At 71.4% G+C, this 55,484-nt stretch carries 53 protein-coding genes, 1 tRNA gene and 2 pseudogenes (1 of these 56 running past the window's edge); 33 read left to right on the top strand and 23 right to left on the bottom strand.

Annotated features, from left to right (window positions below; genetic code table 11):
• The first annotated feature begins 89 nt into the window (after positions 1-89).
• On the top strand, positions 90-740 hold the full coding sequence (locus ACFXI4_RS00525) for a TetR/AcrR family transcriptional regulator (RefSeq protein WP_384986836.1): 651 nt from the start codon (positions 90-92) through the stop codon (positions 738-740).
• A 245-nt stretch (positions 741-985) separates the two neighbouring features.
• Positions 986-2,524, top strand: coding sequence for an MFS transporter (locus ACFXI4_RS00520; RefSeq protein WP_362718460.1), 1,539 nt, complete (start codon positions 986-988; stop codon positions 2,522-2,524).
• Positions 2,525-2,581: 57 nt separating this feature from the next.
• On the opposite strand, the gene ACFXI4_RS00515 is transcribed toward ACFXI4_RS00520, so the two are convergent.
• A complete protein-coding gene (locus ACFXI4_RS00515) occupies positions 2,582-3,097 on the bottom strand; it encodes a MarR family winged helix-turn-helix transcriptional regulator (protein ID WP_384986834.1) in 516 nt (171 codons plus the stop codon).
• Between the two features lie 142 nt (positions 3,098-3,239).
• On the opposite strand from ACFXI4_RS00515, the gene ACFXI4_RS00510 reads away from it, so the two are divergent.
• Entirely contained in the window at positions 3,240-4,052 is an 813-nt protein-coding gene (locus ACFXI4_RS00510; protein WP_384986832.1) for a dioxygenase, read from the top strand.
• A 23-nt stretch (positions 4,053-4,075) separates the two neighbouring features.
• Here ACFXI4_RS00510 and ACFXI4_RS00505 read toward each other — a convergent pair whose 3' ends face one another.
• Complete coding sequence (locus tag ACFXI4_RS00505) at positions 4,076-4,594, bottom strand: GNAT family N-acetyltransferase (protein ID WP_384986830.1); 519 nt, start codon at positions 4,592-4,594, stop codon at positions 4,076-4,078.
• 239 nt (positions 4,595-4,833) lie between these two features.
• Here ACFXI4_RS00505 and ACFXI4_RS00500 point away from each other — a divergent pair, with 239 nt between their 5' ends.
• Entirely contained in the window at positions 4,834-5,835 is a 1,002-nt protein-coding gene (locus ACFXI4_RS00500; RefSeq protein WP_362718471.1) for a sigma-70 family RNA polymerase sigma factor, read from the top strand.
• A gap of 578 nt (positions 5,836-6,413) precedes the next feature.
• Positions 6,414-6,998 carry a TetR/AcrR family transcriptional regulator gene (locus tag ACFXI4_RS00495; protein WP_384987407.1) on the top strand — a complete coding sequence of 195 codons (585 nt, stop codon included), beginning with the start codon at positions 6,414-6,416 and terminating at the stop codon, positions 6,996-6,998.
• Positions 6,999-7,011: 13 nt separating this feature from the next.
• On the opposite strand, the gene ACFXI4_RS00490 is transcribed toward ACFXI4_RS00495, so the two are convergent.
• A complete protein-coding gene (locus ACFXI4_RS00490) occupies positions 7,012-7,980 on the bottom strand; it encodes a helix-turn-helix transcriptional regulator (protein WP_384986828.1) in 969 nt (322 codons plus the stop codon).
• A 248-nt stretch (positions 7,981-8,228) separates the two neighbouring features.
• Between ACFXI4_RS00490 and ACFXI4_RS00485 the strand changes: the two genes are divergently transcribed.
• The 5 genes from ACFXI4_RS00485 to ACFXI4_RS00465 all read left to right on the top strand — a co-directional run bounded on the left by ACFXI4_RS00485 (position 8,229) and on the right by ACFXI4_RS00465 (position 14,385).
• Complete coding sequence (locus ACFXI4_RS00485) at positions 8,229-9,674, top strand: MFS transporter (protein WP_384987405.1); 1,446 nt, start codon at positions 8,229-8,231, stop codon at positions 9,672-9,674.
• A 240-nt stretch (positions 9,675-9,914) separates the two neighbouring features.
• Positions 9,915-10,676: a DeoR/GlpR family DNA-binding transcription regulator gene (locus tag ACFXI4_RS00480; protein WP_384986826.1), complete on the top strand. Its 762-nt coding sequence runs from the start codon at positions 9,915-9,917 to the stop codon at positions 10,674-10,676.
• A 47-nt stretch (positions 10,677-10,723) separates the two neighbouring features.
• On the top strand, positions 10,724-11,671 hold the full coding sequence (gene pfkB, locus ACFXI4_RS00475) for a 1-phosphofructokinase (protein ID WP_384987403.1): 948 nt from the start codon (positions 10,724-10,726) through the stop codon (positions 11,669-11,671).
• Between the two features lie 250 nt (positions 11,672-11,921).
• Positions 11,922-14,024: a fructose-specific PTS transporter subunit EIIC gene (locus tag ACFXI4_RS00470; protein WP_384986824.1), complete on the top strand. Its 2,103-nt coding sequence runs from the start codon at positions 11,922-11,924 to the stop codon at positions 14,022-14,024.
• A 109-nt stretch (positions 14,025-14,133) separates the two neighbouring features.
• Complete coding sequence (locus ACFXI4_RS00465) at positions 14,134-14,385, top strand: hypothetical protein (protein WP_384986822.1); 252 nt, start codon at positions 14,134-14,136, stop codon at positions 14,383-14,385.
• 25 nt (positions 14,386-14,410) lie between these two features.
• Here the strand turns inward: ACFXI4_RS00465 and ACFXI4_RS00460 are convergent, their stop codons facing one another.
• The 4 genes from ACFXI4_RS00460 to ACFXI4_RS00445 all read right to left on the bottom strand — a co-directional run bounded on the left by ACFXI4_RS00460 (position 14,411) and on the right by ACFXI4_RS00445 (position 19,016).
• The gene (locus ACFXI4_RS00460) at positions 14,411-15,166 is read right to left on the bottom strand and encodes a DUF6227 family protein (RefSeq protein WP_384986820.1); all 756 of its coding nucleotides are present in this window, start codon (positions 15,164-15,166) and stop codon (positions 14,411-14,413) included.
• Between the two features lie 157 nt (positions 15,167-15,323).
• Positions 15,324-16,547, bottom strand: coding sequence for an Ig-like domain-containing protein (locus tag ACFXI4_RS00455; RefSeq protein ID WP_384986818.1), 1,224 nt, complete (start codon positions 16,545-16,547; stop codon positions 15,324-15,326).
• A gap of 168 nt (positions 16,548-16,715) precedes the next feature.
• On the bottom strand, positions 16,716-17,738 hold the full coding sequence (locus ACFXI4_RS00450; protein WP_384986816.1) for a P1 family peptidase: 1,023 nt from the start codon (positions 17,736-17,738) through the stop codon (positions 16,716-16,718).
• Between the two features lie 39 nt (positions 17,739-17,777).
• Positions 17,778-19,016 carry a low temperature requirement protein A gene (locus tag ACFXI4_RS00445; RefSeq protein ID WP_384986814.1) on the bottom strand — a complete coding sequence of 413 codons (1,239 nt, stop codon included), beginning with the start codon at positions 19,014-19,016 and terminating at the stop codon, positions 17,778-17,780.
• 110 nt (positions 19,017-19,126) lie between these two features.
• On the opposite strand from ACFXI4_RS00445, the gene ACFXI4_RS00440 reads away from it, so the two are divergent.
• A complete protein-coding gene (locus ACFXI4_RS00440) occupies positions 19,127-19,306 on the top strand; it encodes a hypothetical protein (protein ID WP_384986812.1) in 180 nt (59 codons plus the stop codon).
• Between the two features lie 19 nt (positions 19,307-19,325).
• Here ACFXI4_RS00440 and mscL read toward each other — a convergent pair whose 3' ends face one another.
• The 6 genes from mscL to ACFXI4_RS00410 form a co-directional block, all read right to left on the bottom strand.
• The gene (gene mscL, locus ACFXI4_RS00435) at positions 19,326-19,877 is read right to left on the bottom strand and encodes a large conductance mechanosensitive channel protein MscL (RefSeq protein WP_384986810.1); all 552 of its coding nucleotides are present in this window, start codon (positions 19,875-19,877) and stop codon (positions 19,326-19,328) included.
• Positions 19,878-20,015: 138 nt separating this feature from the next.
• On the bottom strand, positions 20,016-20,483 hold the full coding sequence (locus ACFXI4_RS00430) for a hypothetical protein (RefSeq protein WP_384986808.1): 468 nt from the start codon (positions 20,481-20,483) through the stop codon (positions 20,016-20,018).
• A 277-nt stretch (positions 20,484-20,760) separates the two neighbouring features.
• The gene (locus ACFXI4_RS00425; protein WP_384986806.1) at positions 20,761-21,594 is read right to left on the bottom strand and encodes an S-methyl-5'-thioadenosine phosphorylase; all 834 of its coding nucleotides are present in this window, start codon (positions 21,592-21,594) and stop codon (positions 20,761-20,763) included.
• Between the two features lie 112 nt (positions 21,595-21,706).
• On the bottom strand, positions 21,707-22,039 hold the full coding sequence (locus ACFXI4_RS00420) for an FmdB family zinc ribbon protein (protein ID WP_362716247.1): 333 nt from the start codon (positions 22,037-22,039) through the stop codon (positions 21,707-21,709).
• 67 nt (positions 22,040-22,106) lie between these two features.
• The gene (locus ACFXI4_RS00415) at positions 22,107-23,399 is read right to left on the bottom strand and encodes an MFS transporter (protein ID WP_384986804.1); all 1,293 of its coding nucleotides are present in this window, start codon (positions 23,397-23,399) and stop codon (positions 22,107-22,109) included.
• Positions 23,400-23,675: 276 nt separating this feature from the next.
• A complete protein-coding gene (locus ACFXI4_RS00410) occupies positions 23,676-25,253 on the bottom strand; it encodes a potassium/proton antiporter (protein ID WP_384987401.1) in 1,578 nt (525 codons plus the stop codon).
• Between the two features lie 203 nt (positions 25,254-25,456).
• Between ACFXI4_RS00410 and ACFXI4_RS00405 the strand changes: the two genes are divergently transcribed.
• Positions 25,457-28,216: a penicillin acylase family protein gene (locus ACFXI4_RS00405; protein ID WP_384986802.1), complete on the top strand. Its 2,760-nt coding sequence runs from the start codon at positions 25,457-25,459 to the stop codon at positions 28,214-28,216.
• 73 nt (positions 28,217-28,289) lie between these two features.
• On the opposite strand, the gene ACFXI4_RS00400 is transcribed toward ACFXI4_RS00405, so the two are convergent.
• Positions 28,290-28,910, bottom strand: coding sequence for a 5-formyltetrahydrofolate cyclo-ligase (locus ACFXI4_RS00400; protein ID WP_384986800.1), 621 nt, complete (start codon positions 28,908-28,910; stop codon positions 28,290-28,292).
• A gap of 94 nt (positions 28,911-29,004) precedes the next feature.
• On the opposite strand from ACFXI4_RS00400, the gene galU reads away from it, so the two are divergent.
• The 7 genes from galU to ACFXI4_RS00365 all read left to right on the top strand — a co-directional run bounded on the left by galU (position 29,005) and on the right by ACFXI4_RS00365 (position 34,709).
• The gene (gene galU, locus ACFXI4_RS00395; protein WP_362726437.1) at positions 29,005-29,940 is read left to right on the top strand and encodes a UTP--glucose-1-phosphate uridylyltransferase GalU; all 936 of its coding nucleotides are present in this window, start codon (positions 29,005-29,007) and stop codon (positions 29,938-29,940) included.
• A complete protein-coding gene (gene glp, locus ACFXI4_RS00390) occupies positions 29,937-31,259 on the top strand; it encodes a gephyrin-like molybdotransferase Glp (RefSeq protein WP_384986798.1) in 1,323 nt (440 codons plus the stop codon). The genes galU and glp overlap by 4 nt, the downstream gene beginning before the upstream one ends.
• A 125-nt stretch (positions 31,260-31,384) precedes the next feature.
• Entirely contained in the window at positions 31,385-31,897 is a 513-nt protein-coding gene (gene moaC, locus ACFXI4_RS00385) for a cyclic pyranopterin monophosphate synthase MoaC (RefSeq protein ID WP_362726442.1), read from the top strand.
• Entirely contained in the window at positions 31,894-32,430 is a 537-nt protein-coding gene (locus ACFXI4_RS00380; RefSeq protein WP_384986796.1) for a molybdenum cofactor biosynthesis protein B, read from the top strand. The genes moaC and ACFXI4_RS00380 overlap by 4 nt, the downstream gene beginning before the upstream one ends.
• 20 nt (positions 32,431-32,450) lie before the next feature.
• Positions 32,451-33,122 carry a GNAT family N-acetyltransferase gene (locus ACFXI4_RS00375; RefSeq protein WP_384986794.1) on the top strand — a complete coding sequence of 224 codons (672 nt, stop codon included), beginning with the start codon at positions 32,451-32,453 and terminating at the stop codon, positions 33,120-33,122.
• A gap of 184 nt (positions 33,123-33,306) precedes the next feature.
• Positions 33,307-34,533, top strand: coding sequence for a gephyrin-like molybdotransferase receptor GlpR (gene glpR / locus ACFXI4_RS00370; RefSeq protein WP_384986792.1), 1,227 nt, complete (start codon positions 33,307-33,309; stop codon positions 34,531-34,533).
• 102 nt (positions 34,534-34,635) lie between these two features.
• Positions 34,636-34,709: transfer RNA gene (locus ACFXI4_RS00365), tRNA-Ala, on the top strand.
• 120 nt (positions 34,710-34,829) lie between these two features.
• Here the strand turns inward: ACFXI4_RS00365 and ACFXI4_RS00360 are convergent.
• Entirely contained in the window at positions 34,830-35,318 is a 489-nt protein-coding gene (locus tag ACFXI4_RS00360; protein ID WP_384986790.1) for a GNAT family N-acetyltransferase, read from the bottom strand.
• A gap of 78 nt (positions 35,319-35,396) precedes the next feature.
• Between ACFXI4_RS00360 and ACFXI4_RS00355 the strand changes: the two genes are divergently transcribed.
• The gene (locus ACFXI4_RS00355; protein ID WP_384986788.1) at positions 35,397-36,200 is read left to right on the top strand and encodes an exodeoxyribonuclease III; all 804 of its coding nucleotides are present in this window, start codon (positions 35,397-35,399) and stop codon (positions 36,198-36,200) included.
• Here ACFXI4_RS00355 and ACFXI4_RS00350 read toward each other — a convergent pair.
• Entirely contained in the window at positions 36,178-36,822 is a 645-nt protein-coding gene (locus tag ACFXI4_RS00350) for a MerR family transcriptional regulator (RefSeq protein ID WP_362716609.1), read from the bottom strand. The two genes, ACFXI4_RS00355 and ACFXI4_RS00350, sit on opposite strands and share 23 nt — an antisense overlap.
• Before the next feature lie 176 nt (positions 36,823-36,998).
• On the opposite strand from ACFXI4_RS00350, the gene ACFXI4_RS00345 reads away from it, so the two are divergent.
• From ACFXI4_RS00345 to ACFXI4_RS00330, 4 genes are all read left to right on the top strand, one after another.
• Entirely contained in the window at positions 36,999-38,528 is a 1,530-nt protein-coding gene (locus tag ACFXI4_RS00345) for a flavin-containing monooxygenase (protein WP_384986786.1), read from the top strand.
• On the top strand, positions 38,525-39,481 hold the full coding sequence (locus ACFXI4_RS00340; RefSeq protein ID WP_384986784.1) for an alpha/beta fold hydrolase: 957 nt from the start codon (positions 38,525-38,527) through the stop codon (positions 39,479-39,481). Before ACFXI4_RS00345 ends, ACFXI4_RS00340 begins: the two co-directional genes overlap by 4 nt.
• Positions 39,478-40,362, top strand: coding sequence for an SDR family oxidoreductase (locus ACFXI4_RS00335; RefSeq protein WP_384986782.1), 885 nt, complete (start codon positions 39,478-39,480; stop codon positions 40,360-40,362). The genes ACFXI4_RS00340 and ACFXI4_RS00335 overlap by 4 nt, the downstream gene beginning before the upstream one ends.
• 88 nt (positions 40,363-40,450) lie before the next feature.
• Positions 40,451-40,708 (top strand): hypothetical protein, encoded by a 258-nt coding sequence (locus ACFXI4_RS00330; protein WP_384986780.1) that lies wholly within the window; start codon positions 40,451-40,453, stop codon positions 40,706-40,708.
• 142 nt (positions 40,709-40,850) lie between these two features.
• Here the strand turns inward: ACFXI4_RS00330 and ACFXI4_RS00325 are convergent, their stop codons facing one another.
• Entirely contained in the window at positions 40,851-44,150 is a 3,300-nt protein-coding gene (locus ACFXI4_RS00325; protein ID WP_384986778.1) for a S41 family peptidase, read from the bottom strand.
• A gap of 188 nt (positions 44,151-44,338) precedes the next feature.
• Between ACFXI4_RS00325 and ACFXI4_RS00320 the strand changes: the two genes are divergently transcribed.
• The 4 genes and pseudogenes from ACFXI4_RS00320 to ACFXI4_RS00305 form a co-directional block, all read left to right on the top strand.
• Positions 44,339-44,947, top strand: coding sequence for a TetR/AcrR family transcriptional regulator (locus tag ACFXI4_RS00320; RefSeq protein WP_384986776.1), 609 nt, complete (start codon positions 44,339-44,341; stop codon positions 44,945-44,947).
• A gap of 125 nt (positions 44,948-45,072) precedes the next feature.
• Positions 45,073-47,313 carry an MMPL family transporter gene (locus ACFXI4_RS00315; RefSeq protein ID WP_384986774.1) on the top strand — a complete coding sequence of 747 codons (2,241 nt, stop codon included), beginning with the start codon at positions 45,073-45,075 and terminating at the stop codon, positions 47,311-47,313.
• A 135-nt stretch (positions 47,314-47,448) separates the two neighbouring features.
• The gene (locus tag ACFXI4_RS00310) at positions 47,449-47,970 is read left to right on the top strand and encodes a YbaK/EbsC family protein (protein ID WP_384986772.1); all 522 of its coding nucleotides are present in this window, start codon (positions 47,449-47,451) and stop codon (positions 47,968-47,970) included.
• A pseudogene (locus ACFXI4_RS00305) lies at positions 47,967-48,197 on the top strand (EamA family transporter); the annotation flags it as partial. The gene ACFXI4_RS00310 and the pseudogene ACFXI4_RS00305, both read left to right, overlap by 4 nt.
• Before the next feature lie 233 nt (positions 48,198-48,430).
• Here ACFXI4_RS00305 and ACFXI4_RS00300 read toward each other — a convergent pair.
• Both ACFXI4_RS00300 and ACFXI4_RS00295 read right to left on the bottom strand, forming a co-directional pair.
• Positions 48,431-49,114 (bottom strand): maleylpyruvate isomerase N-terminal domain-containing protein, encoded by a 684-nt coding sequence (locus tag ACFXI4_RS00300; protein WP_384986770.1) that lies wholly within the window; start codon positions 49,112-49,114, stop codon positions 48,431-48,433.
• A 182-nt stretch (positions 49,115-49,296) separates the two neighbouring features.
• Positions 49,297-49,860 (bottom strand): GNAT family N-acetyltransferase, encoded by a 564-nt coding sequence (locus ACFXI4_RS00295; protein WP_384986768.1) that lies wholly within the window; start codon positions 49,858-49,860, stop codon positions 49,297-49,299.
• A gap of 456 nt (positions 49,861-50,316) precedes the next feature.
• Here ACFXI4_RS00295 and ACFXI4_RS00290 point away from each other — a divergent pair, with 456 nt between their 5' ends.
• A complete protein-coding gene (locus ACFXI4_RS00290; protein ID WP_384986766.1) occupies positions 50,317-50,547 on the top strand; it encodes a heme-binding protein in 231 nt (76 codons plus the stop codon).
• Positions 50,548-50,691: 144 nt separating this feature from the next.
• Here ACFXI4_RS00290 and ACFXI4_RS00285 read toward each other — a convergent pair whose 3' ends face one another.
• Positions 50,692-50,853 (bottom strand): hypothetical protein, encoded by a 162-nt coding sequence (locus tag ACFXI4_RS00285; RefSeq protein WP_384986764.1) that lies wholly within the window; start codon positions 50,851-50,853, stop codon positions 50,692-50,694.
• Between the two features lie 128 nt (positions 50,854-50,981).
• On the opposite strand from ACFXI4_RS00285, the gene ACFXI4_RS00280 reads away from it, so the two are divergent.
• The 4 genes and pseudogenes from ACFXI4_RS00280 to ACFXI4_RS00265 all read left to right on the top strand — a co-directional run bounded on the left by ACFXI4_RS00280 (position 50,982) and on the right by ACFXI4_RS00265 (position 53,399).
• Positions 50,982-51,836: an EamA family transporter gene (locus tag ACFXI4_RS00280; protein ID WP_384986762.1), complete on the top strand. Its 855-nt coding sequence runs from the start codon at positions 50,982-50,984 to the stop codon at positions 51,834-51,836.
• An 86-nt stretch (positions 51,837-51,922) separates the two neighbouring features.
• Positions 51,923-52,060 (top strand): annotated as a pseudogene (locus ACFXI4_RS00275) (EamA family transporter); the annotation flags it as partial.
• A gap of 102 nt (positions 52,061-52,162) precedes the next feature.
• Positions 52,163-53,044 carry an NAD(P)-dependent oxidoreductase gene (locus ACFXI4_RS00270; protein WP_384986760.1) on the top strand — a complete coding sequence of 294 codons (882 nt, stop codon included), beginning with the start codon at positions 52,163-52,165 and terminating at the stop codon, positions 53,042-53,044.
• 79 nt (positions 53,045-53,123) lie between these two features.
• Positions 53,124-53,399 carry a DUF1876 domain-containing protein gene (locus ACFXI4_RS00265; RefSeq protein ID WP_362729749.1) on the top strand — a complete coding sequence of 92 codons (276 nt, stop codon included), beginning with the start codon at positions 53,124-53,126 and terminating at the stop codon, positions 53,397-53,399.
• Between the two features lie 96 nt (positions 53,400-53,495).
• Here ACFXI4_RS00265 and ACFXI4_RS00260 read toward each other — a convergent pair whose 3' ends face one another.
• The 3 genes from ACFXI4_RS00260 to ACFXI4_RS00250 all read right to left on the bottom strand — a co-directional run.
• Positions 53,496-54,665: a serine hydrolase domain-containing protein gene (locus tag ACFXI4_RS00260; RefSeq protein WP_384987399.1), complete on the bottom strand. Its 1,170-nt coding sequence runs from the start codon at positions 54,663-54,665 to the stop codon at positions 53,496-53,498.
• 134 nt (positions 54,666-54,799) lie between these two features.
• Positions 54,800-55,204, bottom strand: coding sequence for an organic hydroperoxide resistance protein (locus ACFXI4_RS00255; RefSeq protein WP_384987397.1), 405 nt, complete (start codon positions 55,202-55,204; stop codon positions 54,800-54,802).
• 200 nt (positions 55,205-55,404) lie between these two features.
• Positions 55,405-55,484, bottom strand: partial view of a MarR family winged helix-turn-helix transcriptional regulator gene (locus ACFXI4_RS00250; RefSeq protein WP_384986758.1) — the 3' portion only. 382 nt of this gene lie beyond the right edge of the window; only the last 80 of its 462 coding nucleotides appear in the window; its start codon lies off the right edge, out of view — the gene reads right to left on this strand; the stop codon is at positions 55,405-55,407.

Below are 55,484 nucleotides of genomic sequence, written 5' to 3'. Positions count from 1 at the left end.
TAGACCTGTGTCCGCGCGAAACGGGGAACGGATCCCCGGATCGTGGAAGTCCAGAGCAACACCCAGACCGACCAGACCAGGAGTGCGCCGTGCAGACCGCGACCGCCACCCCCACCGTGCGCAAGGCGCCCAGGCCGCGCGCCGACGCCCTGCGCAACCGGGAGCGGATCGTGACCGCCGCCCGCGAGATGTTCACCGAGTACGGCCCCGACGTGCCGCTCGATGAGATCGCCCGCCGGGCCGGTGTCGGCAACGCCACGGTGTACCGCAACTTCCCCGACCGTGACGCGCTCGTCCGTGAGGTCGTCTGCTCCGTGATGGACCGGACGTCGGAAGCGGCCGAGCTCGCGCTCGCGGAGACCGGGGACGCCTACGGGGCGCTGGAGCGGTTCGTGCACGCCGCCGCCGACGAGCGGGTCAGCGCGCTGTGCCCGATGGTCTCCAGCACCTTCGACAAGAACCACCCGGACCTGGAAGCGGCGCGCGAACGGTGTGAGCAGCTCATCGGGCAGCTCATGGACCGCGCCAAGGTGGCCGGGCAGCTTCGTCCGGACGTGGGGGTCGGCGACGTGATGATCGCCGTGGCTCAGCTCAGCCGGCCCCCGTTCGGCACCGACTGCCTGGTCGGCGACCGCTTCGTCCACCGCCATCTGCAGCTGTTCCTGGACGGACTGCGGGCACCGGCCCGCTCCGCCCTGCCGGGCACGGCCGTGACCATGGAGGACCTCCGCCAGGCCTGAACGACCGAGAGCGACCGCACCGTCCCACGGGGGGCAGATCAGTTTCGGACCGAGCGCCGGTCCTTCTTCTCGCGCGCCTCCGGTTCCACACCGAACACCGTCCTGCGCTCCACGATCCCTTGTCCGATCTCCTCGCCGATCCCTTTTCCGGCACGCGCCGGCCTTCCGGCCCGTTCCGGCGACCTTCCGTAACGAAGTACTGACTTTCCGTCACGCATTCACGAAGTCAAGAAGTGGGTACCCCCATGTCCGAAACAGCCGCCAAGGCTCCCGGCGCACCGGCGCAGTCCGGTGACGCCAACCGCTGGAAAGCGCTCGTCTTCATCGCGCTCGCCCAGCTGATGGTCGTCCTCGACGCGACCATCGTGAACATCGCACTGCCCTCCGCCCAGACCGACCTGGGCATCTCCGACGGCAACCGGCAATGGGTCGTCACGGCCTACGCCCTCGCCTTCGGCGGCCTGCTCCTCTTCGGCGGCCGGATCGCCGACCTGTGGGGCCGCAAGCGGGCCTTCGTCATAGGCCTGACCGGCTTCGCCGCCGCCTCCGCGCTCGGTGGCGCCGCGACCAGCGGCGCGATGATGTTCGGCGCGCGCGCCCTGCAGGGCGTCTTCGGCGCCATGCTCGCCCCGGCCGCGCTCTCCCTGCTCGCCGTGATGTTCACGGACGCCAAGGAGCGCGCCAAGGCGTTCGGCATCTACGGCGCGATCGCCGGTGGTGGCGGCGCCGTCGGCTTCATCCTCGGCGGTGTGCTCACCGAGTACCTGGACTGGCGCTGGACGTTCTTCGTGAACGTCCCGTTCGCCATCGTCGCCGCGCTCGGCGCGTACTTCGTCATCCGTGAGCCGGAGGGCGGCCGCAACCGCAACCCGCTCGACATCCCCGGCGTGCTGCTGTCCACCCTCGGCCTGGTCGCCCTGGTGTACGGCTTCACCCGCGCCGAGTCCGACGGCTGGAGCGACGCCACCACCATCGGCCTGTTCGTCGCCTCCGTGGTGCTGCTGCTCGCGTTCGTGGTCACCGAGACCCGGGTCAAGGCGCCGCTGCTGCCGCTCCGTGTGGTCACCGACCGCAACCGCGGCGGTATCTACCTCTCCCTCGGCATCGCGATCATCGCGATGTTCGGCACCTTCCTCTTCCTGACCTACTACCTCCAGGTCATCCAGGGCTTCTCGCCGATCAAGACCGGCTTCGCCTTCCTGCCGATGATCGCGGGCATGATGATCGGCTCCACCCAGATCGGCGCCCGTCTGATGACCCGGGTCCCGGCCCGGCTGCTGATGGGCCCCGGCTTCCTGGTCGCGGCCGTCGGCATGCTGCTGATGACGCAGCTGGAGATCGGCTCGTCGTACGCCTCGACGATCCTGCCCGCGATGCTGCTGCTCGGTCTCGGCATGGGTACGGCGTTCATGCCGGCCATGTCCCTGGCCACGCTCGGCGTCGAGCCCCGGGACGCCGGTGTCGCCTCCGCGATGGTCAACACCTCGCAGCAGGTGGGCGGCGCCATCGGCACCGCGCTGCTGAACACCATCGCCGCGTCGGCGACGACGGCGTACATCAAGGACCACATCGCGGGTGCGACCTCCAAGTCGCAGGCGCAGCTCGTCCAGATGCAGGGCGCGGTGCACGGCTACACCAACGCCATCTGGTTCGCCGTCGGCATGCTGGTGCTGGCCGCGGTGATCGTGGTGACCCTCGTCAACGCCGGTACGCCGGACGCCACTCCGGTGGCCTCCGGTGAGGGCGCGGAGGACGACCTGCCGGTCCCGGTGGTCGCCCACTGAGCCTCTGAGCGGCCACCGGCCGCCCGGGTACCCGCACGCGGGCCTGTTCTGAGCTCCTCAGCGGAGCCAGGGCAGGTCCGCGCCCGCTTCGTCGGGCTGCAGGCCCTCGGCGACGATCTGCATGATCTCGCCGAGGGCCTGCTGCTGTCCGGGGGTCAGCCGCTCGAACAGCGCCTGCCGCACGGCGGCCACATGGCCCGGTGCGGTGCGCCGCAGTACCTCCGAGCCCTCCTCGGTCAGGACGGCGAACTGGCCCCGCTTGTCGTCGGGACAGTCCTCCCGCCGTACCCAGCCGTTCTTCTCCAGACGCGCGACGGCGTGCGAGAGCCGGGACCGGGTGATCTTCGCCCCCATGGCCAGCTCGGTCATCCGCAGCCGCCGTCCGGGCGCCTCGGCGAGCCCGACCAGCAGGCCGTAGTAGATGTGCGGCATCCCCGCGTCCCGCTGGAGCTGACGGTCCAGATGGTCCTCCAGGAGAGTCGTGGCGTGCAGATACGAGCGCCAGACGTGCTGTTCTTCGTCGCTGAGCCAGCGGTTGCCGGCGGCGGTCGCGGACGTGGGTGCCGTGTTCATGTATCCCACTGTACGAGGCCTCTCCTTGAAGGTTAAACAAGTGGGGCGTAGAGTGTTCCACGGAAAGCTTGAGAGTTAAAACATAAGTGCCAGAGCCGTGGGGACCGCGGGGCGGTTCCCGTCCGTGGAGGGAGCCGCCGTCATGGCCGCCGTCGCACAGGAACGATCCGCCGCTTCCCGGGAGCGCATGCCCGCCCTTTATCTGAGCCACGGCGCGCCGCCGCTCGCCGACGACCCGGTCTGGCCCGGTGAACTCGCCGCCTGGAGCGCCGGCCTGCCCCGCCCCAAGGCCGTCCTGATGGTGTCCGCCCACTGGGAGGAGGCCCCCCTCGCCCTCGGTGCCGTACAGACCGTCCCTCTCGTCTACGACTTCTGGGGCTTCCCCGAGCACTACTACCAGGTGCGGTACGCGGCCCCCGGGGCGCCGGCGCTCGCCGAGTCCGTACGCAAGCTGCTGCGCGCCCCCGGCACCCCCGTGCAGGACATCCCGGACCGCGGACTGGACCACGGCGCCTACGTGCCCCTCGTGGAGATGTTCCCGGCCGCGGACATCCCTGTCCTGCAGATTTCCATGCCCACCCTCGACCCGGTCCGCCTGATGGAGATCGGCCGCCGGCTCGCGCCGCTGCGCGACGAGGGCGTGCTGATCGTCGGCTCCGGCTTCTTCACCCACAACCTGGCGGCCCTGCGCCACACCGGGGCGGGCGTGCCGTCCTGGTCCTCGGAGTTCGACGACTGGGGGCACCGGGCCCTGGAGAGCCGTGACTGGGACGCCCTGCTGGACTTCCTCGACAAGGCGCCGGCCGGCCGCTACGCCCACCCGCGCACCGAGCACTTCGCCCCGCTCTTCGTCACCATGGGCGCGGCGGAGGCCGGCGGTGAGCTGGACGCGCAGCGGTCGGTGATCGACGGGTTCTGGATGGGGATGGCCAAGCGGTCGGTCCAGTTCGGCTGAATCCCGGCGGGGCGGGCCGCCGGCTAGAGCGGGCGTTCGTACCAGGCCACGTCCCAGTAGCGGCCGAACTTGCGGCCCACCTCGCGGTAGGTGCCGACGTACCGGAAACCGAGGCGCTCGTGCAGCCGGGTGGAGGCCTGGTTCGGCTGGGCGATGCCCGCGTAGGCGCGGTGCAGGTCCTCGTCGGCGAGCGCCTCGAAGAGGGCCTGGTAGAGGAGCGTGCCGATGCCGCGCCCGCCGGCGTCCGGGGCGACGTAGACCGTGGTCTCCACCGAGGTCCCGTAGGCGGGTTTCGCGCGGTACGGGCTGGATGTGGCGTACCCGAGAATCTCCTGTGAGTCCGTGGACGTGGCAACCATCAGGCGGTACGGGCCGTCTTCCGGGTGGGAGAGCAGCCACGCACGACGCTCTTCCGCTGTGAAGGCCACCGTGTCGAATGTGATGGGCGTCTCACGTACGTAGTGGTTGTAGAGGTCGGTGAGGGCTTCGAGGTCCGCCTCGACTCCCGGTCTGACCTGCACCTCTGTACGTTCCGACGACATCGTGTCCCCTCGGTTGGCGGCACAGGGTACTGCATGATCAGAAAAATCGGGGGGCGGCATGGGAATTCTGTCCGGATTGCAGTCGTTGTTTCCTTCGGATGCCGGGCACACGACCAGGGCGCCGGGAGCTTCGGAAGCGGGCTCCGCGGCACAGCCGGCCGACAGCCGGGCATCCACCGGATGACCGAGAAAACCGGATAGGACCACCCCGCCCGCCCACCATCGCAAGGGAGCACCGCATGGCAACCCGTGCCGTCGCCCGTCGTCAGTCCGCCACCGGCGAGACGGCCGACTCGGCAAGCAGTGTTCGCCGCGCCCATGGCGGCGAGATCGCCGACCGCGATCTGGTCGGCATGTATCTCGACGAGATCGCGCGCACACCGCTCCTCGACGCCGCCAAGGAAGTCGAACTGTCCCAGACCATCGAGGCGGGTGTGTTCGCGCGGCAGGTCCTCGACGGCGAGGAGGAGTCCGCGTCGGACGCCAGCCGCGAGGAGCTGGAGGCGCTCGTCGATGCCGGCGAGCGGGCCAAGGACGTCTTCATCCGCTCCAACCTCCGCCTGGTCGTGGCCGTCGCCCGCCGGTACCCGAGGAGCGGTCTGCCCCTGCTCGACCTGATCCAGGAGGGCAACGCCGGCCTGGTGCGTGCCGTCGAGAAGTTCGACTACCGCAAGGGCTTCAAGTTCTCCACGTACGCGACCTGGTGGATCCGGCAGGCGATCACCCGTTCCATCGCCGACCAGTCCCGGACCATCCGGCTCCCCGTCCACCTGGTGGAGGAGCTGGGCCGGATCCGCCGTGTGCAGCGCGAGTTCAACCGGGAGCACGGCCGTGACCCGGAGCCCGCCGAGATCGCCGCGGAGCTCGGCTCCAACGCGGAGCGCGTGATCGACGTCCTCGACTGGGCCCGTGACCCGGTCTCCCTGAACATGTCGGTGGACGACGACGGCGACACCCAGTTCGGCGACCTCCTGGAGGACACGTCCGCGGTCAGCCCCGAGCAGTCCGTCATGACCCTGCTGCGCAGCGAGGAACTGGACGACCTGATCGGCCGTCTGGACCAGCGCACGGCCTCCATCATCAAGATGCGGTACGGCATCGAGGACGGCCGCGAGCGCACGCTGACCGAGGTCGGCAAGGAGCACGGCCTGACCCGTGAGCGCATCCGCCAGATCGAGAAGCACGCGCTGCTGGAGCTGAAGAAGCTGGCCCGCAGCACGGGGTTCGAGCCGGCGGCGTAAGGGAGTTGTGGGAAACCCGAGCGCATGGAGCCCCCGCGTCCGCGGGGGCTCCACAGGGCGCACGTGGAACGGTTCAGGCCGAGTGCGTGCGCCGGGTGAGGGAAGGCGGCGCAAACATGGCGCGGTACCGCCGCTTCAAGGTCCGGCGTGTAGGGAACAACCATTCGGGGCCGGTGACTCGGACCCCTGAGACGACGTACGACGACGATGTGTCACGACGACGTGTGACACCCCTTCGGTGAGCCATGTCCCGACGCGCCATCCCCCCGGCGCCGGGACCTTCGCAGGCCGGGCTCCGGCGCCCAACCCCCCCGGGTGCCGGAGCCCGGCCTTTGTCCGGCGCGTTCGCCGGTCCCGTCTCCCGCCAGGCATGCCGGAACCTCCCCGGCATGCCGGAACGGTGGCCCACCCCGTACCTGAACCACGGGGTGAACCACCGGATGGCAGATTCTGCCACAGCGGCATAGCCTGCCGAGGTGAGCACCCCCAGCACCGCCGGCCACACCCCCCGGCAGGATCACCCCCGCCAGGATCCTCCCGGCCCCTCCCTGACGGAGCGGCGCAAGGCGGAGACCCGGATGGAGATCGCCCGGGCCGCCGCGGGCCTGTTCGTACGGCAGGGTCTGCGGGCCACCCGCGCCGAGGACATCGCACACGCCGCCGGTATCGCACCCCGCACCTTCTACCGCTACTTCGCCACGAAGGAAGAGGCGGTCGCCCCGCTGTACGCGGCGGGCGCCCGGTGCTGGGCGGAGGCCGTACGGGCGGCCCCGGCGGCCCTCTCGGTGCCCGAAGCGCTCGAACACGCCGTCCATCACACGCTGACCCCCGGCGTGGGGGTCTCCGCGGCCTCCTGGGAATGGGTGCGCACCCTGATCCACCTCGCCGACACCAGTCCGGCCCTGCGCAAGGTGTGGGCGGAGGTCTGCCAGTCCTCGGAGGAGCTGCTGGCGAGGATCCTGGCGGAGCGCGTCGCACCCGACAACGTTGCCCCCACCCCCCACCTCCGTTTCACCGCGGCGGTGGCTGGCGCGGCGGTCCGGGTGGCGGTGGAGTCCTGGGCGGCGGGCACGGCGTCGCCGTCGGACGCGGAGGGACCGGCGGCGCTCGCGCTGCGGAACCTGGCCGATCTGCGCGGGTTCGCCTGGACGGACCGGGCGTAGCGGGTACGGCCGCTCACGCGCCCTTGCCGGCCCGCACCAGCCGTCCCCCCAACTCCCGCACGCACGCCACGAGTTCCTGAGGCTTCCGCACCACGAACTCGCCCCCCGCCATCACCAGCCGCACCGCCAGCCACTCCATCGGATCCCCGGTGGCCCCCCGCACCACGCACCACCCGTCGCCCTCGTCCACCGGCGTCCCCAGCCACCCCGGCAACCGGGCCGCCACGTCCGCCGCCGTCCCGGCGAACGCGACCGTGAACTCGTAGGTCTCCTTCTGCCGTTGGATCGACCGGCGCAGGAATTCCGCCGCGCTCCCCGTCGGCATCTCCCGGGGCGCGAACCGCGCGCCGGTCGCGAACGGCTCACTCACCCGGTCGACCCGGAACGTCCGCCAGTCGTCGCGATCGAGGTCGTACGCCACCAGGTACCACCGCAGCCCCGTCGACACCAGGCGGTACGGCTCGGCCTGCCGCCGCGTCTCGCTGCCGTCCGCCGGCCGGTAGGCGAACCGCAGCCGCTCCCGCCCCGCGACCGCCGACGCCATCACGGTCAGCGTCTCCGGAGCGATGCTCGCCCCGTCCCCACTGGTCAGCGGCGTGGTCGCGGCCTGAAGCGTGGTCACCCGGTGCCGCAGCCGGGCCGGCAGCACCTGCTCCAGCTTCGCCAGCGCCCGTACCGACGCCTCGTCCACCCCCGCCAGGGCGTGTCCCGCCCCGGCGCGCAGCCCGACCGCGATGGCCACCGCCTCCTCGTCGTCCAGGAGCAGCGGCGGCATCGCCTTCCCGGCGACCAGCCGGTACCCGCCGTCCGCCCCCTTGCTGGCCTCCACGGGATAGCCCAGTTCCCGCAGCCGGTCGATGTCCCGCCGCACGGTGCGCCGGGACACCTGGAGCCGTTCGGCGAGTTCGCCACCGGGCCACTCACGGGGCGTCTGGAGCAGGGACAGCAGATGGAGGAGCCGAGCCGGGGTGTCCGTCGTCATGTGTCCGAGGATGCCGTAGAAGTAGGACGTGGTCTGTCCTAATGGATCCCTAGGTTGAGGTCATGACTTCCATCGACGTCGACAACGACAACCTGAAGGGGCGCGGGTCCGTATCGGTCAGCGGCTCCGCCACGGAGCGCGACCGGCCGCAGCGGACCGGCACGGACCACACCGCACCGACCCCGGCCGCGCTCGAGACGGTGGCCGCCCCCGGCGCACGGCGCCGCTGGTTCGCCCTGGCCATCGTCATGACCGCCGCCTTCATGGACCTGGTCGACGTCACGATCGTCAACATCGCCATCCCGTCCATCCAGCGGACCGCGCACGCCTCCTTCAGCCAGATCCAGTGGATAACCGCCGGCTACGCCCTCGCGTTCGCGGCCGGTCTGATCACCGGCGGCCGCCTCGGTGACATTCACGGCCGTAAACGGATCTTCCTCGTCGGTGTCGCCGGCTTCACCCTCGCCTCGGCCCTGTGCGGCTTCGCCGCCAATCCGGAGATGCTGGTCGCCGCCCGTATCCTGCAGGGCGGCATGGCCGCGCTGATGGTTCCGCAGGTCCTGTCGATCGTGCACGCCACCTTCCCGGCGCACGAGCGCGGCAAGGTCTTCGGCCTGTTCGGCGCGATCGTCGGCCTGGGCGCGGTCTCCGGCCCGCTGCTCGGCGCCCTCCTGACGGAGTGGAACGTCCTCGGCCTCGAATGGCGCCCGATCTTCCTCATCAACCTCCCGGTCGGCATCGCGGCTCTTCTCCTCGGCCGCCGTTACATCGGCGAATCCAAGGCTCCGCACGCCCTGAAGCTGGACCTCGTCGGCGTCGCCCTGGTCACCCTCGGCCTGCTGATGCTGCTCTACCCGCTGACCCGCGGCCGGGAGCTGGGGTGGCCGCTGTGGGGGTACGTGTCGATGGCGGGGGCGGTGGTCGTCTTCGGCGCGCTGGTGGCGTACGAGCGCCGCAAGGCGGCCCGTGACGGTTCCCCGCTCATCGAACCGTCCCTGTTCAAGGTGAAGAGCTTCGCCGCGGGCATCGCCGTGCAGACCGTCTTCGGTGTCGCCCTTGGCATCTTCTTCCTGGTCTGGACGCTCTACATGCAGGTCGGCCTCGGCTGGAGCCCGCTGCACGCGGGCCTGACGGGGGTGCCGTTCTCGATCGCCGTCTCCGTCGCGGCCGGCCTGTCCGTGCAGAAACTGGTGCCGCGCTTCGGCCGCAAGGTGCTCCAGGCGGGCGCCCTGGTGATGGGGCTCGGCGTGCTGCTCTACGTCGCGGAGTCCGATCGCTACGGCCTCGCCATCGCCTCCTGGCAGATGGCCCTGCCGCTGGTCGTGATGGGCGCGGGCATGGGCCTGATCGTCGCCCCGCTGACCGACGCGGTGCTGTCGGAGGTGCCGCGCGAGCACGCCGGGTCCGCCTCCGGTCTGATCAACACCGTGCAGCAGATGGGCAACGCGCTCGGCCTCGGCCTGGTCTCCGTCGTCTTCTTCGGCGTCCTCGACGACCCGCTCACCGACGACCGGACCGGCCCGGCCTTCGTGAACGCCTTCCAGCACGCGCTGTTCTGGGTGGCCGCCGTCATGGCCGTGATGTTCCTGCTGATGTCCGCGCTGCCGAAGCACCCGGCGCAGCACCTGGAGGGCGGTGACGCGCAGGAGCCGCTCCCGGCGCGACCGGAGGACGAGCCCGCGCTGGCCCACTGAGCGAGCCCCCCGGGGCGCACCTGTGGCCAGGGGCCCGGCACCACGACTCGGTGCCGGGCCCTTCCGTGTGCGCGGGGGACGTCCGATTGCGCGGGAGAAGTCCGACCGTGCCCGGTTGAGGTCCGAACCTGTTTACTTTCCGGAAATCCGGGCGTAGCCTCCCAGCGAAACCACAAGTCCGGGCATGAGCCGGAAACGATCGGACATGAGTCGGACGTACGTTCAGTGGAGGCGCAGGGCATGTACGCACCGGAGCGACAGCAGGAGATCCTCCGGCTCGCCCGTGACGGCGGGCGGGTGGACGTCGTGTCGCTCGCCGAGGAGTTCCAGGTCACCGCGGAGACGATCCGCCGCGATCTGAAGGCCCTCGACCGCGCCGGCCTGGTCCGCCGGGTGCACGGCGGTGCCATCCCGGCCGGGCGCCTCGACTTCGAACCGGACCTCGCCGAACGCGAGTCCACGTCGGCCGACGAGAAGGACCGCATCGCCAGGGCCGCCGTGCCGGAACTGCCCACCGAGGGCACCCTGATCCTCGACGCCGGCACGACCGTCGCCAGGCTGGCCGGGGCCATCCCGCTGGAGGCGTCCCTCACCGTCGTCACGCACAGCCTGCCGATCGCGGCCCGCCTCGCCGACCACCCGGGCATCCAGCTGCACCTGGTCGGAGGGCGGGTACGGCACCGCACGCGCGCCGCCGTGGACGCCTGGGCACTTCGCGCGTACGGCGAGATCCGCGCCGACGTCCTGTTCGTCGCCGCCAACGGTTTCTCCGCCGGCCAGGGCCTCACCACCCCCGACCTCGCCGAGGCTGCGGTCAAGCGGGCGGCGGTCGCCGCGGCCCGCCGGGTGGTCCTGCTCGCCGACTCCGCCAAGCACGGCCAGGAACACTTCGCCCGCTTCGGCGCCATGAGCGAGGTGGACCTGCTGATCACGGACAGCGGGCTGAGCCCCGAGGACGCCGCCGCCATCGAGCGCGGCGGCACGGAAGTAGTACGAGCATGAGCACCACGGACAGCGCGAACGCGACGAACGGCACGAGCGGTACCGCCATGATCCTCACCGTCACCCCCAACCCCTCCCTCGACCGCACCTACGAGGTCCCCGCCCTGGAGCGCGGCGAGGTCATCCGCGCCACCGGCGAACGGATGGACCCCGGTGGCAAGGGCGTGAACGTCTCCCGCGCCGTCGCGGCCGCCGGCCGGCGCACGGTCGCCGTCCTGCCCCTGGGTGGCGCGCCCGGCGCGCTCGTCGCCGATCTGCTCGACGCGCAGGGCATCGAGGTCGCGCCGGTCCCGGTCGCCGGTGCCACCCGCTCGAACATCGCGCTCGCGGAGTCCGACGGGGTGCTCACCAAGATCAACGCGCCGGGTCCGGAACTCTCGCGGGCGGAGCAGGAACTGCTCCTGGAGACGGTGCGCGAGCAGTCCCGGGACGCGGACTGGATCGCGTGCTGCGGGAGTCTGCCCCGGGGCCTCGCGCCGTCCTGGTACGCCGATGTGGTCGCCCGGGCGCACGCCGGGGGCTCGCGCATCGCGCTGGATACGTCGGGGCGTGCGCTTCTTGAAGCGCTGCGCGCGTGCCCGGACGTGGTGAAGCCGAACGCCGAGGAGCTCGCGGAGGCCGTCGGGCGCCCCCTGGCGACGGTCGGCGACGCGCTGAAGGCGGCCGAGGAGTTGCGCGGCATGGGCGCACGCGCCGTCCTCGCGAGCCTGGGCGCCGACGGCCAGCTGCTCGTGGAGGACACCGGCGCCTGGTTCGCGAGCGCCCGCGTCGACACCGTCCGCAGCAACGTCGGCGCCGGCGACTCCTCCCTCGCCGGATTCCTCGTCGCCGGCGGCAGCGGCCCGAAGGCCCTCGCCTCCGCCGTCGCCCACGGCGCCGCCGCCGTCCAGCTGCCCGGCAGCGTGATGCCCACCCCCGCCGACCTGGACCCCACGGCGGTGACCGTCACCGACCGCGTCCCCGTCGACCGCGAACTGAGCGAGCCGGTGTCATGAACGCCTCTACGACCCCGCGCGCGGCCGCGCTCCTCCCCGGCGCCGCCCGCCGACAACCGGCCCACGAGCGGCGAGGTTCCTCCTCCTTACTCGCCGCCGCGTCAGGCCGACGGGGCACCCTGAGCCGCCCCGGCGTCCCCGGGAGGCGGGGCTTCCCCGGTCCCGCCTCCCACCCCGCCCCCCACGGCACCCCCGTCCCCGAAACCGCCCACCCCACACCCCGGGCGATACGCGTGCATAGGAGCCCGCGATGAGCGACATGATCACCGCGGACCTGGTCGATCTCGACCTGTCCGCCGACTCCAAAGAAGCGGCGGCGCGCGCCCTCGCCGAGCGCATGGTGGCCCTGGGCCGGGTGACCGACCTGGAGGGCTTCCTCGCCGACGTGGCCGCCCGCGAGGCCCAGATGCCGACCGGCCTCGACGGCGGCATCGGCATCCCGCACTGCCGCAGCGCCCACGTCACCGAGCCGACGCTCGCCTTCGGCCGCAGCGCCGCCGGCATCGACTTCGGCGCGCCGGACGGCCCGGCCGACCTCGTCTTCCTGATCGCGGCCCCGGCCGGTGCCGACGACGCCCACCTCACGATTCTCTCCGCACTGGCCCGCCAGCTGATGAACAGCGAGTTCACCGACGCGCTGCGGTCGGCGGACGACGCGGAGGCGGTCGCGGCCCTCATCCGAGGCGACCGGGCCCCCGCCAAGGCCCCCGCGCAGACCTCCGCGGGCTCGAAGGACGCGAGCGACTCCCAGAGCACCGCTGCGGCGCCGGCGGCGGCCTCCGCCGGCGCCGCAGCGGCACCCCCGGCGCAGGCACCCGCCGCCGGTTCCGGCGCGGACGCGACGGCCGGGCGCCCCTTCCGCATCGTCGCCGTCACCTCCTGCCCCACCGGCATCGCCCACACCTACATGGCGGCGGAGTCCCTGGAGAACGCGGGCCGTGCGGCGGGCGTGGAACTCGTCGTCGAGACGCAGGGCTCGGCGGGTTTCACCCGGCTCGACCCCGAGGTCGTCGCGGCGGCGGACGGCGTGATCTTCGCCCACGACGTGCCCGTGCGCGACAAGGACCGCTTCGCCGGCAAGCCGACCGTCGACGTCGGCGTGAAGGCGGGCATCAACCGGCCCGCCGAGCTGATCGGCGAGGTCCGCGAGCGGGCGGCCCGCGGCGAGGTGACCTCCGGTTCCGCCCCGGCCACGCCGGTCGAACGCGCCGGGGACGCCGGCGAGGGCTACGGCACCAAGCTGCGCAAGTGGCTCATGTCCGGCGTGAGCTACATGGTCCCGTTCGTCGCGGCCGGCGGTCTGCTGATCGCCGTCGGGTTCGCGATCGGCGGATACAGGATCAACAAGGCGCCGTCGGTCATGGACCACTTCATGTGGACGCAGGCCGACAGCTGGGGCGCGCTGTTCTTCCAGATCGGCGGCGTGGCCTTCGCCTTCCTCGTGCCCGTCCTGGCCGGCTACATCGCCTACGGCATGGCCGACCGGCCGGGCCTGGTCCCCGGCTTCGTCGGCGGCTCCGTCTCCCTCACCATCAACGCCGGTTTCCTCGGCGGCCTGGCGGCCGGTCTGATCGCCGGTGCGGTGGTGATGGGCATCCAGAAGATCAACATCCCGGCGGCGCTGCGCGGCATCATGCCGGTGGTGGTGATCCCGCTGATCTCCTCGGCGATCGTCGGCTTCCTGATGTTCGTGGTCATCGGCAAGCCCATCGCGTCCGCCCAGAAGGGCATGACGGACTGGCTGAACGGCCTCACCGGCACCAACGCCGTCCTGCTGGGCGCCCTGCTCGGCCTGATGATGTGCTTCGACCTCGGCGGCCCGGTCAACAAGGTCGCGTACACCTTCGCCACCGCCGGTATCGCGGTCTCCGACCCCAGTGACTCCGCGATGAAGATCATGGCTGCGGTCATGGCGGCCGGCATGGTCCCGCCGCTGGCGATGGCCCTGGCCACCACCGTGCGCGGCAAGCTCTTCACCGAGACCGAACGCGAGAACGGCAAGGCCGCCTGGGTTCTCGGCGCCTCCTTCATCTCCGAGGGCGCGATCCCGTTCGCCGCCGCCGACCCGCTGCGCGTCATCCCCTCCTCGATGGTCGGCGGCGCGATCACCGGCGCCCTGTCGATGACCTTCGGCGCCACGCTGCGCGCCCCGCACGGCGGCATCTTCGTGGTCCCGCTGATCGGCAACCCGTTCCTCTACCTGATCGCCATCGCCGCCGGCGTCGTGGTCACCACGGCCCTGGTCGTCCTCCTCAAGGGCCTGCGCAAGCCCGGCCGGCAGACCCCGGCGGACGGCTCCGCGGCCGGCCCGGCCGCCGCGGCGAAGGAGGCCAAGCAGCCCGTCGCGGCCTGATCGCCCGCACCCTCTTGTCCCTTTGACGTGCTGTGAGTCGTTCACGGCACCTGCGAGATACGTCACGGTCCGGGGCCGAAGTCCCGGACCGTGATGTGTACTGGGACGCATGTCCGAGCATCTCGCGCCCCTCCAGCTGATCGGTGTGACCGCCCTCGCCCTGGCGACCGTCGCCTGGGTGGCCGTCCTGATGCGCGTGCTGCGTCACACCCGCCGCGAGGCCACCGCCTGGCGCGCGGGCCGGCTGCTTCCCGGCCGTCCGCACCAGCTCCGGTCCGGCCCGTCACGGGAGGCAGTGGAACTCACCCCGGCCGAACAGGACGCCTTCGCCGGGCTGGTACGCCGACTCGGCGGCCGCTGAGGCCCGGTGGGCGGCCGCGCCCGGCTCAGGGCCGCCGCGCCGCCCGTCGCTCCATGGCCTCCCGGGCCGCGTTCTCCGACGGGTACACCTCGCACATGTGCCGGCCGTCCGGCGTCGCCGTGTGCTCGACCTCCCACAGGGACAGCTCCCGGCCGTCGCTCAGCAGGAACGCGTGCTCGTAGAGCGAGAAACTCAGTCTGGTCCGGCCCGCCCGCCCCGCCCGCCCCGGCCGCCCGAACGCCTGGGTGATCTGGTGCGCGGACGCCGTAGCCAGCGTGTGTGCCGTGTCCGTGCCCGGCCGGTCGGCGTTCTCCGCGCGGCGCAGCAGCCGGCGCGCGTGGTCCGCGGAGTCGTCCGGCGCATACACGTGCCGGGGTTCGGGGACCGCCGCCAGCGTCGTCAGCACCGGCAGCTCGAAGTCCGGGGCGTCCGGCGGCAACGGCAGCCGCGCCGTCGCGGCCCGCAGCTCCTCCTCGTCCACGTACACCTCGGCCTGCGGGGCGCTGCCCGGCGCGGTGTTGTGCACGAGCTCCCACAGCGTGACCGCCGACCCGTCGGCGAGCAGCCAGGTGTGCCGGTAGGTCTCCCGGTGCAGCCCCGCGCTGTGGTGCGCGGAGTGCAGCGAACTGTCGTGCGCCAGCGCGCAGTCCAGCTGCCTGATCGCCTCGTCGGGCAGTTCGAAGGAGTTCAGGGCACGGCCCAGGAGCCGCGCGAGATGCTCCTCCGGAGACTCGGGCGACTCGGCGGGTTCGTACGCTGCAGTCTCGTACGGAACGCTCAAGGTTTCTCCCGGCGTTGCTGCATGTCACCTTGTGGGTGCATACCGTAGCCCCTCGGTCGGACATCATGTCCGGGAACCGAGAAAACGTACGCATGGAAAACACCCGGGCCGCGCGAAAAGTTCCCGCGCGGCCCGATGATCCGTCAAAAGTGGCCGGTCAGACGGCGCTTCCGGCGGTCCACTCGTTCCACGACAGATTCCATCCGTTGAGCCCGTTGTCCGGCTGCACGGTCTTGTCGGGGGAGTTCTTCACGACCACGACGTCCCCGATGAGGGAGTTGTCGTAGAACCACTTGGCCGTCGTGTCGCCCTGTGCGCCCTGCGCGTCCGCGAGCCCCACGCAGCCGTGGCTGGTGCCCTCGCGCCCGAACGGCGGGTTGCCCTTGTTGTACCAGTAGTTGCCGTGGATGAACGTCCCCGACTGCGTCAGCCGCATCGCGTGCGGCACGTCCGGGATGTCGTACTCCCCGCCGAGGCCCACCGTCTGGCTGTTCATCCGGGTCTGGGTGAACTTCTCGGAGATCACCATCTGCCCGTTGTACGTCGTGTGCTCGGGGCTGCCCGTCGACACCGGCACCGACCTGAGCGTCGTGCCGTCCCGGACCACCGTCATGGTCTGCGTGTTCACGTCGACCGTGGAGACCTGCGCTCGTCCGACGGTGAAGGTCACCGTCTTCTTCTGCACCCCGTAGACGCCGTTCGCGCCCTCGACCCCGTCCAGGTCGATCTTCATCGTGACCTTGGAGCCGGCCTTCCAGTAGTCCTGCGGCCGGAAGTCCAGCCGCTGCGAGCCGAACCAGTGCCCCACCACCTGCTGGCCGCTGCTGGACGTGACCGTGATGTGCGACTGCACGGCCTTCCTGTCGCTGATGACCTTGTCGAAGGTGAACGACACCGGCATCCCCACGCCGACCGTCGTCCCGTTGTCCGGCGTGTACGTCCCGATGTAGCTGTTGGACGAATTGACGGTGGTGAAGATCGAGTTGGCCGCCGCCGTGAGCCCCTTGGGGTCCTTGGCGGTCGCCGATATCTCGTACTTGGTGCCGCGCTCCAACTGCTCCTTCGGCTTCCAGGTGCTGCCGTCCGCCGAGAGGGTGCCGTCCACGGCCTGTCCCGACCCCGCCACGGTCATCTTGACGACCGTCAGCCTGCCGCCGCTGACCCGCACGCCGGTCGTGTTGACGGACGCGCCGGTCGAGCCGTCCTTCGCCGAGATCGCGATCTTCGCGGCAGACGTCTTGGCGGCGCTGTCCTGCCCGCCCTTGCCGTCATTGCTCGTGGCGTTGGCGTCGCCTCCGCAGGCGGTCAGGGTGAGGGCGCCGACCATCAGGGCGGCACAGGCCCCCAGTGCGCGCCGCGCTGCAATGTCCGGCCTTGTCACGGGCTGCTCCAGGTTCTTGTGATGTGCGTGATCCGCTCCAGTGCGTGGAGAGAGAGGGCGCCGGCGCGGGTTCGGGTTCCCCCGAGCGGTCGCGAACGCCATCACGTGACAGAACCGGGACAATCGGTGAGGGCGCGCGACCGTCCGGCGCGCCGCCCGCCGCCGCCCTCACACCCCGTACAACTCCTCGTACGACGGCCACGCTCCGCCCGGCCCGGCCACGGACTCGGCCGCCCGCACGGCGCGCACGACGGCGCGCGTGACCAGATCCGCGCCGGCCGCGAGGATCTCGTTGAGCGCGAGCGGGCCGCCGTCCAGCGGGAGGGCCCCCGTCGCCAGCGCGAACACCGTGTCCCCGTCGTGCAGCAGGTGCACCGGCCGCACGGCGCGCGCGATCCCGTCGTGCGCCGTCCCGGCCAGCTTCTGCGCCTGCGCCCTGGAGAGGTCGGCATCGGTCGCTACCACCGCGAGGGTGGTGTTGAGCGGCGGGAGCCCGTTGCCGGCGGCGGCCTCGGCGAGCCGCCGGCGCGCGGCCTCGTGCACCCGCTCCTCGGGATACTCCACGCGCCCCTGGAACAACTCCCCGTACAGCACGCCCGTTTCGGGATCCAGCACCGCTCCGGCCGCATTGGCCACCACCAGCGCGGCCACCGTGATCCCCGACTCCAGCACCACGCTCGCGCTGCCCACCCCGCCCTTCAGCGCCCCGGCCACGGCGCCCGTACCGGCCCCCACGCAGCCCTCCCGCACCGGAGCGCCGGGCCCGCTCGCCGCGGCCTCCTCGACCGCCGCGCGCCCCGTGGCCGCGTTGGGACGGGCCCGGAAGTCCCCGCCCCGCCCCAGATCGAAGACGCAGGCCGCGGGCACCACCGGCACGACGTGCGCGGGATCCGGTCCCACCCGCACCCCACGGCCGCGCTCCTCCAGCCAGGCCATCACCCCGGACGCCGCGTCGAGCCCGTAGGCGCTGCCGCCCGTGAGTACGATCGCCTCCACCCGCTGCACCAGGTTGCGCGGGTCGAGCGCGTCCGTCTCCTTGGTGCCCGGACCGCCCCCGCGCACGTCCACCGCGGCGACCGCGCCGCCCTCGGGAGCGAGGACCACCGTGGTGCCGGTGAGCCAGCCGCCGCCGCTGCGGGACGCGTGTCCCACTCGCAGCCCGGCCACGTCCGTCAATGCGTCAACCGTCATGACGGCCAGTCTGGCCCAGGCCGTCCCGCTTCCGGCGGGTCAGGCGGCGCCGGCGGCCGCCTTCGCCGAGCGTTCCCGGCCGGCCATGCGCGCCGTCAGGGTCGTCCCGGTCGCCACCGCCAGCGCACACACCAGGCCCGCCGCCGGCACCGCCCAGTGGCCCAGGAAGGTGCAGCAGATCACCAGCAGCGCCGCCACCGGCAGTACCAGCTGCTGGGCGATGCCGACCTTGAAGTGCCGCGCGTGCAGCGCCCACACGGTCAGCAGGTACAGCGCCGTCGGCAGGGTCACGGCCGCCGAGGCCGCCACCGTCGACAGGTGAGAGGAGCCGACCGCCTGCTCGACTGTCACCTCCAGACCCGCGCCGATCGAGGCCGCCGACGCGAAGATCAGGTAGTGGCCGTATCCCCACAGGAACGACTGCCTGTTGGAGCGCAGATGGCCGTGGATGGGCACCACGAAGTAGATCCACCACGCGGAGAAGACGATCAGCAGACCGCCCGCGGCGATCGGCAGCAGACCGGCCAGCGCGTCGTGCTCGGCCAGGGCCGACTTCATGGCGACGGTCGCCGCCGCGATCGTCTCCCCGAGCACGATGATCGTGAACAACCCGAAGCGCTCGGCGATGTGGTGCGGATGCCACGAGGTGGTGTGTTCCCTCTCCGCGTACAGCGGCACGCACATCTCGAGGATCACCATCACCAGGTACACCCAGCCGCGCGCGTCCTGCGGGAGCAGCACCAGGCCCGCCCAGCCGACCTGGCACAGCAGCACACCGCCCGCGTACCGAAGCGCCATCCTTCTCTCCGGGCCCTCGGCCGACCGTGCGGCCCTCAGCCACTGAGCGGCCATCGCCACGCGCATGATCACGTAGCCGAGCCAGACCCCCATGTAGTCGTGGTCCGCGAAGCCCCGCGAGATGCCGGCCGCCAGTACCAGTACGCCCGCGATCTGGATCAGGGTGACGACCCGGTAGAGCGCGTCGTCGTTGTCGTACGCCGAGGCGAACCAGGTGAAGTTCATCCAGGCCCACCAGATGGCGAAGAAGATCATCGCGTAGTTCAGGATGCCCTGGCCCGGATGGCCCTCCGCGACGGCGTGCACCAGCTCCGCACCCGCCTGCGCGATGGCGACCACGAAACACAGGTCGAAGAAGAGCTCGAGCGGGGAGGCGACGCGGTGGGCCTCTTCGCGACCGCGCGCGGTGAGCCGGCGCAGTGGCCGCAGGTGCTGGGGGGCGCCCTGCGCGGCGGGCGCCGGAGCGGAACTCGACATCATGTGTCCAGCACAGCAGAAACGGCCACCAAAAGCTTGTGGACGTGATCACGAGCGGGCTGGGAGGAGAGGCGGCACCGAGGGGTGCGGGCCCGCAGCCGTACCCTTGAGCCATGAGTACCGCCGCCCCTGAGCCCGAGCCGCGCGACCCGAAGGCCGCGCTGATCTTCGACGATCCGCTGGACCGGCAGTCCTCGGACGACACGGACAGCGGCTGGGGTGAGCGGCCGGCGGGGGACTCCGCGGCCGACCTCAAGCGCTTCCTCGACGAGAAGCCCCCCCACCACCTCTGAACCGTCTGCGGCGGCGTCGCTAACGCCAGCCCTGCCCGGGCGCGCCCTGTCCGGTGCCGTGCTGCCCCGTCCCGCCCTGCCCGGTCCAGTTCTGCCCGGTCCGGTTCTGTCCGTTCCCGCGCTGCGCGACCAGGGCGTCGCGTATCTCCTTCAGCACCTCCAGCTCGGTCACCTCGACGACCTCGTGCGTGCCCTCCCTCGCCCTCCTGCGGGCCTCCACCCGGGACAGGTACTTCGCCATCGGCAGGACCATCAGGAAGTACACGACCGCAGCGGTGATCACGAAGCTCAGCGTGGCTCCCAGGACGGAGCCCCACATGATCTGGACGCCGCTCTTCACGCTGCCGTCCGCGTTCAGCGCGCACGGGTCCTTCAGACACGTGCTGTAGCTGTCGAGGTTCTTCGTGCCGATCGCGCCGACCAGTGGGTTGATGAGCCCCTTCACCACCGAGTTGACGATGTTCGTGAAGGCGGCGCCGATGACCACCGCGACTGCCAGATCGACGACGTTCCCGCGCATCAGGAAGGACTTGAAGCCTTGCCAGATGCCAGGTTCCTTCTTCTCGCTCACCTCGGGGACTCTCCTCGCATGTACGGGGTGTGGAGCAAAACGCTCCGCAACCTACGTCACCATGCGGCCATCGTGCCCAACCGGGTAGCCGGAACGGGAGACTTGACGGAATTCGGCCAGGAAATCTCCCCAGGTCGTTCAGCACAAGGTCACCGCCAGCCGGGCCGTGGCGCTCGCGCCGACCAGCCGTGCCGCGGCGGCGTGCGGAACCGAGAGCACGACCAGTGCCCCGCTCTGCGAGGTCCCCTCCACCGGCTCCGGCAGCTCCGTCACACGGACCCCGCGGACGATCACCCGGGCCTGACCGCCCGTCGCGGGGTCCCCGGCGGCCACGACGTCCACCCGGTCGCCCGGGCGCAGCAGACGGACCGTGGCGGCGTCGGCGATCCGCACCGGCGCCGACACCATGTCCATGGGCGGGGCATGCGGCCGTGCCGGCCGGGTGACCGGATGCTTCCGGGGCCGCTCGGCGCGCGGCGGATCCGTGGCGGCGCGGGGACCGGCCGCGACGAGCGCCGCCGCCGTGACCGCGAGGCCGGCCGCGACGGCCCGCCCGCGATGCCGGAGCAGGTGCCCCAGCCGGTGGCCCGCGCCGCGTACGCGCACCGGGTCGAAGTGCGGGACCTCGCAGGTGGCGGGAGCGTCCGTGCCCAGCGGACGCGGGACCCGGAGAGGCGGGGGGAATGCGGGGAGTGAGGGGAATGCGGGGGCTGAGGGGAACGAGGGGGAGGAGGGCGGGGGAACGGACATGTGGATCACCACCTGCGACGGGGAATCGGCTTGCAAGGCCACGATGAGGCCTCGCGCCGAAACGCGTCGGAGCCGGTGGACCATCCACGGGTTGTGGACAACTCCGCCACCCGAACGGGACGTTCCGCCGGTGTTACGGCAGCGGGAACCCCGGGTCCATGCCGCCGAGCGCGTTCGTGCACAGGCAGTCCCGGGCCGCGTTCTCCGGCAGCGCCGCCACCGCGTCGAACAGCACGCCCCGCAGCCGGTCCACGTTCGCCTCGAAGACCCGCAGCACCTCGTCGTGCGAGACGCCCTCACCGCTCTCGGCGCCCGCGTCGAGATCGGTGACCAGCGTCAACGACGCGTAGCAGAGCTCCAGTTCACGGGCGAGCGCCGCCTCCGGATGGCCGGTCATGCCCACCACGGACCACCCCTGCGCCTGGTGCCACAGCGACTCCGCGCGGGTCGAGAAGCGCGGTCCCTCGACGACGACCAGCGTGCCCCCGTCCACCGGCTCCCACTCCCGGCCGTGCGCCGCCTTGAGGGCCGCGGCCCGCCCGGTGGGGCAGTACGGGTCGGCCAGGGACACGTGCACCACGTTGGGCACGGTGCCGTCGGGCAGCGGCAGCCCGTCGAAGTACGACTGCGCACGGGACTTCGTACGGTCCACCAGCTGGTCGGGCACGAGGAGCGTGCCCGGACCGTACTCGGGGCGCAGACCGCCCACCGCGCACGGGCCGAGCACCTGGCGCACGCCGACGGAGCGCAGGGCCCAGAGGTTGGCCCGGTAGTTGATCCGGTGCGGCGGCAGATGGTGGCCGCGTCCGTGGCGGGGCAGGAAGGCGACCCGGCGGCCGGCGATCTCGCCGAGGAAGAGGGAGTCGCTGGGCGGCCCGTAGGGCGTGTCGACCTGCACCTCGGTCACGTCGTCGAGGAAGGAGTAGAAGCCGGAGCCACCGATTACGCCGATCTCTGCGTTCACCATGCTCAGCACAGTAGCTGGCCGCGACAGCGCCCCAGGATCGGGTCCCCGGGAACGCCTCGGACCCCGCCGTCGCACGACAGCGGGGTCCGAGCGGAGTCCGAGGGGAGGTGCCTCAGGCGGCGGAGCTGCTGGTGGAGCCAGAGGAGGCCGCCGAGCCCGAGGAGGACGTACCCGACGAGGACGTCGAGGACGACGGCTTCGAGTCGGACGACGTGCTCGACGAGCCGGAGCCCGACGGCTTCGACGCGGGGCTGCTGCTCGACGAGGAGCCGCGGCTGTCGTTGCGGTAGAAACCCGAGCCCTTGAAGACAATGCCGACGGCGGAGAACACCTTCTTCAGGCGGCCACCGCAGTTGGGGCACTCGGTCAGGGCGTCATCGGTGAACTTCTGCACCGCCTCGAGGCCCTCGCCGCACTCGGTGCACTGGTACTGGTAGGTCGGCACTGTCTTCCTCCTGGCACTCTCACTCGATGAGTGCTAACGACGGTCCATAGTGACGTATTCCCGAGGATCAGTCCACCGTCACCGGTACGCGGTGACCGACGCCACGTGCGACCGTACGGTTCCGGGACCGGGTGACGAGTCGCGAGCGCAGCGCCACAAGGGTGACCAGGGCGAGCGCGGTGCCCGCCATCGGCACCAGGAATCCGGCGCCGCCCCACAGGCGGTCCTCCAGCTGTCCGGCGACGGTGACCGCGGCCGCCTGGCCGAGCGCGACCGCGCCGGTCAGCCAGGTGAACGCCTCCGTGCGGGCACCCGCCGGGACCAGGCCCTCGACCAGTGTGTAGCCGGTGATCAGCGCGGGCGCGATGCACATGCCGACCAGCAGACCGAGGCCGGCCAGGAGCAGCACGGAGTGGGACGTCCACAGCGCGGACGCGGTCAGCGCGAGCGCCGCGTAACCGACGACCAGGCGCCGGTGCGGGGCGGCCTTCCAGGCGATCGCGCCGCAGACGACGCCCGAGATCATGTTGCCCGCGGCGAAGGTGCCGTACAGGACGCCGTTCAGGCCGGGCTCACCGATCGACTCGGTGAACGCGGCGAGCGAGACCTGCATGCCGCCGAAGACCGATCCGATGCCGAGGAAGGCGACGACCAGCACCCGCACGCCGGGGACGCGGAGCGCGGAGACGTGCCGCACGCGCGCGTGGCCGGTGTCGGTCACCCGCGGCTGGGTGCTGTTCTGCGCGGCGAAGAGGAGACCCCCGACCAGGGTCAGCGCGGCCTCCGTGACCAGGCCGGCGGACGGGGTCACGGCGGTGCACAGGGCGGTCGCGAGCAGCGGGCCGAGGACGAAGGTGAGCTCGTCCGTGACGGACTCGAAGGCGGCGGCGGTCGCCATGAGGGGCGAGTCCTGGAGCTTCACGCCCCAGCGGGCGCGCACCATGGGGCCGACCTGCGGCACCGAGGCACCGGTCGGCACGGCCGCCGCGAACAGCGCCCACAGGGGTGCGTGCGCCAGCGCGAGCGCCGTCAGGGCGAGGCCCGACACCGTGTGGACCAGCACACCGGGGATCAGCACCGCGCGCTGACCGTAGCGGTCGGCGAGGCGGCCGCCGCAGGGCGCGAACAGCGCCATGGAGACACCGGTGACCGCTGCGGCGGCACCCGCGGCGCCGTAGGACCCGGTGGTGTGCTGCACGAGGAGCACGATCGAGATGGTGAGCATCGCGAACGGCTGGCGCGCGGCGAAACCGGGGAGCAGGAACGTCCAGGCGCCGCGGGTGCGCAGCAGCTGTCCGTAGCCGGGGCGCGGTGGCGTCGCCGAGACCTCCGACGGCTCGGTGGTGACCGTGGATTCCACGGCCCGTGCCTTTCTGCCGCCTGGTAGCGCGGCCCCTTCGGACGGGGGCGGCGCCGAGAGCTGTCCTCTTGCGCGGAACTGCGGTAGATACCGGTGTCCACTGCGAGGAGCGATCCGGCCGCCATACGGTCGCGCCAGCTCTGCGTCAGGCAGAGTTGGTTCGATCAGGTGCATTCATCGTACAGGTCACAGCACCGCGTGCACCTGTGAAAGCGGGCACCCCAGGGGGTCCTTCACCTGGGATTGGTCGAGGTGTGAACCGCCCGAAACACGTCCTTAACGCGTGCCGGCACCCGTGCCCGCGCCCGTCGTCCCGTTCGTGCCCAGCCAGCTCGCCAGCTTGCCGCCCTGCCCGACGGCGCGCAGCCGGCGTTCCGCGGCGTCCCGTACCGGATCGGTGGTGACCACCAGGAGTTCGTCCCCGCGCCGCAGCGCCGTCGTGGGCAGCGGGACGAACGATTTCCCCTCGCGGACGACCAGGGTGACGGCCGCCCCCGCGGGCAGCCGCAGCTCGTTGACCTCGACGCCCTGCATCCGCGAGCCCTCCGGGATCGAGACGGACAGCAGGTGTCCGCGCAGCCGTTCCAGGGGCGCGGACTCGATGCCGAGGTCGGCCGCCTCCTGGCCGTCGCCGAGCCGCAGCTTGCGGGCCAGCCAGGGCAGCGTCGGCCCCTGGACGAGGGTGTAGACGACGACCAGGACGAAGACGATGTTGAAGATCCGATGGCTGGTGTCGACGCCGTTCACCATGGGGATCGTCGCCAGGATGATGGGGACGGCGCCGCGCAGGCCGGCCCAGGACATCAGGGTCTGCTCCCCCCAGGGCACGCGGAACGGCGCGAGGCTGACGATCACGCTCAGGGGCCGCGCCACCATGGTGAGCGCGAGTCCGATGATCAGGGCCGGCCAGACGTCGTCACCGAGTTCGTGCGGCGTGACCAGCAGGCCGAGCAGCACGAACATGCCGATCTGGGCGATCCAGCCGAGTCCCTCGGCGAAGCCGCGGGTGGCGGGCCAGTGCGGCAGCCGCGCGTTGCCGAGCACCATGGAGGCGAGGTAGACCGCGAGGAAGCCGCTGCCGTGGGCCAGCGCCCCGGCCGCGTACGCCGTGACCGCGATGGCCATCACGGCGATCGGGTAGAGGCCGGAGGCCGGCAGCGCGACGTGCCGCAGGCCCCAGGAGCCGAGCCAGCCCACCGCGAGACCCATGGCCGCGCCGATGGCCAGTTCCAGAGCTATCTCGCCCAGCAGGACGTACCAGTGCGCGACCGGGCCCGCGGTGGAGAAGGCGACGACCAGGATGACGACCGGGGCGTCGTTGAAGCCGGACTCGGCCTCCAGCGTGCCCGTCACGCGCGCGGGCAGGGGAATGCGCCGGAGCACGGAGAAGACCGCCGCCGCGTCCGTCGAGGACACCACCGCTCCGATGATGAGCGCCTGCCGCCACTCCAGCCCGACCAGATAGTGGGCGCCCGCGGCGGTGACCCCGACGCTCACCCCGACGCCGACCAGGGCCAGCACGGCCGCGGACGCCAGGACCGGTTGCACCGCCTTCCACTTCGTGCCGAGTCCGCCCTCGGCCAGGATCACGACCAGGGCCGCGTACCCGATGACCTGGGTCAGTTCGGCGCTGTCGAAACGGATGTGGGCGATGCCGTCCTGGCCCATGAGGACGCCGATCCCCAGGTACACGAGCAGGCTGGGGAGCCCGCTGCGGGAGGAGATCCGGACCGCCGCGACGGCGACCAGCAGGACCAGGGAGCAGACGAGCAGGAGCTGGTTGAGGTGCTCGACAGTCAGTGGCGATTCCCTTCCTCGGCTCGCGCGCGGGAGACGCGAAGCGCACGTACACAGGGCCCAGGCTGCGGTACCCCACACCCAGGTACTTCGTTACCTTACCTAACTCTTGACGCTTTCTTGACGTTCCGCGAGGGAAGATCGAACGCCCGTGCCCGCCGGTACCCGACTCCGCGTCAAGGCGCCTCAGGCCCTGCGCCTATGGTTGCTCCAGCACTCCAGGACCGCCTGCCGCTCGCGTTAGGACAGCAAGGACAGCGATGCCCCCCAACACCACCGCCTCATCGGGTGACAAGCCTGGCAAGTCCGGCAGGAAGAAGGGGCGCCGAGCCCGCCTGCTCGTTCTGGTGCTCGTGCTCGCCATCGTCGGGGGCATCGCCTACGGGTCGTACTGGTCGATCAGCACGGTCCGCGCGTCCTTCCCGCAGACCAAGGGTTCGCTCACGCTCAAGGGCCTGTCCGGACCCGTGACCGTGAAGCGGGACGGGTACGGGATCCCGCAGATCTACGCCTCCTCCGACGCCGACCTGTTCATGGCGCAGGGCTACGTCCAGGCGCAGGACCGGTTCTACGAGATGGACGTGCGCCGCCACATGACGTCCGGGCGCCTGTCCGAGATGTTCGGCAAGGGCCAGGTGAAGGACGACGAGTTCCTGCGCACCCTGGGCTGGGACCGGGTCGCCAAGGAGGAGTACGACACCAAGCTGTCGGCCTCGACGAAGAATTACCTCCAGGCCTACTCCAAGGGAGTCAACGCCTACCTCCAGGGCAAGGACGGCAAGGACATCTCCCTGGAGTACGCCGCCCTCGGGTTCGTCAACGACTACAGGCCCGAGCAGTGGACGCCCGTCGACTCGGTCTCCTGGCTCAAGGCGATGGCCTGGGACCTGCGCGGCAACATGGACGACGAGATCGACCGGGCCCTGATGACCAGCCGCCTCGGCCCGCAGCAGATCAAGGACCTCTACCCGGACTACCCGTACGGCCGCAACAAGACGATCGTCCAGGAGGGCCAGTACGACGAGCTCACCAAGACGTTCCAGCAGAGCGGCTCCACGGACGGCTCCGGGACCTCGACGGGCACGAGCGGCTCCTCCACCTCGTCGGCAGGCGGTTCGGCGCTGACAAGCCAGCTGGCGGGCCTCTACGACGTCCTGGACGACGTCCCCACCGCCGTCGGCGTGAACGGCCAGGGCATCGGCTCCAACTCCTGGGTCGTCGGAGGCAAGTACACCATCACCGGCAAGCCGCTGCTCGCCAACGACCCGCACCTCTCGGCCTCGCTGCCGTCCGTCTGGTACCAGATGGGCCTGCACTGCACGACGGTCTCCAGCAAGTGCCAGTACGACGTCACCGGCTACACCTTCGCCGGTATGCCCGGTGTGATCATCGGCCACAACGCCGACATGGCCTGGGGCATGACCAACTCCGGTGTCGACGTCACCGACCTCTACCTCGAGAAGCTCTCCGGCGACGGCTACCTGTACGACGGCAAGACCAAGCCGTTCACCTCGCGCGAGGAGATCATCAAGGTCGCCGGCGGCAGCTCGAAGAAGATCGTCGTACGCCAGACCGCCGACGGGATGCCGCTGCTGTCCGACCGCAACGACGAACTCGTCCAGGTCGGCAAGAAGGCCTCCGTCGACACCGCCGCACCCGACCGGGGTGACGGGTACGGCGTCGCCCTGAAGTGGACCGCCCTCCAGCCGGGCACCACCATGGATGCCGTCTTCGCGCTCGACAAGGCGTCCGACTGGAGCAGCTTCCGCGACGCGGCCGCGCAGTTCGACGTGCCCTCGCAGAACCTGATCTACGCCGACACCAAGAACAACATCGGCTACACGCTGCCCGGCAAGATCCCCACGCGCGCGTCGGGACACGACGGGTCCGTCCCGGCGCCGGGATGGGACTCGAAGTACAAGTGGACCGGCTTCATCAAGCAGGACGAACTGCCCTACGAGTACAACCCGAAGCGCGGCTACATCGTCACCGCCAACCAGGCGGTGGTCGACGACAAGTACCCCTACACGCTCACGACGGACTGGGGCTACGGAACCCGCAGCCAGCGCATCACCGACCTGATCGAGTCGAAGATCAAGGACGGCGGGAAGATCTCCACCGACGACATGCGCCAGATGCAGGTGGACAACAGCAGTGAGATCGCCAAGCTGCTGGTGCCCAAGCTGCTGAAGATCAACCTCGACGACAAGGACGTCCGCGAGGCGCAGAAACTCCTCGAGGGCTGGGACTACACCCAGGACGCCGACTCCGCGGCCGCCGCCTACTTCAACTCGGTCTGGCGCAACATCCTCAAGCTCGCCTTCGGCAACAAACTGCCGAAGGAACTGCGGGTCAAGGGTCAGTGCCTGTGGGTCGACAGGGTCGACAACACCGGCCCGGTGGACGACGACTCCAAGGTCCGCGAATGCGGCGAGCGCGCGGCCGACCAGGCCCAGCCGGACGGCGGCGACCGCTGGTTCGAGGTGGTCCGCAACCTCATGGACAAGCCGGACAGCGACTGGTGGAAGACGCCGGCCGGTGCGGGTGACCGCAACAAGGCGAACAACATGGACGAGCTGTTCGAGCGCGCCATGGTCGACGCCCGCTGGGAGCTGACCGCCAAGCTCGGCAAGGACATCGACACCTGGAGCTGGGGCCGGCTGCACCGGCTGTTCCTGAAGAACCAGACCCTGGGCACCGAGGGCCCGGCCATCGTCCAGTACGTCCTCAACCGCGGCCCCTGGAAGCTCAGCGGCGGCGAGGCCACGGTCGACGCGACCGGGTGGAACGCGGCCGGCGGCTACGGCGTCGTCTGGGTGCCGTCCATGCGGATGGTCGTCAACCTCGACGACCTCGACAAATCCAAGTGGATCAACCTCACCGGAGCCTCGGGCCACGCCTTCAGCGCCCACTACACCGACCAGACGGGCAAGTGGGCGGACGGCGAGCTGCTCCCGTGGTCGTTCTCGGACAAGGCGGTCGACAAGAGCACCGGTGACACGCTCGTCCTCAAGCCCTGAGGCGCCCGACCGCACACCGGTGAACGCGGCCCTCCGCGCGCGCGTGGAGGGCCGCGTTCGCGCGACGGCTCCCTCAGGAGTCCGTGAACCGGCGCGCGCCCGAAGGCGTCACCACCGCCTGCACCGGACGGTCGTGCGCCTCCGCGGGCACGCGCTCGACGACCTCCGTGTCGTACAGCAGCACCACGAGTGCCGGGTGCGCCCCGGCACGCTCCAGACGCGCCAGCACGCGGTCGTAGGACCCTCCGCCGCGTCCCAGCCGCATCCCGCGCGCGTCGACCGCGAGGCCCGGCAGCAGGACGACGTCGGCGTGGAGCACGGCGTCCGGGCCGAGGAGTTCACCCGAGGGCTCGAACAGTGCCATCCGCCCGCCGTGTTGGACCCGCGCGAGGGAGCCCTCCCCGGCGTACGCGCCCCAGCTCAGATCGTTGTCCGGCAGGAGCGCCGGGAGCAGGACACGTACCCCCCGCGTGAGCAGCGCGTCGAGCAGCGTGAGGGTGCCGGGCTCGCTCCCGACGGAGACGTACGCCGCCACCGTGCGTGCACGCGCCAGCTCGGGAAGTTCCAGAGCGTGCTCGGCCAGCGCCTCCGCGGACTCCCTGACGACATCCGTCGTCAACCTTTTCCTCACCCCCAGGAATTCTCGCCGCAACGTTCGCTTGTCAGTGTCGCCCCCGGGTTCACCGTGCTGCACAGGTCATCCCCGCATCCTCTCTAATGTGGTCATATGAGTGCCAATTAACCGGAGCCTCGGATTCTTCGCAAAGGCACCGGATAAGGTTGCGGACATGACTCAGTCACACCCCAGGATCAGCAAGGCTGTCATTCCCGCGGCAGGCCTCGGCACCCGGTTCCTGCCGGCCACCAAGGCCACTCCCAAGGAGATGCTGCCGGTCGTCGACAAGCCGGCGATCCAGTACGTGGTCGAGGAGGCCGTGTCGGCGGGGCTCGACGACGTCCTCATGATCACCGGACGCAACAAGCGTCCCCTGGAAGACCACTTCGACCGCAACTACGAGCTGGAATCGGCGCTCCAGAAGAAGGGCGACGCCGGCCGGCTCGCCAGGGTCCAGGAGTCCAGCGACCTGGCCACGATGCACTACGTGCGCCAGGGTGACCCCAAGGGCCTCGGCCACGCCGTGCTCTGCGCGGCCCCGCACGTGGGCCACGAGCCCTTCGCCGTCCTGCTCGGCGACGACCTGATCGACCCGCGCGACCCGCTGCTCCAGCGCATGATCGAGGTCCAGGAGCAGTACGGCGGCAGCGTGATCGCGCTCATGGAGGTCGATCCCGAGCAGATCCATCTCTACGGCTGCGCCGCGGTGGAGACCACCGTCGACGGCGACGTCGTCAGGGTGACCGGCCTGGTGGAGAAGCCGGACGCGGCGGACGCCCCGTCGAGCTACGCGATCATCGGCCGCTACGTGCTCGACCCGCACGTCTTCGACATACTGCGGCGCACGGAGCCGGGCCGCGGCGGTGAGATCCAGCTCACCGACGCCCTCCAGAAGCTCGCCCAGACGTACTCGTCGGCGGCCACCGCGGAGGAGAGGGTCGGCGGCCCCGTGCACGGTGTCGTCTTCAAGGGCCGCCGCTATGACACCGGCGACCGCGGTGACTACCTGCGTGCCATTGTCAGGCTCGCGTGCGAACGTGAAGACCTGGGCCCGGACTTCCGGACCTGGCTTCGCAGTTACGTAGCCGAGGAGATGCAGCAGAGTTGAGCAGCGCCGCGATCCGTCCCGCCGGCCCGGACCACCTGTGGTCGGTGGACGAGCACCTGGAGGACGTCCTCACCACCGTCCGCCCCCTGGAACCCATCGAGCTGCAACTTCTCGATGCCCAGGGGTGTGTCCTGGTCGACGACGTCATGGTGCCGCTGTCGCTGCCGCCCTTCGACAACAGCTCGATGGACGGGTACGCGGTACGGGTCGCGGACGTGGCGGGCGCGAGCGAGGAGTTCCCGGCCGTCCTGGAGGTCGTCGGGGACGTCGCGGCGGGCGCGGCCGAGCTGACGCCCGTGGGCCCCGGCCAGGCGGCCCGCATCATGACCGGCGCCCCCCTGCCGCCCGGCGCCGAGGCCGTCGTCCCCGTGGAGTGGACCGACGGCGGACTCGGCGAAGGCCCGGTCGCCGGGATGCGGGCGCGCAGCCACGCGCCCGAGGGTGCCGCGGGTCATGTGCGCGTGCACCGGCCGGCCGAGGCCCGCGCCCACGTACGCGCGCGGGGCAGCGACGTGAAGGCCGGCGACCTCGCCCTGGCGGCCGGCACCGTCCTCGGCCCGCCGCAGATCGCCCTGCTCGCCGCGATCGGCCGCGGCACGGCACGTGTGCGCCCGCGCCCGCGGGTGGTCGTCGTCTCCACCGGCAGCGAACTCGTCCAGCCCGACGAGGAACTCGGCAGCGGCCAGATCTACGACTCCAACAGCTTCGCCCTCACCGCCGCGGCCCGGGACGCGGGCGCCATCGCCTACCGGGTGGGTGCGGTCGTCGACGACGCCGACACCCTGCGCGCCACCATCGAGGACCAGCTGGTCCGCGCCGACCTGATGGTCACCACCGGCGGCGTGAGCGTCGGGGCGTACGACGTCGTCAAGGAGGCGCTGGCGCACGTCGGCGACGAGGACGAGGCGGGCGGCGGGATCGACTTCCGCAAGCTCGCCATGCAGCCCGGCAAGCCCCAGGGCTTCGGCTCCATCGGCCCCGACCACACACCCCTGCTGGCCCTGCCCGGCAACCCCGTCTCGTCGTACGTCTCCTTCGAGCTGTTCGTCCGCCCCGCCATCCGCACCCTGATGGGCCTTCCGGACGTGCACCGTCCCCGTGCCAGGGCCACCCTCAAGGGGGACCGGGCGCTCGGCTCGCCCAAGGGGCGCAGGCAGTTCCTGCGCGGGGCGTACGCCGACGGCGAGGTGACCGCGGTGGGCGGCGCCGGCTCGCATCTGGTCGCCGCCCTGGCGCACGCCGACGCGCTGATCGTCGTACCCGAGGACGTGGAGTCCGTCGAACCCGGCAGCGAGGTCGAGGTCGTCCTGCTCGGCTGACCCACGTGCACCCGTCCGCCGGGCGGTCCTGCCCGGTCGTCCGCGCCGGCTTGGCGGTACCGTGTCGCGCACAGCAGGCCCGAGCGCCGCACCGCGACGGGCCCGGACCGGGAGCGCCACACAGCATGACTGAGCCTTCCCGGGGGGAGACCCCCGGACGCCCTGAGCCAGACCGCCTGACGCACATCGACGACGCCGGCGCCGCCCGCATGGTCGACGTGTCCGGCAAGGACGTGACCGCGCGCACCGCCCGTGCGAGCGGACGTGTCCTCGTCTCGCCCCGGGTGATCGACCTTCTGCGCGGCGAGGGCGTCCCCAAGGGCGACGCGCTCGCCACCGCGCGGATCGCGGGCATCATGGGCGCCAAACGCACCCCGGACCTGATCCCGCTGTGCCACCCGTTGTCGGTCTCCGGTGTGAAACTGGATCTGTCGGTCACGGAGGACGCCGTGGAGATCCGGGCCACCGTGAAGACGACGGACCGTACGGGCGTCGAGATGGAGGCCCTCACCGCGGTCTCCGTCGCCGCCCTCACGGTGATCGACATGGTCAAGGCGGTCGACAAGGGAGCGGTCATCACGGACGTACGCGTGGAGGAGAAGACGGGCGGCAAGTCGGGCGACTGGAGCCGGGTGTGAACGCCGGGCCGCCCGCCGGTGGCGCGCCGCGCACGCCGTACCGCGCGCTGGTGGTGACCGCCTCCAACCGTGCCGCCGCCGGTGTCTACGAGGACAGGGGTGGACCGCTGGTCGCGGCGGGCCTGGAGGGCTTCGGATTCGCCGTGGACGGGCCGCGGGTGGTGTCCGACGGGGATCCCGTCGCGGCCGCCCTGCGCGCGGCCGTCGAGGCCGGGTACGACGTCGTCGTCACCACCGGAGGCACCGGCGTCTCGCCCACCGACCGCACCCCCGAGGCGACCCGCGCGGTGCTCGACTACGAGGTGCCGGGCATCGCGGAGGCCGTTCGCGCGTTCGGACGGGAGAAGGTGCCCACCGCCGCGCTCTCCCGTGGTCTGGCCGGGGTGGCGGGCCGGACGCTGATCGTCAACCTGCCGGGGTCCACCGGCGGGGTACGGGACGGCCTGGCCGTCCTGGAACCGCTGCTGGCGCACGCCGTCGACCAGATCCGGGGCGGCGACCACCCCAGACCCAGCACCGGGGGTGCGAGCTGAACAGCCCATCCTGGCCCGTCGTGCTGGTGGACGGCGACGTCGTCCTCCGGCCCATAAGGGTGCGCGACCAACGGGCCTGGCGCGAGGTCAACCGGCGCAACCGCGACTGGCTGCGCCCCTGGGAGGCGACCATCCCGCCGCCCACGCCCAGCGGCCCGATAGCGCACCGGCCGACCTACCGGCAGATGGTCCGGCATCTGCGCTCGGAGGCGAACTCGGGCCGCATGCTGCCCTTCGTCATCGAGTACCAGGGGCGCCTGGTCGGGCAGTTGACGGTCGCCGGGATCACCTGGGGGTCGATGTGCTCGGGTCACGTCGGCTACTGGGTGGACCAGTCGGTGGCCGGCCGCGGGGTGATGCCCACGGCCGTCGCGCTCGTGGTGGACCACTGTTTCCGCACGGTTGGTCTGCACCGCATCGAAGTCTGTATTCGCCCCGAGAACCGGCCCAGCCGCCGGGTCGTGGAGAAACTCGGATTCCGTGAGGAGGGGCTGCGGCCGCGTTATCTCCACATCGACGGAGCATGGCGCGACCACCTCGTCTTCGCCCTCACGGCGGAAGAGGTGCCCGAGGGGCTGCTCGGCCGCTGGCGGCGGGAACGCTCCCGGAGCGGGTCGCCGAAGGCACCGGGCACGACGGGTGCCCAGGACGTGCCCTGGAATCCGCGGAACACCCCAGGGAATCCCACCTAGCCCGAAAATGGAATACGTGTTCGAAATTGATCGACTGGTGACCGTCTCAGGGCATTGAATTCGCGGCTCCGGTGGCCCGTTGATCGCATCGGTCACAAAAAAAGTTCGAAATATCAGCCAGATCGTGCGACACACCGACGCAATTGGCAGATGGCCCCACGCAAACCCCTCTACCGTGTGAGGCGTGAGCAGCAGCGGCCTCATCTACGCAGTCATTGTCGGGGCCTGGGCCGCCTACTTGGTGCCGATGTGGCTCCGTAGGCAGGACGAGCTGAACGAGGCCCGTCCGACGGAACGCTTCAGCACCGCCATCCGGCTGCTGTCCGGACGGGCGGGGATGGAGCGCCGATACGCCAAGGACCTGCGGGCGCGCTCCGCCCCCGAGGGCGAGCAGGGCGCCGACGATCCGGGCGCCGTCACCGACTCGGTGGACGTCCGGGCCTTCGCCATGCCTCCGACCCGCCGTCAGGTCCGGGCCGAGGCGGAGCCGGAGGCACCCGGGCGTCCCGAACCGGCGCGCGACCACGCGGTCGCACAGGCGGCCAAGTCCCCCTCCGTACCCGCCCGTCAGGCAGGCGTCACGCCCGCCCCGGCATCCGCCCCCGCGCGCAAGCGGGTTCCGGACGCGCAGCGTGCGTCCTCGGCGCAGGCCGCCGCGGCGCGAGCCCGGCGCACGAAGGCGCTGGCGCGCCGTCGGCGCACCACCGTGATGCTCTTCGCCGCGTTCACCGTGGGCGCGATCGTCGCAGCCGTCGGGGGGCTGGCGTTCCTGTGGGCGCCGGGCGTACCCGCCGTCATGCTCAGCGCCTACATCGCCTACCTGCGCGCGCAGGAACGCCGGCGCTTCGCCTACCAGATGGACCGGCGTCAGGCCGAGGTCGCCGCACAGCGGTTGCGGGAGCGTCAGCCGCGGCGGCGCGCGCCCGTCGACCCGGGCACGGCGGCCGACGAACCGGCCGAGGGACCAGGGGTCGAGACCGACCCCGGGCTGTCCGCGCTAGCCGCCGACCGGCGCGCCCTCGTCGAACAGACCGACCACGCCGAATGGGTCGACCAGCAGCGCGAGCGGCAGCGCCGGCCCGGGCACGGGGACAGCTGGGACCCGGTGCCGGTGCCCCTGCCGACGTACGTGACCGCGCCGGTCGCGCCCCGCGCCACCTCCGACGTGGACCTGGGGGCGCCGGACGCCTGGAGCTCGGCACGGTCCAGCTCCGTCGCGCCGGAGCAGGAGGCCAAGCCGGCCGTGCCGGAGAGCGAGGCGGAGGCGGCGGAGCCGGCCGACGACCGGCCGGCGGACGGCCGGACGGACGCCCGCCGCGCGGCCTCCGCGCGCCGGGCCCGTGAGCGCGGACGCACGCCGCTGTTCGATCAGTACGAGGACGGCGAGCGCCCGCGGGCGGCCAACGAGTGACACGGGGACGGCGCGGGGTCCCTCCCGGACCCCGTCCCTGACCAGTCAGGGAACGGATTTCCAAGCACCCCGACGGGGATGCTAGAGTTTCACTCGTTGCAAGGGCCTGTGGCGCAGTCTGGTAGCGCACCTCGTTCGCATCGAGGGGGTCTGGGGTTCAAATCCCCACAGGTCCACTGCACAACGAGATCCCGGCGATCATTGCGATCGCCGGGATCTCGTCGTTTCCGGAGTGCCCCGACCCGCGGCCCGGTGGGTACCGGAAGGCGAGTTGGGGCGGGCGGATGTGACGCGGACTACAAGTCCGCCCGCAGGGGCTTGGCGTAGCAGCGGCTCGACTCGTAGTGGCGGTAGTAGCCGAACTTCACACACGGCTCGTAGCCGCTGGAGGCGTACAGGGCGATGGCCTCCGGCTGCTTGGTGCCGGTCTCCAGGACCATGCGGAGGCGGCCGGCCGCGCGGGCGTCGTCCTCCAGGGCGGCGAGCATGCGGCGGGCCAGTCCCCGGCCGCGCATCCCCTCGACGACGAACATGCGCTTGAGTTCGGCGTCGCCGTTCTCGTTGCCCTCGCCGTTCTCGTCCTGGCTGCGCCAGCCGCCGGTGGCCACGGGGCGGCCGGACTCGTCGTAGGCGATCAGGTAGACGCCGTTCGGCGGTGCGAAGTCGGCCGCGTCGAGGGCCGTGGCGTCGCCCCCGTCGCCGTAGCGCACGTGGTACTCGGCCTGGACCTCGTCGTTGAGCTTGACGGCGTCGGGGTGGTCGAAGGCAACAGAACGTATAATCATGTGAGGCATCGTATATTCGTGCAGACGGAAGCGCGGTGGGCATCGGGGCACCGTCCAGTGTGCCGGTATCGTGCCGGGGTGCTGACTGTGACCTCGGTGAATGTGAACGGGCTGCGGGCCGCCGCGAAGAAGGGCTTCGTGGAGTGGCTCGCGGAGACCTCCGCTGACGTGCTCTGCCTGCAGGAGGTGCGCGCGGAACCGCAGCAGCTCCCGGAGGGGGTGCGCGCGCCCGCCGGGTGGCATGCCGTGCACGCTCCCGCGTCCGCCAAGGGGCGCGCGGGTGTCTCCCTGTACACCCGGCGCGAGCCGGACCGGGTGTGTGTCGGCTTCGGGTCGGACGAGTTCGACGCGAGCGGGCGCTACGTCGAGGCCGACCTGCCCGGCGTCACCGTCGCCTCCCTCTATCTGCCCTCCGGGGAGGTCGGCACCGAGCGGCAGGACGAGAAGTACCGGTTCATGGACGAGTTCCTCCTCCATCTGAAGGACCTGCGCGAGCGGGCCGCCGCCGACGGGCGAGAGGTCGTCGTCTGCGGCGACTGGAACATCGCCCACCAGCGGGCCGACCTGAAGAACTGGCGCGGCAACACCAAGAACTCCGGCTTCCTGCCGGAGGAACGGGACTGGCTGACCACCGTCCTGGACCCGGACGACGGCGGCTATGCCGACGTCGTCCGCACGCTGCACCCGGAGACCGAGGGGCCGTACACCTGGTGGTCGTACCGGGGGCGGGCCTTCGACAACGACTCGGGCTGGCGCATCGACTACCAGATGGCCACGCCGGGACTCGCGGCCAGGGCGGTCAAGGGCTTCGTGGAACGCGCGGCCAGCCATGCGGAGCGCTGGTCGGACCATGCTCCGGTCACGGTCGTGTACGACCTCTGACCGGCTGTTCCCGCCTGCTCATCCGGCGGTCCAGGGCCAGGGAGACCTCCGCCTCCACCACGCTGCGCGCCAGGGGGCGCAGGCGTTCCATGTCTTCCCGGGGGCCGTGGCGCAGGACGAGTTCGGCGAAGAGTTCGGCGAGGGCGTCGGCGTGTTCGCGGACGCCGCGGCCGGCCGCCAGGACCTCGGCGAGCGGGAAGCCCTCGCGGACCAGGGCCTCCGAGGCGTCCAGCAGGCGGCGGCTGATGTGCACGATGTCGCCGCCGTCGGTGCCGAGGTAACCGAGGTCCAGGGCGGCGGCGAGGTTCTCCGGGGTGGCCTCGCCCTCGAAGCGGGCGGCGAGTTCCTCGGGGGTGAGGCGGACCGGTTCCTCCTCCGTCGGTTCGATGCCGAGGAGGTCGGCGACGTCGCGGCCCTGGTCGAGGGCTTCGGCGAGCTCCGCGATGCCGTTCAGGGTGTGGCCGCGCTCCAGGAGTGCCGAGATCGTCCGCAGCCGGGCCAGGTGATGGTCGTCGTACCAGGCGATGCGGCCCTCGCGGCGCGGTGGCGGGATCAGCTTGCGCTCGCGGTAGAAGCGCAGCGTGCGCACGGTGATGCCGGCCAGGCCGGCCAGTTCCGCCATGCGGTACTCGTGCGCCCCGTCGCCCTGTCCACCGTCGTCTGCCACGTGCGAAGCCTATGTTGTACCGCCGGTAACTTTCCTGTGTGCGCCCCCTACCCATCAGTACGGAGCTGCTCTACCCTCCAATCGTGCCAGTATTCACTGGCGTAATCATGGTCGATGCGTGGAGGCTCCGGATGGCCCAGCACGAGCAGGTACGGGTGGCGGTGATCGGGTCCGGGTTCGGCGGACTGGGCGCGGCCGTGCGGTTGCGCCGGGAGGGGATCACCGACTTCGTCGTCCTGGAACGGGCCGGCAGCGTCGGCGGCACCTGGCGGGACAACAGTTACCCGGGGTGCGCCTGCGACGTGCCGTCCCACCTGTACTCCTTCTCCTTCGCGCCCAATCCCGACTGGCCGCGCACCTTCTCCGGGCAGGAGCACATCCGCGCCTACCTGGAGCACGTCGCCGACGTGTTCGGGCTGCGGCCCCACCTCCGTTTCGACTCCGAGGTCAAGCGCATGACCTGGGACCCGGAGAAGCTGCGCTGGGACATCGAGACCGCCTCCGGTTCGCTCTCCGCCGACGTCGTCGTCTCCGCCACCGGACCGCTGTCCGACCCGAAGATCCCCGAGATCCCGGGGCTGGACTCCTTCCCCGGCAAGGTCTTCCACTCGGCCCGCTGGGACCACGACTACGACCTGCGCGGCAAGCGGGTCGCCATGGTCGGCACCGGCGCCTCCGCGATCCAGATCGTGCCCGCCATCCAGCCCGAGGTCGCACAGCTCACCGTCTTCCAGCGCACGCCCCCGTGGGTGATGCCCCGCGTGGACCGCGCCATCAGCGCGGGCGAACGCCGGCTGCACCGGGCGCTGCCCTTCACCACCCAGGCCCGGCGCGGGTTCCTGTGGGGCATCCGGGAACTCCAGGTCCAGGCGTTCACCAAGCGCCCCGACGAACTCGGCCTGGTCGAGAGCCTCGCCAAGCGCAACATGGCCCGGGCGGTCAAGGACCCCGCGCTGCGCGCCAGGCTCACCCCGGACTACCGCATCGGCTGCAAGCGGATCCTGCTGTCCAGCACCTACTATCCGGCGCTGACGCGGCCCAACGTGGACGTGGTGGCGAGCGGGCTCGGCGAGATCCGCGGATCGACGGTGGTGGCGGCGGACGGCAGCAGCGCCGAGGTGGACGCGATCATCTTCGGCACCGGCTTCCACGTCACGGACATGCCCATCGCCGAGCGCGTCGTCGGCGCGGACGGGCGGACCCTGGCGGAGACCTGGAAGGACGGCATGGCGGCGCTGCGCGGCGCCGCCGCGGCCGGCTTCCCCAACTGGATGACGATCATCGGGCCCAACACCGGCCTCGGGAACTCGTCCATGATCCTCATGATCGAGTCCCAGCTGAACTACATGGCCGACTACCTGCGCCAGCTCCGTGTCCTCGGCGGGCGTGCGGCCCTCGACGCGCGCCCCGCCGCCGTGGCCGCCTGGAACCACAAGGTCCAGGAACGCATGAAGCGCACCGTGTGGAACACCGGCGGCTGCACCAGCTGGTACCTGGACGCGAACGGCCGCAACACCACCATCTGGCCCGGCACGACGACCGAGTTCCGGCGTGCGACGCAGCGGGTGGATCTCGCCGAGTACGAGGTGGTGCGTGCCCCCCTGGCCGCCGGTACGGGCGGCGCGCAGGACGCCAAGTCCGGTGCGGAGGTGGGCGCGTGAGCCGCCTCACCCACGTGACGACCGGGCCGTACGCGCCGCCCGTGCCCGCGCGTGAACTCACCGTCGTCTCCGCCGACGGCGCGCGGCTGCATGTCGAGGTGCACGGCCCCGAGAACGCGCCCGCCGTCGTCCTCGCCCACGGCTGGACCTGCTCCACCGCCTTCTGGGCGGCGCAGACCAGGGAACTGGCCGCCGGCCACCGGGTCATCGCGTACGACCAGCGCGGCCACGGGCGCAGTCCCGCGAGCCCCGTGTGCACCACCCAGGCGCTGGCCGACGACCTGGAAGCGGTGCTCGCGCACACGCTCGCGCCCGGGGAGCAGGCCGTGATCGTCGGGCACTCCATGGGCGGCATGAGCGTCATGGCGGCCTCCGCCCGCCCGGGCTTCCGTGAGCACGCGGCCGCCGTCCTGCTGTGCAGCACCGGCAGTTCACGGCTGGTGGCGGAGGCACGTGTCATACCGATGCGCGCCGGGGCCGCGCGCACCCGTCTCACGGCGCGGGTCCTGGCCTCGCGCGCCCCCCTCGGGCCGGTCACGCCCGTTGCCCGGAGCATCCTCAAGTACGCCACCATGGGCCCCGGTTCCGCCCCGCAGATGGTGGAGGCGTGCGCGCGGATCGTGCACGCCTGTCCGCGCGCCGTCCGTCACGCCTGGGCGCTCGTCCTCGCGGGCCTCGACCTCGACGCCGGAGTAAGGGAGTTGCGGGTGCCCACGGCGGTCATCAGCGGCGCGTCCGACCGGCTCACGCCGCCGATGCACGCCCGCGCGCTGGTCGCGGCACTGCCGCACTCCCTCGGTCTCACCGAGCTGCCCGGCCTGGGCCACATGACTCCGGTCGAGGCGCCGGAACTGGTCAACGGAAAGATCCGGGAGCTGGTCACCACCTACGTGACGGACGTTCCCGGCCGAGCCGGCGCCGAGGCGCCCGAGCGGATCAAGGAGGGCTCATGAGCAGGGTCGGTCTCGAAGGACAGGTCGCCGTCGTCACCGGAGCGGCGCGCGGGGTCGGCGAGTTGCTCGCCCGCAAGCTCTCCGCGCGCGGGGCGAAGGTCGCGCTGGTCGGGCTGGAGGAGGAGGCGCTCAAGGAGGTCTCCGGGCGGCTGCACACCGACAGCGCCCACTGGTACGCCGACGTCACCGACCACGAGGCGATGAGCCGGGTGGCGCGGGAGGTCAAGGAGCGGTTCGGGAAGGTCGACATCGTGGTGGCCAACGCCGGTGTGGCGAACGGCGGTCCGTTCGCCGAGTCGGATCCCGGGGCCTGGCGGCGGGTGATCGAGGTCAACCTGGTCGGCTCGGCGATGACGGCCCGCGCGTTCCTGCCCGTGCTCACGGAGAGCCGGGGATATCTGCTGCAGGTCGCGTCGCTGGCCGCGATCACGCCGGCGCCCATGATGACGGCGTACTGCGCGTCCAAGTCGGGGGTGGAGGCGTACGCGCACAGTCTGCGCGCCGAGGTCGGGCACCAGGGCGTGCGGGTCGGGGTCGCGTACCTGTCCTGGACGGACACCGACATGGTGCGCGGCGCCGACCAGGACGAGGTGATGCGGGAGTTGCGGCAGCGGCTGCCGTGGCCGTCGAACAAGACGTACCCGCTGGGCCCCGCCGTGGACCGGATCGTGGCCGGGATCGAGCGGCGCTCGGCGCATGTGTACGGGCAGTGGTGGCTGCGGGGGATGCAGGGCGTGCGCGGGTACCTGCCGGCGTTGATCGGGACGGTCGGGCAGCGCGAGATGAAGCGGTTCGCACCCCGCCTGCAGGGCATGCGCACCGGACTCGTCGGCGCAGGTGGGGCGGCTGACGAGGAGGCGCGCGCTACGCACCGTCATTGATCGAAATGCGTGCGTGGTCGGCCCGTGTGAATCTGGTCGAGGCCCCACTGAGGGCCGATCCCCTCACCCTCCACGGGAGTGAACCCACATGGGTATGAAGGACAAGGCCGGCAAGACGCAGGGTCAGGCCAAGCAGAAGATGCACGAAACCCAGGAGCGCACGCAGCAGCGGGGCCAGCAGGCCCAGCAGGTTCCGCAGCGTGGCCAGCAGGCGACGCAGGTTCCGCAGCGTGGCCAGCAGGCGACGCAGGAGCGTGGCCGGCAGATGCCTGAGCGCGGTCGTCGGAACATGGACGACACCGAGCAGGAGATGCAGGACCGGTTCGACCAGGACTACGACGCCTAGTCGTTGCACTGGCCGGAGCGACCTACGTGGGGCGTCCTTCTCTGAGGAGGGCGCCCTGCGTTCGGCTTTGGGGTGGCGTCCAGGGGAGGGGTGCGGGGCGGTGGGGGCTTGTCGCGCAGTTCCCCCGCGCCCCTTTGGGTGCTCACCTGGGGGGAAGGCGGGGGCGGGAGCGGTCCGGGACCTGGCTGTAGTCCGGTGGCTGGGCCGGCGGGTGGTCGGTCAGGAGGTCCAGGGCCAGTTGGATCGCTTCGTCCATCTCCACGTGGCGGCCCTCCGCCCAGTCCAGCGGGGTGCGCAGGACCTCCACGTCGGGGGCGACGCCGTGGTTCTCGACGGACCAGCCGTACTCCTCGAACCAGGCCGCGTTCATCGGCACCGTGATCACCGTGCCGTCGCCCAGGCGGTGCCTGCCGGTCATGCCGACGACTCCGCCCCAGGTGCGCTGCCCGACGACCGGGCCGAGCCGCAGCAGCTTGATCGCGGCCGTGATCATGTCGCCGTCGGAGGAGGTGGCTTCGTCGGCGAGCGCGACGATCGGGCCGCGCGGGGCGTTGGAGGCGTACGACACCGGCTGCGCGTCCCTGGTCAGGTCCCAGCCCAGGATGGTCCGGGTGAGTTTCTCGACGACGAGTTCGCTGATGTGGCCGCCCGCGTTGCCGCGCACGTCGACGATGAGCGCGGGGAGCGAGACCTCCCGGCGCAGGTCGCGGTTGAACTGGGCCCAGCCCGAGCCGCCCAGGTCCGGGATGTGCAGGTAGCCGCATCTGCCGTCGCTCATCTCCCGCACCACGGCCCGGCGTTTGGCCACCCAGTCCTGGTAGCGCAGCGGCCGCTCGTTGATCAGCGGGAGGACGGCGACCCGGCGCGCGGGCCCCGGCTCGCCGTCGCCGGGTACGAAGGTCAGCTCCACCGTCGTACCGCCGGCGCCCGCGAGCAGCGGGTACGGGCCGGTCAGCGGGTCCACCGGCCTGCCGTCCACGTGCGTGAGCACCGCGCCCTCCCGGATCCCGGTGCCCGCGAGCGGGGAGCGGGCCTTGGAGTCGGAGGAGTCGCCGGGCAGGATCCGCTTGACCGTCCAGCCGCCGTCCCGGCGTACGAGGTCGGTGCCGAGCAGGCCCTGGTAGCGCTGGTAGTGCGGCGGGCCCTCGTTGCGGCGGGCGGGGGTGACGTAGGCGTGGGAGGTGCCCAGTTCGCCGAGGACCTCACGCAGCAGGTCGGCGAAGTCGTCGGGGGAGGAGACCCGTTCGACCAGCGGACGGTACTGGTCGAGCACCGCGTCCCAGTCGATGCCGCACATTCCGGGGTCCCAGAAGTAGTCGCGGATGAGGCGGCCCGCCTCGGCGTAGGACTGCCGCCACTCGGCGGGCGGGTCGACCGTGTGCAGGATGCGGCGCAGGTCGATCCAGACGGTCGAGTCGGCGTCGCCGGACTCGGTCGACGGCACGGCCCGCAGATCGCCCTCGTCGACCACGACCAGGCGGCTGCCGTCGCCGCTGACCGTGAACCAGTCCAGGTGGTCGACGAGTTCGGACTTCTTCGCCTTGCTGATGTTGAAGTACTCCAGGGTCGGCCGGCCGCTGGTGTCGGCGGGATTGACGAAGGTCTCGCCCAGCGCGCCCGAGATCGGCCAGCGCAGCCAGACCAGACCGCCGCCCGCGACCGGGTGCAGGGCCGAGTACTTCGAGGCGGTCACCGGGAACGGGGTCACCCGGCTCTCCAGCCCCTCCACCTCGACGGTGACCGTGCTGCCCTCGCCGGACTCCTCGTCCTCGAGCGGGTCCAGGCCGCCCGCCGCCGGGCGCCCGTCGGGGCTGAGGGCGAAGGGGGAGGGGGTCGCCGAGGAGAGCGGAACCAGGTAGGGGCGGCAGCCGAGCGGGAAGGACAGGTCGCCGGTGTGGACGTCGTAGACCGGGTCGAAGCCGCGCCAGGACAGGAACGCGAGATAGCGGCCGTCGCGGGTGAAGACCGGGTTCTCGTCCTCGAAGCGGCCGTCGGTGACGTCGATGACGAGCCGGTCGCTGATGCGGGCCAGCTTGATCTGCCGCAGCGAACGGCCGATGCCCGGATGCGACCAGGTCAGCCACGACCCGTCCGGTGAGAAGGCCAGATCACGGACCGGACCGTTGACCGACTGGACCAACTCGGTGACCACGGCGTCGCAGACCACACCGTCGGCGGAACCGGCGGATTCCTCGGCGCCCTCGGCGCCCTCGACCTCCTCGGGCACGTCGATCAGCAGCAGCCGTCCGTCGTGGGCCGCCACCGCGAGCCGCTCGCCCAGCGGGTCCGACACCAGTTCGAGGACGCGGCCCAGTCGGCCGGAGGCCAGCCGGCGCGGCGGGCGGCAGCCGCTGGCCCGGGGCAGGTGGGCGATCTCGACCGCGTCCGCGCCGTCGGCGTCGGTGACGTACGCGATCTGCCCGGTCGAGCCGAGCATCTCGGGGAGCCGCACCCGCACCCCTGGTGTGTCGGCGATGGTGCGGGCCGGGCCGTCGCGGTGGGTGAGCCAGTACAGGCTGCCGCGTACGACGACGGCGCTGGCCCGTCCCGTCTCGTCCACGGAGACGCCGTCGACGTGCTGGGCGGCGGGCACCTGGTAGGGGCGTCGCCCGGCGCGCGGTCCGGACAGCCGCACGTCCAGCCTGCGGGGCACCGAGCCCGGGCCCAGGTCGTCGACGAGCCAGAGGTCGCCCGCGCACTGGTACACCACCCGGTCGCCGTCGCTCGCGGCGTGCCGGGCGTAGAAGGCGTCGTGATCGGTGTGCCGGCGCAGGTCGGAGCCGTCGTAGGCGCAGGAGTAGAGGTTGCCGACGCCCTCGTGGTCGGAGAGGAAGGCGATGCGGCCGGCGACGAACATCGGGGAGTCCAGATGGCCGCCGATGCCGGCGAGCAGTCGCTGCCCGTGCAGCCAGAGCCGGCCCATGGCGCCGCCCCGGTAGCGCTTCCAGCCGGCCGGTTCGTGCGGCGGGGTGCCGGTGAGCAGAAGGGTCCTGCGGTCGCCCCCGATGTCGGCGACCTGGAGATCGGAGACCGGCCCCCACGGCAGCTTGCGGCCCGGGTCGCCGTCGGGGGACACCTTGTAGGCCCACGAGAAGTAGGAGAACGGCTGCCCCTGCGAGGCCACCGCGAGGATGTCGGCGTCACCCTCCGGGCCCGGGATCGTCCAGCCGCACACCCGGGTGTCGGCGCTGCCCCAGTACGTCAGCTGCCGTCCCGGCCCGCCGTCCACGTCGGTCAGGTGGATCTCGGGCACCAGACTCCGCCAGCTCGTGTACGCGATCCGGCGGCCGTCCGGCGAGAAGCGCGGATGGCCGACCTTGGTGCGGTCGACGGTGAGCCGCCAGGCGCGGCCCGGGGCTCCCAGCGAGGTCAGCCAGAGGTCGTCCTCGGCCACGAAGCACAACAGGTCACCGTGGAGGTGCGGCAGGCGCAGATAGCTCACCTCCCCATGCTTTTCCGGGTGCAGGAGGCCAGCAACTCGTGGACGCGCGCGCCTGGCGGCCGCACGTGAGAGAGCACACGTACGAAACGGTTTCGTTTCTGTAGATCGCGGGGTATCTTCAACATGTACGCAGTGAGGTGCAAGATGTACGCACCCTGCTGCCGACGGAACAGGAAAGGGTGAGTGGCATGGCTGAGGTCGCAACGGCGCGTCGCAGTCGGATCACGCCCGAGCGTGAGGCCGAGCTGTACGAGGCTGTGCTCGACCTGCTCCGTGAGGTCGGCTACGACGCCCTCACCATGGACGCCGTCGCCGCCCGCACCAAGTCCAGCAAGGCCACCCTCTACCGCCAGTGGGGCGGCAAGGCCGAGCTGGTGGCCAAGGCGGTACGGCACAACAAGCCGGGGGGTGCGGGTTTCAGCAAGATCGACACCGGTTCGCTCCGGGGCGATCTGCACGCCATGACCCTGCGCTCGGATGACTGCGAGATGGAGCAGAACTCCGCGCTGATGCGAGGTCTCGCCATGGCGGTCCACGGCAACCCGGACCTCCTGGAAGCGTTCAAGGAGCATCTGATCGGGCCCGAGATGGCCGAGTTCAACCAGGTGCTGCGGCGCGCCATCGACCGGGGCGAGGTCCGTGCGGACAACCCGGCGATCGGCTTCGTGATGCACATGGTGATCGGCGGGTTCGCCGCCCGTTCCCTGATCGACGAGCAGCCGCCCAGCCAGGCCTTCCTCCTGTCGTACATCGACGCCGTGGTGCTCCCCGCACTCCGCGCGCCCATCACCGGCTGACCCTTCCCCACACCCAGCCCACCTGACGTCTCCGCTCACGTCGTCGGGCCGATCACCCCTGTCCTCCACGGGGTCGATCACCCCTGCCCTGCATACCCCACGACCTGACCGGGAGAAACGACCTCGTGGCCACGTTCCTGTACAAACTGGGCCGGCTCGCCTTCAGGCGACGGCATTACGTCGCCCTGCTGTGGGTGGCGCTGCTGACCCTCGCGGGAGTCGGCGCGGCCAGTGCCCCCGCCGCCGGCAACACCTCCTTCTCGATCCCCGGAACCGAGGCCCAGAAAGCCTTCGACCTGCTGGACCAGCGCTTCCCCGGCACCAGCTCCGACGGCGCCACCGCGCGCGTGGTCTTCAAGGCGCCGGCCGGCGAGAAGATGACCGACAAGCTCAACAGGGCCACCGTCAAGAAGACCGTGAAGGAACTCGGCGAGGACTCCGAGGTCGCCTCGGTCGCCGACCCCTACAAGGGGCACGCCGTCAGCAAGAACGGCGAGGTCGCGTACGCCTCGGTCAACTACAAGGTGTCCGGCATGGAGCTGGAGGACTCCTCACGGGACGCCCTGAAGGCGGCCGCGCAGGACGCGCGGGACGCCGGGCTGACCGTGGAGATCGGCGGTGACGCGCTCAGCGCCGCGCCCGAGACCGGCTCCAGCGAGGTCATCGGCATCGCGATCGCCGCGGTCGTCCTGGTCGTCACCTTCGGCTCGCTGCTCGCCGCCGGGTTCCCGCTGCTGACCGCGATCATCGGCGTCGGCATCGGCGTTTCCACGATCACGGCCCTGGCCAGCGCCCTCGACCTGGGCTCCACCACCTCGACCCTGGCCACGATGATCGGCCTCGCGGTCGGCATCGACTACGCGCTGTTCATCGTCTCCCGCTACCGCGCGGAACTCTCCGAGGGCCGCGAACGCGAGGAAGCCGCAGGCCGCGCGGTCGGCACGGCGGGCTCGGCGGTCGTCTTCGCCGGTCTGACGGTCGTGATCGCCCTGGTCGGACTCTCCGTCGTCAACATCCCGATGCTCACCAAGATGGGAGTGGCCGCCGCGGGCACCGTCGTCGTGGCCGTCCTGATCGCCCTCACCCTCATCCCGGCGCTGCTCGGCTTCGCGGGCCGCAGGATCAGGCCCACCGGCGAGAAGAGCAGGCTGCTCGGCGGCGGCCGCCCGAAGAAGAAGCACGCCGACCGGCCCAACATGGGCACCCGCTGGGCCAGCTTCGTCGTACGGCGCCCGGTCGCCGTCCTGCTGCTCGGTGTCGTCGGCCTCGGCGCGGCGGCGGTCCCCGCGACCTCCCTGCAGCTCGGCCTCGGCGACGACGGCTCCCAGCCGGCCTCGACCACCCAGCGCCGCGCCTACGACCTGCTCTCCGACGGCTTCGGCCCGGGCTTCAACGGCCCGCTCATGGTCGTCGTCGACGCCAAGGACAGCGCCCACCCGAAGTCGGCGTTCAAGAAGGTCGACAACGAGATCAAGGGCCTCAAGGACGTCGTCACGGTGACCCCGGCCGCCCCCAACAAGGCCGGCGACACCGCGACCATCACCGTCATCCCGAATTCCAAGCCGTCCTCGACCACCACCGAGGACCTGGTCCACGCGATCCGCGACCAGGGCACCGAGATCACCGCCGACACGGACGCCAAGGTCCTGGTGACCGGTTCGACGGCGATGAACATCGACGTCTCGCAGAAGCTCGACGACGCGCTGATCCCCTACCTGGTCCTGGTCGTCGGCCTCGCCTTCCTGCTGCTGATCGTGGTATTCCGCTCGGTCCTGGTGCCGCTGAAGGCGGCCCTCGGCTTCCTGCTCAGCGTGATGGCGGCCCTGGGCGCGGTGGTCGCGGTCTTCCAGTGGGGCTGGCTGTCCGGCCTGCTCGGCGTCGAGGAGACCGGCCCGGTCATGTCGATGATGCCGATCTTCATGGTGGGTGTCGTCTTCGGCCTCGCCATGGACTACGAGGTGTTCCTCGTGACCCGGATGCGGGAGGCGTACGTCCACGGCGAGAAGCCGAGCCAGGCCGTCGTCACCGGCTTCAAGCACGGGGCGCGGGTCGTCACGGCCGCCGCCGTCATCATGATGGCCGTCTTCTCCGGCTTCATCGGCTCCAGCGAGTCCATGATCAAGATGATCGGCTTCGGCCTCGCGATCGCCGTCTTCTTCGACGCCTTCATCGTCCGTATGGCGATCGTCCCGGCGGTGCTCGCCCTGCTCGGCAAGCGCGCCTGGTGGCTGCCGAAGTGGCTGGACCGCGCGCTGCCCAACGTCGACGTCGAGGGGGAGGGCCTGCGCGCCCTGTCCGGCCGGAACGCCGACGAGGGCGGCAAATCTGACAACGACGACGAGGACCGCCAGCTGGTACGCGCCTGACGCGCCGCTCGGGACAGGCCGCCGGTGAGGGTCCGTGGGGACGGGCGCCCTCACCGGCTTCGTCGTGCGCGCCACCCGGGTTGTCCGTTCGCAATCCGCTCGCCGCCGTCGCCTCCTGTTCGTTAGCGTGCCCCCATGACGACGACAGCCGCCAACGGCGCCGATGCCGGGGGCTCCGGAGCCCATCCCCGTTTCGCCGCCGCCCTGGAGGAGCTGGGGCTGGGGGAGCTGGCCTTTCGGGTCCGGCGGTTCCCGGACGCGACCCGGACCGCCGCCGAGGCCGCCGCGGCGGTCGGCTGCGAGCTGAGCGAGATCTGCAAGTCGCTGATCTTCGCGGCCGACGGGGTGCCGGTCCTGGTGCTGATGGACGGCGCCTCCCGGGTCGACCTGGAGCTGGTCCGCAAGGAACTCGGCGCCGAGAAGGTCACCCGGGCCAAGGCGGACGTCGTCCGCGAGACCACCGGGTACGCCATCGGAGGCGTCCCGCCGTTCGGGCACCGCACCCGCACCCGCGTGCTCGCCGACCGGGCCCTGCTGCGGCACGACGTGGTGTGGGCGGCCGCCGGCAACCCCCACGCCGTCTTCCCGATCCCGCCCGCCGCGCTGGTCGAGCACGCCGGCGCGACCGTCGTGGACGTGCGGGAGCCCACCGCGTGACCCTGCAGGTCGCCGCCGCCGTCCTGCTGGCCGCGCTGACCCACGCGAGCTGGAACGCGATCGCCCACCGGATCAGCGACAAGCTCGTCGGCGCGGCGCTGATCGCCGGCGGGGGCGTGCTGATCGGACTGCTGCTGATGCCGTTCGCGGCGGTCCCGGCGGCCGGCGCCCGGCCGTACCTGATCGCCTCCGCGGTCGTCCATGTCGCCTACTTCGCGCTGCTGATGCTGGGCGCCCTGCTGTCGGTCCTCGCCTACGGCCTGGTGCTGTGGGCACAGACCCGCGCCGAGCCGGCGCCGGTCGCCGCCCTGCGCGAGTCGTCGGTCAAGTCTGGTTCATGCGGTAATAACTTCGCTGGTCAGGCCTATGGCGAAGCCACTTCGTACGCGGTAGCCCTGTCCGGTGCGATGAGAGCGTGATTGAACTCTGCCGTTGGGCTGGCGTCAGTGGCGGGACGCTCTCAACCCAGCGTGAGCCACCGGATGTTCAGACGGCTGGCGTCCGATGCTTCTTCCCCGGTGATCGGCTCGCGCCCGGTCGCCTTGCGCAGGAAGCGAAGTTGTCCCCATCCAAGCTTTTCCAGTGTGGCCGCCCCATCTGGGCCGAGCAGAAGACTCTGCACCAAATCTGCGGCCTGGGAAGTCAGCCATGGCTCACGCCCGAGGGCATCGGCCAGGTCCAGGCCGTGCACGGCGACCTCGACCACGCGCGTCAGCAGGAACTCCGACAGGAGCATCGGATCGCCGTGCCGGGTGCGTACCACACGGTCGTCGGGCTCGGCCCGGCACAGTCGGTCCACCTGTTGCCAAGTGGTGTTGAAGTCGTCGGCGAGCGCGGCACCGCTGAACTGTTCAGCCGCATGCTCTTGAGCCAGGGTGATCCGGGCCGCGTTGGTGTCCGGAGCGAAACGGCCGTCGGGCCGGTAGTACTCCGCTGCCGAGACCTCGGCACGTGTCGGCGCCGGCTCCGCCAGCATGCCCGGCAGCCAAGCAATCACCACCCGGACATGAGCCAGCAAGTCGCTCACCGTCCACGGCACACACCGCGTCGGCAGACGCCACTCGGCCGCTGAGACCCCGGCCATCGCCCGCGCGAGCTGCCCCGCCTCAAGGTGAAATGACTCAAGGACCCACCCCTGCTCCATACTGATCAAACTACCGGGCCTGGGCACAGGCACGCATCCGCGACGCTGCGCGAGTGAACCGCCTCGGGACAGTCCGGAGCCTCCATCAGATCCGGAGCGGTTCAGTCGGCACTCCTCCAGGTCGTCGGACTCGCTCCGCTCTGGGCCCTCTGCCTGAACCGGCAGCCTCGTCCGCCCACGCGTCAGGACTGTCCTTGTGCGAAAGCCGCCGGCGAGAAGGTGAAGGCCACGTATGTGCGTCCGCCCGCCTGGAAGTGGGCGTCCTCGGCCATCTCGTAGTGCCGGTGCACGGCCAGGGAGCGCTCGTTGGCTGTCTCGACGAACGCAACAGCGAGGTCGAAGTCATCCATCAGAGCGTGGCTGAGCGCCGTGAGTAGCTTCGTCAGCACCCCACGCCCTTGGAAACGTTCGTCGACCGCGACGGGGCCGTAAAGGAAGAGCCTGCCCAGGTCGCGTCCGTCTGCCGCCTTGGTGACCGCTGCGACGGCTGCCGCAGCCGGGTGTTGTGGCGGGAACCAGCCCGGCTCGCTCGTGATCGCGAACCCGGCGAGTTCCCCCGCGGCATCGGCGACGAAGATGCCTGGGCCATCCTGGAAACGGTTGAGGAGTTCGCTCGTCAGGGTGCCTTGCACAAAGCCTCGACGCGCCCGCTCCTCATCGCTGAGCCCCAGTCCGCGGGCCTTGTCCATCAGGGACAGGATCGCTGGGTGATCCCCGGGTCGAGCCCTGCGTACGTTGATCGTCATATAGCAGATACTACGTAGAGACCTAGGCGCCAGACCCCGCGACCGGTGCTGTCCCGTGACGGGGCCCTATACGAGATCGCCCAGGTCAAGCCCCATGATCCCACCACCGGACCGCGGTTCGCCGCGTGCACGCTGACATCGGTCAACTGCCGTTCCTGCCGCAATAACTTCGCCGGTCAGCGGGCTGGCTGAACCGTCCTCGGTGTGGTCGGAGCGGTGTGCGGCGCGCGTCAGGGTTGGTTACCGTGGGCGTGGACGGTTGCCGCGCGTGGAGTGGCGTCTGCTCTGACTCCTGGAGCTGTCGCCGATAATTTCGCGTTCGTGTCTGACACTTCGCGCCTTCCTGGGCTGAAGTTGGCCGAGGCAGATTGGATAGTGCAAGCCGCGTTGGCGGTCGGTGCGGAGCGAGGTTTCCCTCCGCTGGCCGTGGCCGTGGCCAGGGTGTGCACTGCGCTGTTGGCACTGAAGCCCTCCGGCCTGATCGACCTGCCCGGGGGGATCGTCGACAGCATCCAACACCTCTACGGCGGCGACTTCGCCCAGTGGGCCGGCGGTGTTCTGGTCACGGACGGTGAGTTGATCCTCGGTGCCGCAGGCGCATCCGGTGCCCATGCTCTTGAAGACGAAGAGGCCGCGCAATCGGCGGTGCAGCGGTGGCAGAAGAACCGTTCAGACGGCCGGAAATGATGCCGATCCCGATGATGCCGACCGCGATGATGCTGGAGAACTTCGGGGGCGATTTCGGATCGCGCGCGAAACAATGCTTGGCTCAACAGACAGTTGGGCCTGGCTGGTCGGGGCTTTGCTCAGGTTCGCGGCCTCACGCTCGCCTCAGTCACGCCGGACGGAGAACAGGCGCGCCGCCGCAGCCAGCACCAGCCAGGCCGCGATGAGGTAGAGGCCAAGACGTTCTTCGGGCACTGCGAGTGGCCACACCCGCCAAGCCGGCGAGGTGTAGCCATCGGCGGCCAGGAAGGATCGAGGCTGCTGCATGATCGGGTGACAGCGGGGTCTGTGCAGCCAGAGCTGCGGGTGGGGGCATGATGGTCTCTGCCCTGCGCGATCAGGGGCCCGGACTACCTTTTCAGCTTCTGGAACGGTCGACGCTCATGGGTGTGTTCATGCAAGCCGGCACTGCCGTGCCCGTAGTGGTGTTGGCCGCGGCAGTGCTGCACGCCCTGTGGAACGCACTGGCGCACGCGATGCCGGACAAGCTCGCCGGCTTCACCCTGATCAGCTTCGCATTCGTCGGCGTCAGTGCGATCTGGGTCTGCTTCACGCCGCTCCCAGGCTCCGCTGCCTGGCCCTTCATCGTGGCCTCGGCCGTGCTCCAGAGCGCCTATCAGACCCTGCTGCTCCAAGCGTACAAGCTCGGTGACTTCGGCCAGATGTACCCGGTGGCGCGCGGTGTCGCACCCATGCTCGTTGCCGTCGTCTCGGTGAGCATTCTCGGCCAGGACCTGTCGGCCCGCGCACTCACCGGGGTCCTGGTCATTTCCGCCGGTCTGGTCGCCCTTGCTCTGGCGGACGGCTTGCCGGACCGCACCCAGTTGCCGGCCCTGATTGCTGCCCTCGGTACCGGCGTCATGATCGCCTCGTACACGGTCGTCGACGGTACGGGCGTACGGCGCTCGGACAGCGTCTTCGGTTACATAGCCTGGGGTTTCCTGCTCCAGGGCATGCTCTTCTGTGCCGGTGCCTTCGCGCTGGCCGGGCGCGGACTGCGGCACCGGCTGGGTGACGCCCCGATACGCGGGCTGACCGGTGGGCTGCTCTCACTTACCGCGTACGCACTGGTGGTCTGGGCGCAGGACCACGGCGACCTGGCGTCCATCGCCGCACTCCGCGAGACCAGCATCGTCATCGCCGCGCTGCTCAGTGCCGTGTTCTTCCACGAGCGACTGGGCGGCCGACGACTGGCCGCGAGTGCCACCGTGGTGGTCGGCATCGCCGTGCTCCAACTCGCTCACACCTGAGCGCCCGAGCCGACAGGGGCCAGGCCGTGCGCTGAGAAGCCGTTCGGACTACGGATACCGCTTGCTCATTGCAGATGCAGCCCTGAGCAGCCCTCTGGGTCACATCGATCATCGTGGGCGCGGCCATCGGGGCGGTGTTCTTCAAGGAGCGGTTCGGGGCACCCAGGATCGCGGCGGCCGGGCTCCTGGTCGTCGGGATCGGGCTGATGCTGCACGCCGGTTAGACACCGGGCGCCGCGACCGTCCGAAACGGGGCCGGACCGCGCGCCGGACGGTCTCGCGTACGCCAAGCTGGCGTGCGGAACGTACGAGCACAGGGAGACGTCATGACCGACAAGCCGACCGTGGCCTTTCTGGGTACCGGGATCATGGGCGCCGCGATGGCCCGCAACCTCCTGAAGGCCGGGCACACCGTCCGGGCGTGGAACCGCACCCGAGCCAAGGCCGAACCCCTCGCCGCCGACGGCGCGCAGGTCACCGACACCCCCTCGGAAGCCGTCGAGGGCGCCGACGTCGTGCTGACCATGCTGTACGACGGCGGCACCGTCCTGGAGGTCGTCCGCGAGGCGGCCGGCGCGCTGCGGCCCGGAGCCGTCTGGGTGCAGTCCACCACCGTGGGACTCGACCAGATCCCCGCACTGGCCGCCTTCGCCCGCGAGCACGGCCTGGTCTTCTACGACGCCCCGGTCCTCGGCACCCGCCAGCCCGCCGAGGCCGGGCAGCTGACCGTCCTGGCGGCCGGTCCCGAACAGGGCCGGGAGACGGTCGCGCCGGTCTTCGACGCCATCGGCGCCCGCACGCTGTGGACCGGCGACGACGGCTCCTCGGCCGCCGCCACCCGGCTCAAGCTGGTCGCCAACAGCTGGGTCCTCGCGGCCACCGCGGCCACCGGCGAGGTGGTGGCCCTCGCCCAGGGCCTCGGCGTCGACCCGCACAGCTTCTTCGACCTGATCGCGGGCGGCCCGCTCGACATGGGCTATCTGCGGGCCAAGGCCGCGCTGATCCTCGACGGCGGGCTGACCCCGCCGTCCTTCGCGGTGGACACCGCCGGGAAGGACGCCCGGCTGATCGTCGCCGCCGGCGCGAGCCACGGCGTGCGCCTCGACATCGCCGAGGCGGCGGCCGAACGCTTCGCCCGCGCCGCCGCGCAGGGCCACGCCGACGAGGACATGGTCGCCGCGTACTTCGCCAGCTTCGACGACAGGTGACCCGCGCGGGCCGGTGCCGACGTGACGGCCCCGGCCTTGAGGGAGCACCCTGGAAGCAGCGATTGCGGAGGTGGTCCCCATGATGCAGACCGCTGTGGGATGGCATGTCGAGCTGGAGTTCCTGGAGGACGACACGCACACGCGCGCGGTGGCCCTGGTGCGTCTGGCCGACGGCACCGAGATTCGCGCGCACGGGCATGCGAGCCGTCATGAATCCGACAGCAACCAGCCCAGGGTCGGGGAGGAGATCGCGGGAGCCCGCGCTCTGAACGAACTGGCCATGCAGTTGCTGAGCAAGGCGCACGGCGAGATCGACGCGGACTCCGGACGGCACTCGCATCCGATCAACGTGTGAGGAGCGCGGGCGCACGGGGGTGCCCGCGCGCTTCCTGGGGCCCTGGGGCGCGGTCCCGGGGTGCTGGGGCGGGCGCGGTGGTGACGGTGGCGGTGCCTACGCCAGTGCCGTGCGCACCGCCCGTACCAGCGCCTGCGCCCGCGCGTCCGCGGTCACGCTCTTGCGGAAGCCGTTGGTGACGTAGCCGAAGGCGATGCCCGACCCGGGGTCCGCGAAGCCGAGCGCGCCGCCGCGTCCCGGGTGGCCGAAGGAGGCGGCGGAGAGCAGGGGGGACGCGCTGCCGTGCAGCATGTAGCCGAGCCCGAAGCGGGTGGAGACGACCAGTACCCGGTCCGGCCCCGCCGACCGCTCGCCGCGCGCCAGTTCCACGGTCTCCGGCGTGAACAGCCGCCGGCCGCCGTCGACCTCGCCGATGAGGGAGGCGTAGAAGCGGGCCAGGCCGTCGGCGGTGGCGATGCCGTTGGAGGCGGGCAGGGCGGCCGCGCGGTAGCCGGGGTCGTTCTCGTCCGGGAGCGGGCTGATCGCGCCGAACGCCCGGCGGGTCAGTGACCCGGGGTCGGCGTACGCCTCGGAGACGGCCCGCTTGGGCCGGGTCCGCAGCGCGCCGGCGGCCTCCGGGGCCGCGACGGGCCCGACCCGCCCCACGCGCGCCTGTTCCGCCTGCGGCAGCCCGAGCCACAGCTCGGCACCGACCGGTCCGGCGATCTCGTCCGCGATCCACTCGCCGACGCCGCGCCCGGTCACCCGCCGCACCAGCTCACCGGTGAGCCAGCTGTACGTCTGCGCGTGGTAGCCGTGATCGGTGCCGGGCTCCCACACCGGCGCCTGCGCCGCGACCGCGGCCGCGCCCAGGTCGGGGTCGGCGGCCTCCGCGGGCGTGAGCGGCCGGTCCAGCACCGGTACGCCCGCGCTGTGTGCGAGCAGCTGCCGTACCAGGGTCCGCTCCTTGCCGGCCGCCTTGAACTCCGGCCAGTGATCGCCCACCGGGGCGTTGAGGTCCAGTTCCCCGCGCTGCCCCAGAAGCAGCAGGACGGCGGCCACGACGCCCTTGGTCGCCGAGCGCACGATCTGGGCGGTGCCGCGCTCCCAGGGCGCCTCACCGGCGTCCCCGTCGACGTCCCGGGCGCCGCCCCACAGGTCGACGACCCGGTGCCCGTCCCGGTACACGGCGACCGCCGCGCCCCGGTCCCCGAGCAGCTCGAAGTTCTTCGCGAACGCGTCCCTGACCGGCTCGAAGCCCTCGGCCACAGTGCCCTTCACGTCCACGTCCGCCACGGCCGCCACGTCCCTTCAGATCGCCTGCACCGCTCGGACCAACGCCCCCGCGGGGCCCGCGATTCCTCGGCACCGGGGTCGTACGGGCGTGAGCTGTGCCTCAGTGGAGCGGGCCGGGCGCGCGGTCAGCCGAGCACGATCGTCACGTCGATGTTGTCGCGGGTCGCGTTCGAGTACGGGCACACCTCGTGGGCGGCGTCCACCCGCTTCGCCGCGATGTCCGCGTCCAGCACCGGGAGGGAGACGCTGAGCGCGACGGCGAGACCGTAGCCGCGCCGCTTGTCGGGGCCGATGCCGACCTTGGCGGCGACCGCGGAGCCGGTCAGGTCGTAGCCCTCGCGGTTGCCGGCCAGGATCAGCGCGTTGTGGAAGCAGGAGCTGTACCCCGCCGCGAACAGCTGCTCCGGGTTGGTGCCGTTGCCGTCGCCGCCCAGCTCCGGAGGCATCGCGACCCTGAGCTCGATCTGGCCGTCCTGGCTGGTGACATATCCGTCCCGGCCACCGTGCGCGGTCGCCTCCGCGACGTACATGATCTTCGTCGGACGGGTGTCGACGGTGGCGCCTTCGGTCACGGCGGGACCTCCCCCAGGGCGGAGACAATGGTGGGCAACACGATGGTGTGCAAGTACATCGTGCACAAGGTGTCGACCGGTAGGAAGGCTTTGGACCGCGAGGGGGATAAAACAGCGGGTAACAGCGGGTAACAGGTGGGGGCGAGGCGGGGGCGCCGCTACGCGGAGCGCGAGGCCGTGCCGCTCGCCCGGTCCGCGAGCACCCGCAGCTCCTCACGCAACCGTGCGACGTCCGCAC

The sequence above is a fragment of the Streptomyces sp. NPDC059224 genome (genome assembly GCF_042754285.1).
Taxonomy (GTDB): domain Bacteria; phylum Actinomycetota; class Actinomycetes; order Streptomycetales; family Streptomycetaceae; genus Streptomyces.
The sequence above is the reverse complement of the archived record's forward strand: the minus strand, read 5'-3'. Positions and strand labels throughout refer to the sequence as shown.

What these genes read in the sequence shown, in the direction of transcription:
- ACFXI4_RS00520 (WP_362718460.1), top strand. Translation starts at nt 986, where the DNA reads ATGTCCGAAACAGCCGCCAAGGCTCCCGGCGCACCGGCGCAGTCCGGT.
- ACFXI4_RS00515 (WP_384986834.1), bottom strand. Translation starts at nt 3,097, where the DNA reads ATGAACACGGCACCCACGTCCGCGACCGCCGCCGGCAACCGCTGGCTC.
- ACFXI4_RS00510 (WP_384986832.1), top strand. Translation starts at nt 3,240, where the DNA reads ATGGCCGCCGTCGCACAGGAACGATCCGCCGCTTCCCGGGAGCGCATG.
- ACFXI4_RS00505 (WP_384986830.1), bottom strand. Translation starts at nt 4,594, where the DNA reads ATGTCGTCGGAACGTACAGAGGTGCAGGTCAGACCGGGAGTCGAGGCG.
- ACFXI4_RS00500 (WP_362718471.1), top strand. Translation starts at nt 4,834, where the DNA reads ATGGCAACCCGTGCCGTCGCCCGTCGTCAGTCCGCCACCGGCGAGACG.
- ACFXI4_RS00495 (WP_384987407.1), top strand. Translation starts at nt 6,414, where the DNA reads ATGGAGATCGCCCGGGCCGCCGCGGGCCTGTTCGTACGGCAGGGTCTG.
- ACFXI4_RS00490 (WP_384986828.1), bottom strand. Translation starts at nt 7,980, where the DNA reads ATGACGACGGACACCCCGGCTCGGCTCCTCCATCTGCTGTCCCTGCTC.
- ACFXI4_RS00485 (WP_384987405.1), top strand. Translation starts at nt 8,229, where the DNA reads ATGACCGCCGCCTTCATGGACCTGGTCGACGTCACGATCGTCAACATC.
- ACFXI4_RS00480 (WP_384986826.1), top strand. Translation starts at nt 9,915, where the DNA reads ATGTACGCACCGGAGCGACAGCAGGAGATCCTCCGGCTCGCCCGTGAC.
- pfkB (WP_384987403.1), top strand. Translation starts at nt 10,724, where the DNA reads ATGATCCTCACCGTCACCCCCAACCCCTCCCTCGACCGCACCTACGAG.
- ACFXI4_RS00470 (WP_384986824.1), top strand. Translation starts at nt 11,922, where the DNA reads ATGAGCGACATGATCACCGCGGACCTGGTCGATCTCGACCTGTCCGCC.
- ACFXI4_RS00465 (WP_384986822.1), top strand. Translation starts at nt 14,134, where the DNA reads ATGTCCGAGCATCTCGCGCCCCTCCAGCTGATCGGTGTGACCGCCCTC.
- ACFXI4_RS00450 (WP_384986816.1), bottom strand. Translation starts at nt 17,738, where the DNA reads ATGACGGTTGACGCATTGACGGACGTGGCCGGGCTGCGAGTGGGACAC.
- ACFXI4_RS00445 (WP_384986814.1), bottom strand. Translation starts at nt 19,016, where the DNA reads ATGATGTCGAGTTCCGCTCCGGCGCCCGCCGCGCAGGGCGCCCCCCAG.
- ACFXI4_RS00440 (WP_384986812.1), top strand. Translation starts at nt 19,127, where the DNA reads ATGAGTACCGCCGCCCCTGAGCCCGAGCCGCGCGACCCGAAGGCCGCG.
- ACFXI4_RS00425 (WP_384986806.1), bottom strand. Translation starts at nt 21,594, where the DNA reads ATGGTGAACGCAGAGATCGGCGTAATCGGTGGCTCCGGCTTCTACTCC.
- ACFXI4_RS00405 (WP_384986802.1), top strand. Translation starts at nt 25,457, where the DNA reads ATGCCCCCCAACACCACCGCCTCATCGGGTGACAAGCCTGGCAAGTCC.
- galU (WP_362726437.1), top strand. Translation starts at nt 29,005, where the DNA reads ATGACTCAGTCACACCCCAGGATCAGCAAGGCTGTCATTCCCGCGGCA.
- moaC (WP_362726442.1), top strand. Translation starts at nt 31,385, where the DNA reads ATGACTGAGCCTTCCCGGGGGGAGACCCCCGGACGCCCTGAGCCAGAC.
- ACFXI4_RS00360 (WP_384986790.1), bottom strand. Translation starts at nt 35,318, where the DNA reads ATGATTATACGTTCTGTTGCCTTCGACCACCCCGACGCCGTCAAGCTC.
- ACFXI4_RS00350 (WP_362716609.1), bottom strand. Translation starts at nt 36,822, where the DNA reads ATGGCGGAACTGGCCGGCCTGGCCGGCATCACCGTGCGCACGCTGCGC.
- ACFXI4_RS00345 (WP_384986786.1), top strand. Translation starts at nt 36,999, where the DNA reads ATGGCCCAGCACGAGCAGGTACGGGTGGCGGTGATCGGGTCCGGGTTC.
- ACFXI4_RS00335 (WP_384986782.1), top strand. Translation starts at nt 39,478, where the DNA reads ATGAGCAGGGTCGGTCTCGAAGGACAGGTCGCCGTCGTCACCGGAGCG.
- ACFXI4_RS00330 (WP_384986780.1), top strand. Translation starts at nt 40,451, where the DNA reads ATGGGTATGAAGGACAAGGCCGGCAAGACGCAGGGTCAGGCCAAGCAG.
- ACFXI4_RS00320 (WP_384986776.1), top strand. Translation starts at nt 44,339, where the DNA reads ATGGCTGAGGTCGCAACGGCGCGTCGCAGTCGGATCACGCCCGAGCGT.
- ACFXI4_RS00310 (WP_384986772.1), top strand. Translation starts at nt 47,449, where the DNA reads ATGACGACGACAGCCGCCAACGGCGCCGATGCCGGGGGCTCCGGAGCC.
- ACFXI4_RS00300 (WP_384986770.1), bottom strand. Translation starts at nt 49,114, where the DNA reads ATGGAGCAGGGGTGGGTCCTTGAGTCATTTCACCTTGAGGCGGGGCAG.
- ACFXI4_RS00295 (WP_384986768.1), bottom strand. Translation starts at nt 49,860, where the DNA reads ATGACGATCAACGTACGCAGGGCTCGACCCGGGGATCACCCAGCGATC.
- ACFXI4_RS00285 (WP_384986764.1), bottom strand. Translation starts at nt 50,853, where the DNA reads ATGCAGCAGCCTCGATCCTTCCTGGCCGCCGATGGCTACACCTCGCCG.
- ACFXI4_RS00280 (WP_384986762.1), top strand. Translation starts at nt 50,982, where the DNA reads ATGCAAGCCGGCACTGCCGTGCCCGTAGTGGTGTTGGCCGCGGCAGTG.
- ACFXI4_RS00270 (WP_384986760.1), top strand. Translation starts at nt 52,163, where the DNA reads ATGACCGACAAGCCGACCGTGGCCTTTCTGGGTACCGGGATCATGGGC.
- ACFXI4_RS00265 (WP_362729749.1), top strand. Translation starts at nt 53,124, where the DNA reads ATGATGCAGACCGCTGTGGGATGGCATGTCGAGCTGGAGTTCCTGGAG.
- ACFXI4_RS00255 (WP_384987397.1), bottom strand. Translation starts at nt 55,204, where the DNA reads ATGTACGTCGCGGAGGCGACCGCGCACGGTGGCCGGGACGGATATGTC.